Raw genomic sequence first — 56,727 nt, 5'->3', positions numbered from 1 at the left:
AGCAGGTCGGCGGCGGGCCGGCGGCGGAGCGCGGCGATCTGGGCGCGGATGAGGTCCTCGGCGGCGTGGGCCAGCTCGATGCGCTCGCTGGCCAGGGCGGCGGCGTCGGCGGCAGCGGCCTGGATCAGGCCGCGCTGACCGGCGCTGGCGGCGGCCAGGGCCGCGCTGGCGCGCAGGCGGTGGGCGTCGATCCGGGGGATCTGCATGCGCATCAGCTGCGAGCGGACGAGGGCGGGCCAGGCCCGCTCGACCCGCGCCCAGGCCTCGCGGCCGCGGCCGTCGTAGAGATCGCAGTCGACCTCGACCCCGAGGGCGAGCCAGTGCTGGAACGAGAAGCCCTCGTATGGCCACAAGGACAGGGCCTTGCGGACAGCCGCGCGGGCGCGGGCGGGCTCGCCGGCGGCCACTGCGGCGTGGGCGGTGTAGAGGATCGCGACCACGAGGGCGAAGCGGTCGCCGATGTCCTCGGCCTCGTGCTGCCACGACTCGGCGCGGGCGCGCAGGCGGGCGAAGTCGCCGAGCATGAGGTGGGCGTGCATCGCCATGGCGTGGGCGATCGCCCGCTCCCAGTGGACGTCGACGCAGCGGGCGCGCAGGAGGTCGGCGCCGGACTCGACGCCGGTGAGGGCGCGGCGCCACTGGCCGTTGTTGAGGGCGGCGACGCCGGTGAGGATCGTGGTGAGGCCGGTGAGGTGAGGGTCGGACAGGCGCGTGGCGAGGCCGCGGGCGAGGGCCAGCTCGCGGGCGGCGGCGCTGGCCCGGCGCGGGTCGGGGGCGTTGATGTCGACGATGGTGAGGTAGGCGGCGGCGCGGGCGATCCGTCGCGGCTCGCCGCTGGCGAGGGCGAGGCGCAGGCCCTGGGCCGAGATCGCGGCGGCGCGGATCGGGTCGATGAAGCCGAGGCCCTTGCCGGCCGACCAGCACAAATCGATGCGCAGCCGCAGCTCGGCGGCGACGTCCTCGGCGGCCACCGGCTCGCGCGGGGCCCGGCGGCGGGCGATCGCCAGGCGGGCGAGCTCGCCGACCAGGCGCAGCGCGGTGCCGGCCGAGGTGGCCGGGAACGGCAGGCCGAGCTCGTGCGCCAGCGGGCCGAGCACGTGCAGGCCGGCGTCGACGCGGCCGGACACGAGGTAGTGCTCGACGGCGCGGCCGCGCAGCTCGAGCTCCTGCAGGCGATCGGGGGCCAGCGCGGCGGCGGTGAGGTAGACGGGGGCCGCCTCGGCGCAGCGGCCGGCGTACATCAGCGCGTCGGCGCGGGCGATGGTGTACTTCAGGACATGTTCTGGAGGATATGTCCCCCAGGACATGGCCCTCTCGTACAGGCTGGCGGCCCGGGCGAACGCGAGGGCGGCGGCGGCCCGCTCCGCGGCGCGCAGGGCCCAGCGGCTGGCCTGCGGCAGGTCGTCGGCGCCGTGGCAGTGCAGCACCAGCTCGTCGGGGTCGGGGTCGGGCGCGGCCGCGAGGGCGAGGGCGAGGGCGCGGTGATGGTCGCGGCGGCCGGCGGCGCCGAGGCGGTGCAGCACGACCTCGCGGACGCGGTCGTGGTAGGTCTCGACGCTGTCGCCCTCGCCGCACGGGCGGACCAGCCGGCGCGCGCCGAGGACCGCCAGGGCGGCGCCGTCGAGCACCCGCGCGGCCGCGGCCCCGAGCTCGCGGGGCAGGGCGAGGTCGCGGCGCAGGGGCCGGCCGGCGACTGCCAGGCGCTCGAGCGCGAGCCGCTCGCCGGGCTCGAGCGCGGCGACCTCGGCCTGCAGCGCGCCGTCGAGCGAGGTAGCGACCCCCTCGGCGCCGTCGCCCAGGCGCTGCGCCATGGCCTCGATGAACAGCGGGCTGCCCTGCGACTCGCGGGCGATCGCGGCGGCCAGGCGCTGGCGCAGGCCCGGGTCGTCGCCGCGACCTGGCCCTTCGGCCAGGATGGTGGCGGCCATGCGCTCGGCCTCGACAGGCCCGAGCGGGGCGAGCTCGACCTCGTGGATCGGGCAGGCCAGCGGGGCGGCGTCGAGCTCGGCGAAGAACGGCGAGCCGGGCCGGGCGTCGCTGCGCACGCTGGCGGCGACGACGATCGGCGGCGGATCGGGCGGGGCCAGCAGCTCGCCGAGCAAGCGCGCGGAGTCGGCGTCGCCCCACTGCAGGTCGTCGATCGCCAGCACGATCGGCCGCGCGCCGGCCAGCTCGGCGAGCAACCGCCGCAGCGCCGCGACCGCCCGCCGCCGGGTCTCGCGCGGGGCGGCGTCGGCCGGCTCGCCGAGGCCGACAGCGCCGACGGCCCGGTGCAGCGCCGGGAACACGCGCCGCAGATCGGCTGCCTCTTCGGGCATGGCCGTGAAGACATGTCTCGGAGAACATGTCTCGAGGTGCTGGGCGAGCGCCTCGACCACCCCGTCGAGCGCCTTGTAGGGGACCGACTCGCCGGCGTAGCAGCGGCCGTGGAGGACCAGGGCGCCGCGGTGGTCGCGGAGGTCGGCGACGAGGCGGGCGAGCAGCGCCGACTTGCCGGCGCCCGAGGGGCCGACGAGCAGCAGCAGCGCCGGCGCGTCCGCGAGGGCATGGGCGCAGGCGGCCAGCTCGTCGGCGCGGCCGACGAACACCGGCGAGGGCGCGGGCGGGGCGTCGAGGCCGAGGCGCAGCAGGAGGTCGCGGCCGCTGGGGCGCGAGCTCGGGTTCTCGGCCAGAAGATCGCGGCAGAGCGCCTGCAGGTCGGCCGCGACGCCGTCGATCGGGGTCGGCCCGGGCGGGACCCGCGGGCGCCGGCCGGCGAGCGCCTCGTAGAGCATCACACCGACGGCGAACCAGTCGCTGGCGGGCGACGGCGGGGCGCCGGCCAGCAGCTCGGGGGCGAGGTAGCCGGCGGTCCCGGCCAGGCCCTCGTGGCCGCCGTCGGCCAGCCGCGCGAGGCCGAAGTCGACGATCTTGAGCCGACCCTCGCCGGTGACGAGCACGTTCGACGGCTTGAGGTCGCGGTGCAGCAGGCCGGCGCGGTGCAGGGCGTAGACGCCGGAGGCGAGCTGGCCGAGCGCGGCGCGCAGGACGGCCTCGGGGGCGCGCTCGCCGGCCGGCCGCAGGTGCGCGAGCCAGCTGTCCCCGGGGACATATTCCATGGCGATGTACCACTCGCCGCGCGCCTGATCGAGGGCGAGCTCGTAGACCGCGACGAGGTTGGCGTGGCCGACGTCGACGACGTTGCGGAACTCTTTCTTGAGCCGGGCGATCGCCGCGGGGTCGGGCCGGCGCAGCGTCTTGAGCGCGACCTGCTGCCCGCCGGGGCCGCGGCCCTCGTGGACCACGCCCATCGCGCCGTGCCCGATCTCTCGGAGCACGGTGTAGGGCCCGAGCGGTGGGACCTGCAGCGCGGCGCCGAAGAGCTGGGCCGCCAGGCGGGCGCGCGTGTGCTCGGCGGGCGCCTCGCGCGGCCGCGGAGGCTCGGCCGCGGCGAACTGCGCGGCGAAAGAGTCGCCGTCGGGGGCGTCCGCCGGAGCGTCCTTGTGCACGGGGCCCCTCGAAGATGCCAAAGCCGAGCGGACGCGACAATGGCCTCGGCCCCCTGGTCGGGGTTCCCGGGCTATGTCACCATCGCCCCCGCCATGGCGATCAGCAACATGATGCGCGGTGAAGACGAGGGCGGCTACGAGACCGAAGGCGACCCCAACAGCGAGGCCTACTGGACCGAGCGCGGGATGAAGCGCCCCCAGGTGGTGTGGGAGCGCCTCACCGCGAGCAACAACATCGAGACGTATCGAACCCGCGTGCCCGGCGGGTGGCTGGTGCTGATCTGCCAGGAGTACCGCGACACCGGCGGCGCGCTGTTCTACCCCGACCCGGCGCACCGCTGGGACGGCACCGGCTTCCACGGCTGAGCGCAGCGCTGCGGTGGAATCACCGCACGCGGTGGGGCGTAGAGCCGGGGTGCGCCGCCTCCTCCCGGCCGTGTTCGCCCTCGCGCTGCTGCCCGCGGCGGCGCGCGCCGACATCGACGAATTCACCGCGGCAGCCCGCAGCCTCGCCGTCGACGCCGACACCGGGCCGTTGACGAACGGGCTGCACTACTTCGCCTCGAACGAGCGCGACCTCGACCTCGTCGCCGACGCAGTGCAGGACACAGGCGAGGTCGTCGTGGCAGTCGCCGCCGACCCCGGCTACATCCTCGCGGCGTGGGCCGACGCGCGCGCGCTGGTGCTGATCGACCTCGACCCGGCGATCGTGGCGCTGCACCGCATCTACGCCGCCTTCTTCGCCGCGGCGCCGGGCCCGGCCGAGTTCTCGCGGCTGTGGACCCCGGCCGGCGAGGCCGAGGCGCTGGCCCTGGTGGAGGCCGCCGGCGGCGAGGCGCTGGTCGAGACGTTCGTGGCCGCGCGCCCGGCGGTGGCCCGCCGCTTCGCCGAGCTCGAGCGTCACATGGCGAGCAAGGGCCGCGCGTGGCTGCTGTCGGACCCGAGGCTGTACGCCCGCGTGGCCGGGCTGGTGCGCGCGAACCGGGTGATCGCGCTGCGCGGCGACTTCACCCGCGCGGGCACGGTCCGCGCGATCGGGGAGGCGCTGCGGGCCGCGGGCCTGCGCGTGGGGCTGCTGTACCTGTCGAACATCGAGCAGTACTTCTTGTACACGCCGGAGTTCCGTCAAAACGTGCAGGGGCTGCCGCTCGCAGGCGGGCAGGTGCTGCGCACGCTGCCGGGCCGCCCTGCCGGCTTCGAGTACATCCTGCAGCAGGGCGCCGACTTTCAGGCGTGGGCGCAGAACCCGAAGGTCCGCTCGGTCTACCGGATCCGCGGATTCAAAAAGGGGGAACACCTGGTCAGCCGGCGCGTCCACGTGGTCGACCCGGCGCGGCCGCGACCTTGAATCCGACATGTCCTCGGGGACATGTGGAATTGGTCAGGGCAATGACATGTCTTTCAAGGCATGTTACCGCGGCTGACGAGACGCATCTTCGGGTGACATGTCATTTGGGCCATGTCGTTGCCCGACGAACGAGATATCCTTTGGGACATGTTCTCGTTCAGGGCAGGTCGACGAGCTCGAGCTGGCCGTCGCGGCTGAAGACGAGGCGGGCGCCGGCGGGGTCGAAGGCGGCGGCGGTGACGTCGTCGGCGGGGAAGCGGGCGATCGCGGACAGCGATGGATCGAGGAGCTGCGCCTCGGTGGCTTCGCCGCGGGTGACCAGGACGAACAGGCGGCGGCCGTCGCGGCTCGGAACGACGGGGCCCGCGAGGTCGCTGCGGACGAGCTTGCCGCGCTGCGATCCATCCGCGAGCGGGGCGGCGAACAGGGCGGTGTCGGTGGCGGCGAGCAAGGACTCGCCGACCACGGCGGTGGCGACGACGGGGCCAGCGTCGCGGCCCGGGGTCATCTCGGCAATGAGCGCGCCCGAGTCGGCGTCGATTACCACGACGATGTCGCCGCGCCGGGCGGTGATCGTCGTCCCGCTCCAGGCGACCGCAGCAAAGCCGGTGTCCGCGCTGGCGAGGGTGGTGAGGCGCCAGCCGTCGAGGTCGACGCGGGTCAGCGTCGCGTCGGCGACCACGAAGCTGGCGCCGTCGGGCGCGACCGCGAGGTCTGCTGCGGCCTCGCCGACGTGCGGGCGGCGGAACAGCTCCGCGCCGGTCGCTGTGTCGAACGCGAGGGTGGCCTCGCCGGTGGTCGCCATGACGATTGCACCGTCGCGGGCGAACGCGACCCGCTGGGCGCCGGTCACCGGCAGCGTGGTCGTCCGCTCTCCAGACGCGATCGACCCCAGCTCGACCGCGCCGCCGCGCTCGAGCACGAGCCGATCGCCGCCCGCGAGCGCCAGAGAGAACACCGAGGCGCCGAGCTCCGCCGGCGCGCCGAGCGAGTGCGTCGAGCGCAGGCCGGCGCCGATCTGCAGCGTCGTCGCGTCGACGAAGCCGCCGGTCATCTCGCGGCCGCCCGGCAATGCGAGCACCTGGGCGCCGGTGGTCAGAGAATAGACGTTCACGCCGGGCCCGATCGCCGCGATCGCCTGACCGTCGGGCGCGAAGGCGAGGCTCATGACGCCGCGGCACCACGGGGCCGCGATCTCGAGCAAGACGCGGCAGTCGTCCCACGCGAACACGCGGAGCACGCCCTCCTCGACCCATTGACCGGCGACGAGCGGCAGGGTGGGGTGCATCCGCACCGCGGCGACCGGGCCCGATCCGGCCGCGAGCGCCAGGGCGCGGCCGTCGGGGAGGAGCACGCGGAGCTGGCCGTAGCTGGGAAAACACGCCGCGCCGTCGCTGCGCAGCTGGGCCGCCAGGTAGCCGCCGGTCGGGCGCGGCTCGCCGAGTGGGTCACCCACGCGCGACAGGTGCACGAGCTCCTTGGGGCGCGCGAGGTGGAGGTCGCCGTCGGGGCCGAAGCTGACTGCGACGCAATTCTCGTGGACGGTGCCGGTGCCGTCCGGCGCGAATACGTGGATCCGCGAGCCCTGTTCGGGCGTGGTGACGCGCACGCCGAGCCGGGTGCCGTCGTCGCCGAGAGTGACGCCGGTGATCTCGGCGCCCCTGGGGAGCTTGAGCGCGACGGGCTGCGGTGCGCTGTCGCCTGTGATCGTGACGGCTCGCCTGGCGTCGGCCCAGGCCGACACGGGCGCTCGCGCGGCGAAGTCGGCGAAGCGCGAGGGCACTGCCACCGGTGCGGCCTGGCCCGGCGACCGCAGCGCTCGCGGGGGGAGGATGGCGACTGGCTTGCGAGCGGTCGGTTCGGCTGCGGCCGTCGACTCGTCGGCGGTCGGCTTGCGCTTCTTCGCAGCGCCGGTCGTCCTCGTCGCAGTGGCCGCGCCGGGGCTCGCCTGCTTGCCGGCGCTCGACTTGCGCTTCGCGGCGGCGGGCTTCGTGGCCTTCGCTTCACTGTCAGTCGCCCGGCTCGATTTGCTGCGCGGCTTCGTCGTCACGCCAGAGGGATTATCTCGTTTGCCCGGCCGCAACAAGCCGCTCGGCGAGTATGTCCAAAGGGACATGTCATTCGCTGACGGTCGATAGTGCTTCGAGAACCGACGCGAGGTCGGCTGGTTGCAGTGCCTGTGCATCCGCGGCCAGGGCGGAGGAGGACCCGCTCGTCGTCGGCGAGGCCGAGGCGCTGCGCGAGATCGCGCTCGCTTGTGGCCTCTCGGCGCTTCGGCCCTCGCGCCCGCAGCCATGAGCTGGTATCGACGAGGGGTGGCGATCGCGGCCCTCGACGTCGACTACCGGCCGGACGCGGCGGTCACCGCCTGTGTGCTCTTCGAGACATGGTCCGAGGAACATGTCCTCGAGAGCTATACCGTGACGAGCCCGGCCGCCGCCGGGTACGAGCCCGGGGCGTTTTATATGCGCGAGCTGCCGTGCCTGCTGGCGGCGCTGGCCCGCTGCCCCGCGCCGCCGTCGACGATCGTGATCGACGGCCACGTGTGGCTGGGGCCCGACCGACCTGGCCTGGGCGTCCATCTGTACCGGGCGCTCGGCGAGGCGACCCCCGTGGTAGGGGTGGCCAAGAACCCGTTCCGCGGGGCGCCCGCGCGCGAGGTGCTGCGCGGCGACAGTCGTCGGCCGCTGTTCGTCACCGCGATCGGCATGAGCGCCGACGAGGCAGCCGCGCACGTGCAGGTGATGCACGGGCCGCACCGGGTGCCGACGCTGCTGCGGCTGGTCGATCAGCTGTGCCGTCGGGCGTGAGCGAATGATGCTCGCGCGGCCGCGGAAGCGGCGAAGGAGGCAGAGCCATCCGTGCAATCGCATGGTAGTGCGAGAAGAGCCTCGCCCCTGACGAACGGCTGCAAGAATGTCGTGACCAGCGGGCGAATGCCGATCCGCTGGATGAGGCGAGCGCGACGGCGAATCCGTCGACCGCGAGGTCGCAGGCCCGCTCACGGGAGCGAGTGGTGCTGGAAGAAATTCCACGCCTGCTCGCTGGCGTCGAGCTCTTCGTTCGGGGTGCCGAAGGGGCACGCGGGGTTGCCTGGCCAGCAGTGGCCCATGCCCTCGATGGTACACAGGCTGACGGACACTCCGGCGTCGCACTCGTCGTACGTCTCGCAGGTCACGCTGCCGTCATGGATGACGTCGGGCTCGCCGCTGCAATTGTCATGATCGACCCAATCGGCGAACGACTGCGGGGCGCTCTGATAGATGCCGCCGTCGTAGGGCACGAGGAGGTCGTTGGTGCCGTTGAACATCTGCACGGCGATCGGGCGGCTCGGGGTGCACGGGTCGATGACGATGGTGGCCGAGACCGGGGCGATGGCGGCGATCAGGTCGGTGGCCTCGCAGGCGAGTCGATGCGAGATGTAGCCGCCGTTCGACATGCCGGCCGCGTAGACTCGCTTTGCGTCGATGCACAGCTCCTCGTGCAGGCGCGCGACCAGGGCGCGGACGAAGCCGATGTCGTCGATGTCCTGGATGACCGCTTGACCGCAGCAGAGGCCGGCATTCCACGAATTCTCGACCCCCTCGGGGTAGACGACGATGAAGTCGTGCTCCTCGGCGACGGGGTTCATGCCGGAGAGCTGCTGCTGGCCGGCGGCGTTCTGCGTGAAGCCGTGGAAGTTGAGCACCACCGGGGTCGGCGCCTGCGGGTCGTAGTCGGTGGGGACGTGGATGATGGCCGAGCGCATCAGGCCGCCGTGCTCGAGCGTGATGGTGTGATCGCCGGGCCCGAGCCCGCCGCCGTCGCAGAGCGGGGCGCCGGTGGTCGAGGTGGTGTCGTCGCCGGTGGTGGTGCCGGGCTCGCCGGTGGTGGTGGTGCCGGGCTCGGAGGTGGGGGCGCCGGTGGTCGGCTCGCTGCCGGTGGTCGTTCCGGTGGTGGTGCCGCCGGTGGTGGTGCTTGGATCTGTCCCCGAGGTCAGGTTGCCCGTGGACCCACCGCCGCCGTCGTCGCTGCAAGCGGTGAGGACGACGGACAGCGCGAGCGTGACGAGGGCGCGGAGCTCCACGCTCGCCATGCTACCGCGGCCGCGGCCGCGAGCTCAACCGAGGAGGGTCCGGTAGCGGGTGATGGCGGCCTTGCACGACTCGGCGCAAGCCTTACAGGCCGGGTGCTTGGCCTCGTGCTTGCGACACTCGGCCTCGCAGCGCTCGCCGACGGCCAGGGCGACGCGGGCCTGGGCGGCGAGCTGATCGGAGGGTCCGGCCGCGAGGGTCAGCAAGGCCCGGGTGACTGCGAGCATCTCGTGGGCCGAACGGGCGCAAGCGGCCATGCTGGTGTCGCCCTGGCCCAGCAAGACGAAGCAGTGCTGCACGCAGACCTCACCTGTTTTTAAACAGTCGGCCGCGACCGCGAGGGTGGCGTCGTCGCCCGCGTGATGGCCCGCGTGACCGGCGTGGCCGGCGTGCGGGTCGACGGCGACGGTGGTCGGCGCGGCCGGGGCCGGCGGCGGGCTGGTGGTCTTGCCCGGGGTCTTGGCCGGCGGCGGCGGCAGCTCGTCGGGCGCGCTGCTGCAGGCGGTGGTGGCGAGGACGGCAGGGGACCCGAGGACGAATTCGCGGCGTTGCATGCGAGCGCGACTATAGGGGCGATCGCGCGTGGGCGGCAACGCAGGGGCAAGGCGCGGGCCTGGGCGGCCGCGAAACTCTGTTAGACGGAGAAGGCCGCGGCGGTCGCCGGGATGGGCGCGGCGTGGGCGCGGGCCCATGACCGCGATGATTGCAGCCGCGGGCGTGCGGGGTGGCCTGTCCGAAGAGACATCTGAGCGGATTGGCCGAAGCGATGGGGCGGTGCCGGGGCAGCCATCGTCGGCGATCGATTCGCGGTTGCTCGCCGCTCGCAGGGAGGCTCAGGAGGCGCCGTGGCGGCCCTGGCCGGCGGCGAAGCGGCGGGCGCCGGCGATCGACTCGCGGGCGATCACGTCGGCGCCGCCGCGGCCCTCGGCGAGCAGGGCTTCCTCGAGGGACATGTCCCATTGGCCATAGGCGGAGCGGCGGTCGACCTGCATGCACTCCTGCGGGAAGGCGGCGATCTCGGCGGCCAGCGCCTCGGCGGCGGCGCGGGCCTGGCCGGACGGGACGACGCGGTCGACGAGGCCGATCGCCAGCGCCTCGGCGGCCTCGACCGGCCTGCCGGTGAGGATCAGGTCGAGCGCGCGGCCCATGCCGACGAGTCGCGGCAGACGCACCGTGCCGCCGTCGATCAGCGGGACGCCGAAGCGGCGGCAGAACACGCCGAACACTGCGTCGGCGTCTGCTACCCGCAGGTCGCACCACAGCGCGAGCTCGAGGCCGCCGGCGACCGCGTAGCCGCTGACGGCGGCGATCACCGGCTTGCGCAGGAGCAGCCGCGTGGGCCCCATCGGCGCCGGCCGCCCGAGCGCGTCGGCCGAAGCGTCGAGGTGGAGCTGGTTGCTCGCCTCGCCGCTCGCCAACGCCTTGAGGTCGGCGCCGCCGCAGAAGTGCCCGCCCTCGCCCCACAGGACGGCGACGCGCGCGGTCGGGTCGGCGTCGAACTCGCGGAAGGCCTGCTCGAGCGCCGCCGCGGTCGGCCCGTCGACCGCGTTGCGCCGCTCGGGGCGGGCGAGGATGACGGTGGTGACGGGGCCGTTGCGCTCGGTACGGACGGACATGCCGCGAGGATAGACCAGAACGCAGCGGGCCGGGACTATGGCGGAGCGCGAGCCGCGATCCCATGGCTGCGCTTCAGGACATGTCCGAACAGACAGACGTTTTACCAGGCCGCGGCGATGGTGACGCCGCCGTCGGCGACGAGGACCTGGCCGGTGATGAACGAGCCGGCGGGGGAGCACAGCAGGGCGGCGAGCGGGGCGATGTCCTCGGGGTCGCCGATCCGCCCGAGCGGGGTGCGGCGCTCGACGAGCTGCTTGAGGTCGGGGTTCTGCCACAGGGCGCGGGCGAAGTCGGTCTTGACCAGGCCGGGGGCGATGGCGTTGACGCGGACGTTGTGCGGGCCCCACTCGACGGCGAGGCTGCGCACGAGCTGCATGTCGGCGGCCTTGCTCATGTTGTAGGCGCCGATCAGCGGATCGCCGCGCAGGCCGCCGATGCTCGAGATCATCAGGATCGCGCCGTCGCGCCGCTCGATCATCCCGGGGGCCACGCGCTTGGCCAGCCACAGGTTGGACAGCACGTTGTTGTGCATGATCTTGTGGAAGACCTCGTCGGCCAGGCCGTCGAGCGAGCCGAAGTAGGGGTTGGTGGCGGCGTTGCAGACCAGGACGTCGACCTTGCCCCACTCGGCCAGCGTGCGATCGACGAGCGCGTCGACCTGGGCCTTCTCGGAGATGTTGCACGGGACCGCGATCGCCTGCCCGCCGGCGCCGCGGATCGCCTCGGCGACCTCGTCGCACGGGGTCGGCTTGCGGCTCGAGATGACCACCCGCGCGCCGGCGCGGGCCAGGTGCTCGGCGATCGCCCGCCCGATCCCGCGGCTCGAGCCGGTGACGATCGCTACCTTGTCGCTGAGATCGATGATGGGCTTTGCGGACATGACGCGGCCCAGCGTCGCAAACGCCGGGCCGCGCGGGCAAGCCGCCGGGGCGTGAGGTCGAGCCGCGCAGACGTTTTCGGCGCGAAGATAAATTTAGTTGGCGAGCTAAATTTAGCGGCTTACCTTGAGGGACGTGAACTGGATCGCCAACCCGTACCGGCCGGGCGCCGGGCACATGCCGCTGCACGTCGCGGGGCGAGAGCCCGAGCAGGCCGAGTTTCGCAAGCTCCTCGGGCAGGAGGTCATCCTCAGCAACGCCGTCGTCACCGGGATGCGCGGCGTCGGCAAGACCGTGCTGCTGGAGCGGTTCCGGGAGATCGCAGTGGAGGCCGGGTGGCTATGGGTCGGGACCGATCTGTCCGAGGCGACCAGCCTGTCGGAGGAGCGGATCGCGGCCCGCCTCATCACCGATCTGGCGCTGGCGACCGCTCGCTTCGTGGTGTCGAGCCGACAGACGCTCTCGAAAATCGGGTTTGGATCGATCAGCTCGCGCCGCGAGCAAACTCTGGACTACGAGCTGCTCACGCGGGTCTACGAGGGAGCGCCCGGCCTGCCGAGCGACAAGCTCAAGCAGGTGCTGGTGCTCGCGGCCGAGGTCGTCGAGCCGCGCGGGATCGTGTTCGCGTACGACGAGGCGCAGAACCTGAGCGACCACGCCGCCGCGAAGGAGTACCCGCTGGCGCTGCTGCTCGACGTGTTCCAATCGATCCAGCGCCGCGAGGTGCGGTTCATGCTGGTCCTGTCCGGCCTGCCGATGTTGTTCTCCCGGCTGGTCGATTCGCGGACCTACGCCGAGCGGATGTTCCGGGTGCTGCAGCTCGAGCGGCTCGACGAGGCGAGCAGCCGCGAGGCGATCGTGCGCCCTCCCGAGGTGACGCGCTCGCCGGTGCGCTTCGACGCGGCCGCGGTTGCGGCGATCGTCGAGGCGTCGCGCGGCTACCCGTACTTCATCCAATTCATCTGCCACGAGGCGTTCGACATGATCGTGCAGGAGCCGGGCGGGCGCCTCGTCGTCCCGGCCCGCGACATCATCCGCAAGCTCGACCACGACTTCTTCGTCGCCCGCTGGTCGCGCGCCACCGACCGCCAGCGCGAGCTGCTGCTGCTGGCGGCGCGGCTCGAGCGCGAGGAGGTCGAGGAGTTCACCACCGCCGAGCTCGTCGAAGCCTCGCGCGCCGGGCCCGGCAAGCCGTTCAGCAGCAGCGGCCTGACGCAGATGCTGGCGGCGCTGTGCGAGACCGGCCTCGTCTACAAGAATCGCCGCGGGACCTACTCGTTCGCGGTCCCGCTGTTCGGCGGGTTCTTGCGCCGCCAGGCCGGCCTCGGCGACAAGCCGGCCAGGCCCGCCGCCCGCTCGAAGCGAAGCAAGCGCCCTGCGCGTTAGGACATGTCCCGAGGGACATGCGCCGCGCCGGGGGCCTGCTCCTCGGCGCGTCTCGATTTTTCGCCGCTCACTTGCTGCGGGCGCTGCAGCGGCGGTTGCCCTCTTCGCAGAGGAAGCGGACGTGCATGTGGTTCGAGTGGCCGCGCCAGTGCTGGATCTTCGCGTGCGGGCTCTCGGGCGTCTTCGGGTACTCGAACAGAGCGGCCAGCTGCTCGGGCGGGAGGTGCTTCTGGGCCTCCTTGTGCAGCAGCTTCTGCAGCTTCTTGGCGATGTAGATCGTCTGCACCTGGTCGGTGTCGAGCAGCTCCTGGACCAGGGCCCAGTTCTTCTCGGCGTCGAAGTTGCGGACGTTCATGTACTTCCAGCGGTGCTCGCCGTCGTCGATGCCGTGGAAGATGTAGCCGATGTCGATGTCACGGCCGGAGCGGTGCGAGCGGTGCGGGGGCACGCGGCCGCCGGTGCGGCGCGCCAGCTCGCCGACGCGGATCTTCGGGCCGTCGGGGTAGCGCTCGCCGAAGTCCTCGAAGGCGTGGACCAGCGCGCGGATGGTGTTGACGGTGCCGTAGGTGCGCGGCCGGTGGGTGCGCAGGCGCCAACCTGGCCCTTCGGGCAGGGGCATGCCGTTGCGCAGCTTGCCGCGGTTGGGCGAGCCGATCGACTGCGGCGGGTGCTCGGGGTCGTGGCGGTAGACCAGCAGCTTGGTGCCCTCGCCGACCGGGGCCTCGCGGTCCAGCTCCGGGTTGAGCTCGCTGAGCTGTGCGGCCTTGATGCCCCAGGCGATGGCGAGCGCGTCGAGCGAGAGCTTCTCGTGCGCGGTCCAGAACACCTCGCGCAGCGGCTCGTCAGCGAGCGCGACCGCTGTGTCCTCGATCTCGGACGGATCGCCGGCGAGCGCGGGGGTCTCGAGCCCCGATTGCGCATTCGCGGAATCCGCCGAGCCCGGAATCGCGGGTGGGATATCGTCGGTCGGGGCGCGCGCCGGTGGGATTGCCGTTGCGGGGAGATCGGCCCCCGCGGCGAGCACCGATTGCACCGCCATCGGCGCATTGTCTTTCGCCGGGACGGCGACGCAAGTGACGAGACCGAGCCCGGCGGCGAGCGCGGCGTACAGCGTCAAGCGCTGCGCCGGGGGTCGTGGAGAGAGCTTATCCGCTGCGTCACGCATCGATGGGTCTCCCTGCAGATCCCCGCAGAGGCTGCTGCGGGGAGTTGGCAGTCTATGGAGGAAGCATCGGGGGGCGCAACCCCTCGACGAGACGCAAATCAAGTTTTCGGCGAACGGCGGGCGCGCCGTTCGCCGAAATCGAGTTCATGCAGCCCGTGTTCGCGCAGCCAGCGTATTGCCCGACACGGGCTTGTGGCCTTCGAGACCCACGACTGTCAGTTCGCGTCCCTCGTGTTCCATGTCGCGCGCGAGCTCGTGCAGACGCTCCATCACGGTGTGGTCGACGAGCCGCGTGGCCTGTAGGTCGACGACGACGTTGCGCGGCGCGGGCACGCGATCGATGGCGCGCTTGAGGCCGATGTAGTTGCTGAAGATCGCGGCCTTGCGAGCGGTGATGCGAGTCGTGTTCGCGCCCTCGTCGCGGATCTCGAGGTCGGGCTTGAACAGCGCGCTGAGCGGGGCGCCGCGGACGACGTGCAGCAGCAGCTTGGTGAAGATGCCGGCGAAGATGCCGAGCAGCAGGTCCTCGCCGACGGTGACGGCGATGGTGACGAGGAACACCAGCAGCTGGTCCTTGCCGACCTGCGCGGTGTGGATGAACTCGCGCGGGTGGGCCAGGCGGAAGCCGGTGAACACCAGCATCGCCGCCAGCGCGGCCTTGGGGATCATGTGGATGAGGCCGGGCGCGAGGACGACGAAGCCGAGCAGGAAGGCGCCGTGGAAGAAGTTGGCCCAGCGGGTCTTGGCGCCGTTGTTGATGTTGGCCGAGGAGCGCACGATCTCCGAGATCATCGGCAGACCGCCGATCATGCCGGCGGCGGTGTTGCCGACGCCGACGGCCAGCAGGTCGCGGTTGAAGTCCGACTTGCGCTTGTGAGGATCGAGGGTGTCGACCGCCTTGGCACTGGCCACCGACTCGATGCTGCCGACCAGCGCGAAGGCGATGATCCACTTGATCGAGGTCCAGTTGGCCAGGTTCGAGAAGTCGGGGAACGTGACCATCCCGAGCAGGTTGTCGAGCCGGTTGACCAGCATGCTCGGCGCGAGGTGATACTCGTGGCCGGCGAAGCGGTAGTTGTGCTCGTGGTCGAGGTCGAAGTAGATGCCGAGGGGGATGCTGAGCAGCAGCACGACCAGCGGCGCGGGGATCTTGCGCACCAGCGGGTGCCGCAGCCGCGGCATGATGACGAGGATGGCGAGGCTCAAGAGGCCGATGAGCGCGATCTCGGGGTTGTTGTCGAGGACCCGCTGCGGCAGCTCGGCGATCTGGCCGAGCGGGGTCTTGGCCGCCGGGTCGACGCCGACCATGACGTGCATCTGCTTGGAGGCGATGATGATGCCGATCGCCGCCAGCATCCCGTGGACCGCCGCCGAGGGGAAGAAGTCGGCCATGACGCCGGCGCGGATCAGGCCGAAGATGATCTGGACCACGCCGGCGGCGACGATCACCGCCAGGGCGTACTGATAGCCGAGCGTCGGCGGGACGCCCCGGCTCAGCTCCTCGATGCAGCCGAGCGCGATGACGATGAGGCCCGCCGCCGGCCCCTTGATCGTGACCCGCGCGCCCATGAACAGGCTGACGATCAGGCCGCCGATGATCGCGGTGAAGATGCCGGCGACCGGCGGGAACCCGCTGGCCATCGAGATCCCCAGCGACAACGGGAGCGCGATCAAAAAGACGAGGAAGCCGGCCACCAGGTCCGACTGCAAGTTCTGACGCAGGCCGGCGAGCCCGTCGGCGGGGACGTTGCGGTTGCTCATTGCGATGCTGTCCTTGGAGACATGTCCCACGAGACAGACGGCGCCTTGCGCCGTTCGTGTGGAGACCCGAGGCTCAGCCTAGTCGAGAGCAGAAGCGCGGTTCAAGAGAGCGAGGGCAGGATTCATCCGCCCGCGCCGCGCGGCGCCGGCCGAATTCAGGTCCGCAGGCCGCAGCAGGCGAACGGCGATGAACCGAACTTCATCATGAAGGTACTTTCACCGGCTCGACAGCGGTGACCTGCGCCGCGAAGGCCCCGCGCGCGAGCTCCACGCGGATGGCGTCGCCGGCGGCGACCTGGGCGACGTCGGTGACGACGCCCGCGTCCGTGCTGACGACCGCGAACCCGCGCTGCAGCACTGCGAGCGGGCTCAGGGCGTTGAGCGCCGCGGCCGCGCGAGCGAGGCGCAGGCGCGCGGGTTGTGCGAGCACCCGGGCGCGCTCACGCAGGGCGAGCTCGGCGGCGAGGAGGCGGCGGCGAGCGCGGTCGAGCCGGTGGCGCGGGTGCTGGGCGAGCAGGCGCGCGTGCAAGGCGGTGAGCAGACGGCGGTCGCGGGCGAGGCGGGCGCGCGGGTGCTGGTTGCCGAGGCGCGCGAGCAGGGCGTCGAGGCGGCGGCGTGGCGCGAGGACGAGGCGATGGCCGGCGGCGGCGAGGCGCCGCGTGAGCAGCTCGAGGCGGCCGCGCTCGTCGAGGACGCGGCGCTTGGTGGCGAGGACGAGGCGCCGCTCGACGTGATGGAGGCGCGAGAGGTAGCCCTCGCGGTCGGGGACCACCAGCTCGGCGGCGTGGGACGGCGTGGCGGCGCGCAGGTCGGCGACGAAGTCGCAGATCGTGATGTCGACCTCGTGACCGACTGCGGACACGACGGGCACCGGGCAGGCGGCGACGGCCCGCGCGAGGCCCTCGTCGTTGAAGGCCCACAGGTCCTCCTGGGCCCCGCCGCCGCGGCCGACGATGATCACGTCGACGCCCGGCCGCCGCTGCAGCCGCTGCAGCGCGCGCACCAGGCTGAAGGCGGCGTCCTCGCCCTGCACCTGCGCGGGGGACAGGAGGATCCGCACCGGGCAGCGGCGCCGCGCGACCTTGAGGATGTCGTGGATCGCCGCGCCGCTGGCCGAGGTGACGACGCCGACGATCCGCGGCCAGGCGGGCACCGGCCGCTTGCGCTCGCGCGCGAACAGTCCCTCGGCCGCCAGCTTGGCCTTGAGCTGCTCGAGCTGCTGCATGCGCGCGCCGAGGCCGGCCGGCTCGGCCCGCTCGGCGTACAGCTGGAACTTGCCCTGCGCGGCGTAGATGCCGAGGCGGCCGTAGACGCGGAACAGCTGGCCGTCGGCCAGGCGGTGGCGCAGGCGCGAGAGGGCGCTGCGCCACATCGCCACCGGCAGGACAGCGTGGCTGTCGCGCAGGGTGAAGTAGGCGTGGCCGCTGTTGACGAGCCGCAGGTTGGTGATCTCGCCCTCGACCCACAGCGGCGGGAACTGCTGCTCGATGCTGCGGTGGGCGCGGTTGACCAGCTCGCTGACGGCGAAGACGTGCGGGGCGACGGGGGCCATGCGCGGACGAGGCTAGCAGAGCCCCGCCCGCGCGGGCGGCGTCACGCGCAGTCGTTCACGTCGGTGCCCTCGGGGCAGTAGATCCCGTCGTCGCACTCGCCGTCGTCGACCCACGGGCAGTAGCCGCAGTCCCAGAAGTCGGAGCCCTTGGAGCAGGTGCCGCCGGGGAAGTTGTGCTCCTCGCACGTGCCGTTCTCCGGGGTGGCGCAGCAGTCGAACGGGTCGGTGCCCTCGTCGCAGAAGGTGCCCTCGTCACACTCGCCGTCGCCCTCCCACTCGCACAGGCCGGTGAGCTCGGGGCACTCGCCGAAGAGGCACGCCGCGCCGTTGTTGCAGGTGTCGTTGAGACAGACGCACAGCGCCTCGCCCGGGGTGCACGGCGGCTCCTCGCCGGTGGTCGTGGTCGTGGTGGTGGTGTCCGTCGTGGAGGTCTCGGTGGTGGTGCTGGTCGTCGTGTCGGTGGTGGTGTCGGTCGTCGTGTCGGTGGTCGCGTCGGTCGTCGTGGTGGTGGTGTCGGTAGTCGCGTCGGTGGTCGTGGTGGTGGTGTCGGTAGTGGCGTCGGTGGTCGTGGTGGTGGTGTCCGTCGTCGCGTCGGTCGTGGTGCTCGTCGTCGTGTCGGTGGTATCGGTGGTCGCCGTCGTATCGGTCGAGGTGGTGGTCCCCGGGTCGGTGGTGCCGGTGATCGGGTCGGTCGTCGACGTGGTGGTCGAGGTGCCCGGCTCGGTGGTCGACGTCGAGGTCGGCTCTTCGGTGGTGGTCCCGGTCGGCGGGTCCGTCGTGGTCGGCGGCGTGCCGGTGGTCGTATCAGTGCTCGTACCGGTCGTCGTGCTGGGGTCGGTGGCGAGCGTGTCGGTGAGAGCTGCCGGGTCGCCGCAGCCGGCGACCGCGAGCAGGAAGGTGAATGCAGGGGAGGCGAGACGATGTTTCCGCATCGGCGGAAGCTATCACGACGCAAAAACGCGAGAATGCTGCGTGTTTACCGCGTTGTGTTCAGGAAGCCTCCTCGGTGACTGCCTCGTAATCCGCCGAGCCACCTCGATTGGCACCAGTCGGCGGCGATTCCAAATGTCCCGAGAGACATGCTCTTTCGTACATTGACCGAGATTGCCGCGGCGGCGAACGGGCCCACAGCATGTCTTTTCGGACAGTCCGGGCGGGGCGGTGGCCGCCATCCCCGCAATCCGTCACGGCGATCGGCCTCCGCCGCGGGCAGCCGTCGAGCGGCGCGGGACGGGTTTTTTTCGGGGTCCCGGGTCCGTGCGGCGTCGGAGGAGATCGCGCGTCACTCGCGCGACGACCTCGGCCCTTCGGCTGCCTCGGTGCCCTCCCGACCTCGACCGGAGCGACGTGCTGCGATCGTGGTCGGGTGAATCATGCGTGTGCCCGTCGCGATTCGGCGGTGCTGTCAATGAACCATTGATGGCACCACGAGCGTCGGTCGAGCGCCTGCGTTGCTCGATCGCACACGCGCGATCGCCGGACCGTCGATTCGCGCGATCGTTGTCCGGCCGCACCCCGACCTTGGTCGGGTTTCACTGCGGTGCCGAGCTCGCTACACCCGCATCATGCCTGCGATCGACGCACCCACCCAATTCATCGAGACGAACGGCCGCCGCCTGGCCTATCGGACGATCGGCGACGGCCAGCCGCTCCTCCTCTGCACGCGCTTCCGCGGCAACCTGGATTGTTGGGACCCCGCCTTCCTCGACGCGCTGGCGGCCGCGGGCTTTCGCGTGATCACGTTCGATTACAGCGGCCTCGGGCTGTCGAGCGGGACCGCCACCTACAACCCGTTCGCGATGGCCAACGACCCGCGCGACCTGATCGAGGCGCTCGGGCTGCGCGAGGTGGTGATCGCCGGCTGGTCGCTCGGGGGCCTCGTCGCCCAGGTGGTCGTCGCCCTGCACGCGACGCACGTCAGCCACGCGGTGCTGCTCGGGACCACGCCGCCGGGGCCGATCGTCAAGCCGGCCGAGGAGCTGTTCTTCACCACCGCGGCGCGCGAGGTCAACGACTTCGAGGACGAGGTGATCCTGTTCTTCGAGCCGCGCTCGCCCGAGAGCCGGGCGGCCGCGCGCCGCTCGGCCGACCGGATCGCCGCCCGCACGCAGGACCGCAGCCCGCCGGTGCCGGTCGAGTTCGCCCGCGCCAACCTCTCCTCCGATCACTCTGCGCCGATCTTCCCCGCGCTGCCGGTGCTCGAGGCGCTGCGGACCACGACGGTGCCGATCCTCCACATCGCCGGCGACCACGACATCATCTTCCCGGTGGAGAACTGGTACGCGCTGAACCAGACGCTGCCGACGGTGCAGCTGCTGACGTACCCGTCCGCCGGCCACGGCCCGCACCACCAGCACCCCGAGGCCAGCGCGCAGCACATCGCCGCGTTCGTGCGGACGACGTCGCGCCGCGCGGCCGCGACCTGACGGGCGCGCGATCGCCTGGCCGGAAGGACATGTGAGTCCATTCCGCGCCGGAGAGCACCTGTCCTGGCGGATAGGTGCGGCCGCTACCAGACCTGCAGCTCGCCGACGACCGCGAACTCGTGCGGCCCGGCGAACACGCGCACCCCGTGCTCGCCCGTCTCGCCCTCGGGGACGGTGATCTTGTAATTGGCGCTCTCGGTCCGGCGCACGCCGATCACCACCTCGTGCGGGCCGGGCACGATCTCGAGCGTCGGCACGTGGACGCGGAAGCGGTGCAGCAGATAATCGCCGGGGCGCCAGTACTGCGGCGGGTAGACGTTCTCGACCAGGTCGTGCGGCATCGGGTTGACGCGCGACAGCCGGCCCTGCTGCAGGCGCACGGTGATCTTGCTGCCGCTCGGCATGGCCTTGAGCGGGCGCAGGACCACCCGCAGCTCGACGTCGCGGCCGCGCACGACCGGCTCGTCCCACTCCCACGCGATCACCTCGACGAAGTCGTCGAAGCGCACCAGCGTCTGGTGGGCCAGCTGCGGCGGCTCATCGAACAGGACCCGGCGGATCGGGTTCATGTCGGCCTCGCCGGGCGGCAGGGTGTTGGCCACCAGCAGGACGTCGCGGTTGCTGGCGTCGAGGACGTACAGCGGGAAGCCGCCCGCGCGGGCGGTCTGGTACAGCGCGGCCAGCTCGCTGGTGCGGATCAGCGCCGCCGCCGGGGCCGGCTGGCGCAGCGCGCCGCTGAGCGCCTCGCGGGTGGCCAGCGGGACCCGCCGGTCGGCGGCCGGGCCGTAGAGGTCGAGGCCGGGGTCGGTGACCCGGTGGACGCCGAGCGTCGGCGGCAGCGACCCGGCCTCGGCCCAGGCGGCCCAGCGCGTCAGCGGGCGCAGCAACGAGAACTGCTCGCTGGTCCGCGGCAGCAGGTCGCGGCCGTAGCTCCACGTCTGGCGCCCGAGGCAGGCGATCATGATCACGGCCGGCAGCCAGGCGGGCAGGCGGGTGCGGGCCAGGTATAGCCTTTGGGACATGCGCGAAGCGCCCTGTCCTCCGGGACCTGGCGCGGAGAACATGGCCGAAAGGACAAGCGCGAGGGCGGCCCCGCCGGCGAGGCCGGCCAGCAGGTCGGCGGCGCCGAGGTCGGCGGCGGGGTAGTTGTGCTCGCCGCGCGCGGGCACCAGGGCGGCGCCGATCCGGCTCGGGGTGCGGCGGGCGTCCTTGGCGAAGATCCAGCAACCGGCGAGGGCGAGCACGAGGGCCAGCCGCCGCGCCGCGGCGGGGGTGCGGGCGGACACGAGGCGGGCGAACGCGGCCGCGGCGAGGACGGCGGCGGGCACCGTCAGCGGCACCGCCCGCGCGCCGTACAGCAGCGAGGAGGCGCTGACCAGCGCGAGGCCGACGGCGAACCACAGCGCCGGCCAGCGCGCGCGCCCGGGCTGCAGCAGCCCGAGCAGCACCAGCGGCAGCCACGGGAACAGCTGGTAGCCGCAGTCCTCGAGCGCGGCGTGGAAGCCCCGGATGTGCGGCCGCTCGCGCAGCGCGAGGTCCTTGGCCGCCCCGAGCGCGGGGATGTAGCCCTCCTGCTGGTGGTAGGCCAAAAAGCCCGCGACGCCGGCGGCCGCCAGCGCGCCGGCGACCAGCACCAGCCGCAGCGGGCGCCGGAGGGCGGGAACGGCTGCCTCATCGGACATGTCCTTCTCGCCATGCTCCGAGGACAATGTCCCCGAGGACATGCGCGAAGGAGCAGGCCCCCACAGCGCCGCTGCGGCCAGCGGCAGGGCCACGCCGAGCCACAGGCCGGAGGCGGAGGCGGCCAGCGCGAGGGCTCCGGCCCCGGCGGCCGCGAGGGCCAGGCCGCGGGCGAGGCGGGGGCTGGCGAGGGCGGCGGCGAGGAGCAGCGCGGCGGCGGTGGCCGTCAGCTCGCCGACGGGGTCGCCGAGGGCCAGGCGGCCCTGCGTGAGCGACAGCGGGAACGCGAGGGCGAAGGCGCCGGCGAGCAGGGCGATCGTCGCCGACAGACCGAGCGCGCGGGCGAGGCCGGCGGCGAGCGCGACGAGGATGCAGGTGGCGATCGCGCCGGGCAGGCGGATGGCCGCCGGGTCGCCGGTGAGCGCGAGCGCCTGCGTCCGCAGGGCGTCGGGCAGCCACGGGCTGCGCTCCAGGCCCGAGAGCGCGGCGCCGAGGGCCGCCTGGGCGCGCTGCAGCGCCCCGATCTCGCCTTGCGACCACAAGCCGTGCGCGCCGTGGCCGGGGAGCAGCACCAGCGCCGCGACGGCGCCGGCGACCAGCCCGAGCGGCCACGGGCCGGGGCCGGCATGGGGGCGCGCGGGCTGGCGCTCGGGCGGTGCGAGGGACAAGGCGCCGGAGTGTACTCGTTTTCTCCGCGGCTCCACGGGCAGCAGACGCCCCGCCACGGGCGCCCCGGGGTGTACTTCGAGTATCCTCCGGCCCATGCTGTCTCGCTTGCTCTCGAAGCGCCGGTTCGCCGCGGCGCTGGCGCTCGGTCTCTTGCTGGTCGACCCGGCGACCACGTCGGCGGCCCCGGGGGCCGAGGCGGCGGCCAAGAAGCTCGACGCGTTCGTCTACAAGGTCGGGATGGACGACCCGCACCGCCACGAATTCCAGGTCGAGCTCAGCTTCTCCGACCTGCCGGGCGAGGTCACCGACCTGCAGCTGCCGCGCTGGAACCCGGGCGCCTACCGCGTCACCGAGGCCCACCGCAACGTCCGCGGGATGGTCGCCGAGACCGCGAGCGGCAAGCCGATCCCGGTCGTCAAGGTCGACGAGATCACCTGGCGCGTGAGCCACGGCGGCCAGCCGTTCAAGGTCCGCTACCGCGTCTACCGCGGCGCCTACAGCGGCATCGGCGGGGCCTTCCTCGACGACGAGTTCGGCTTCTTCAATGGCGTGTACCTGTTCCCCTACGCCGTCGGCCACAAGGACCGCCCGATCGAGCTGCGCGTCGAGGGCCTGCCGGGCGCGCAGGTGGTCTGTGCGCTGCCGCGCGCGGGCGGCGGCGGCAAGGCGTTCAAGGCCAATGACTACGACATGCTGGTCGATGCGCCGGTCCACGTCGGCAAGGTCGACACCATCAATTTCAAGGCCGGCAAGGTCCAGTTCCACGTCGCCCTGCAGGGCATCGGCAACTACAGCGACAAGAAGCTCAGCTCCGACCTCGCCAAGATCGCCGACACCACCTACGCGATCTTCGGCGGCGACGAGGGCGTGCCGTTCACCGACTACACGTACATCCTGCACCTGCGGCCGGGCGGCCGCAGCGGGCTCGAGCACCGCAACTCGACGGCGATCGGCCTCGAGCCGTGGATCTTCGGCGACCCCGCGGCCTACCGCAAGTTCCTCGGCACCGCCGCCCACGAGTTCTTCCACGCGTGGAACGTCAAGCGCATCCGCCCCGGCGTGCTCGGCCCGTTCGCCTACGAGCGCGAGGTCCACACCAGCATGCTGTGGTTCTCGGAGGGCTTCACCAGCTACTACGCGTGGGTGATTCTGGCCCGCGCCGGCCTGGCCAGCGAGGCCGAGGCGATGGAGTCGCTCGGCGAGCAGATCAAGCGCCTGCAGGAGTCGCCGGGGCGCAAGCTGATGACGGTCGAGCAGGCCTCGTGGGAGGCCTGGCTGCGGCCCGACGACGGCGGCAACAGCTACGTCGACTACTACAACAAGGGCATGCTGATCGCCCTCGCCCTCGACCTCGAGCTGCGGCGGATCTCCGGCGGCCAGCGCAGCCTCGACACCGTCATGCGCGAGCTCTACGGCCGGTGGAAGAACACCGGCGCCGGCATCTCGCCGACCGAGCTCGAGGCCACCTTCGTCGCCGCCGGCGGGGCCGCGGGCGGCGAGATCAGCGAGCTGTTCCGCAAGTATGTCCACGGCTTCGACGAGATCGAGTTCGGCAAGCACCTGCGCCTGTCCGGCTACAAGATGGACATGGTCCAAGAGACAGGTGGTGACCTCGAGCTGGTGTTCGCCGAGCAGAGCGACAAGGGCGCGCTGATTGAGCTGGTGCGCCAGGGCGGCGCCGGCGACAAGGCCGGGCTGGCCAACGGCGACGTGCTGCTCGCCATCGACGGCCTCAAGATCGCCGGTGCGGCCGAGGCCAAGCGGCAGATCAAGGCGATGGCCGGCAACTCGCGTCACACCCTGACGATCCAGCGCGGGGCGCGGATGATCGAGCGCACCGCGGTGCCCGCGACCGGCGGTCCTATCACCTACAAGATCGCCCTCGACCCGGGCGCCACCTACGAACAGATGGTCCTGCGTCAGGCCTGGCTCGGCTACACCGCGCCCGCCCCGGCGAGCGGCAACAGCACCCTGCGTGACGCGGCCCTCAAGCTGTTCAACCAGGACCCGACGATCGGCGCTGAGCCCGAAGACGGCTCGGTGGTGGTGGTGCCGGCCGGCGGCAAGAAGAAGGCGAAGAAGCCGGCGGCGAAGAAGCCGGCCAAGGCGCCCGCCAAGTAGTAACGAAGGCCCGCGGTGCGCTCGCCGCTTGCACGAGGGCCAAATCCGGTCACACCATCGGGCGATGCGCCTCCCGGCCTGCCTCGTGCCCTGCGCGTGCCTGGCGGCGCTGGTCGCCTGCCGCGGCGCGTCCGAGCCGGCGAAGCAGCAGGCGCAGACCGGCCAGCCGGTGACGATCGCGCCGGCCGAGCCCGGAGGGCTGCGCACGCCGGAGCAGTTCGCGGCGATCGCCGACCCGCTCGAGCGCTCGCGGGCGCTGTTCCTCGAGGCGTCGCAGGTGATGCTGCACCCCCGCTGCACCAATTGTCACCCGGCCGGCGACTCGCCGCTGCAGGGCGACACGGCGCAGATCCACGACCCGCCGGTGGTGCGCGGCCCGGCCAACGAGGGCGTGCCGGGGCTGCAGTGCACGTCGTGCCACCAGGACGCCAACCTCGAGCTGGCGCGCGTGCCGGGGGCGCCGAAGTGGCACCTCGCGCCGATCGAGATGGCATGGGTCGGGCTCACGCCGGCGGCGCTGTGCCAGCAGATCAAGGATCCCAAGCGCAACGGCGGCAAGACTCTGGCGCAGATCGTCGAGCACTCGGCGCACGACGAGCTGGTCGCGTGGGGCTGGGAGCCCGGCCACGGGCGCACGCCGGCCCCGGGCACGCAGGCGCAATTCGGGGCGCTGATGGCCGCGTGGGTCGCTGACGGCGCGGCCTGCCCGGCGGGGGAGGGGCCATGACGATCACCTTGCACGTCAACGGGAAGCCGCACGTCCTCGACATCGATCCGCAGATGCCGCTGCTGTGGGCGCTGCGCGATCACGTCGGTCTCACCGGCACCAAGTACGGCTGCGGCCAGGCGCTGTGCGGCGCGTGCGTGGTCCACCTCGACGGCGAGGCCGTGCGCGCGTGCGTCACTCCGGTGCGCCGGGCCGACGGCCGCGCGGTGACGACGATCGAGGGCCTCTCGCCCGACGGCTCGCACCCGCTGCAAAAGGCGTGGGTCGACCTCGCGGTGCCGCAGTGCGGCTTCTGCCAGGCCGGCCAGATCATGACCGCGGCGGCGCTGCTGGCCAAGAACCCGAGCCCGTCCGACGCGGACATCGACACCTCGCTGGCGGGCAACCTGTGCCGCTGCGGGACGTACCTGCGGATCCGCAAAGCAGTGAAGCAAGCGGCGGCGGCCGGCGGCAAGGAGAAGTGAGCGCGATGTCCGGGCCGCCGATCCGCCTGCTCCGCCGCAGCTTCCTCGCCGGCCTCGGCGGCGCGCTGTCCGGGCTCGCGCTCGGCTCGTTCGCCCGCGCCGCGCCGGCCCTGCCGCCCGCCGTCGACCAGGCGGCCAAGGCGGCGGCCGAGGCCGAGGGCGCGGGGCTCCGGCCCAACCTGTTCGTCCACGTCACGCCCAACGGGGCGGTCCAGATCGTGTGTGCCCGCTCGGAGATGGGGCAGGGCGTGCGCAGCTCGCTGCCGGTGCTGATCGCCGACGAGCTCGGCGCCGACATGAGTCGCGTGGAGATCGTGCAAGCCCCCGGCGACGCGGCCTACGGCGACCAGAACACCGACGGCTCGCACAGCGTGCGCGGCTTCTACGACGCGCTGCGCAAGCTCGGCGCGTGCGCGCGGATGATGCTGATCGCGGCCGCGGCCAAGCAGTGGAAGGTGGCGCCGAACACCTGCGTGGCCCACGACCACGCGGTCCACCACGAGGCCAGCGGGCGCTCGCTGGGCTTCGGCGAGCTGGCGATCGCGGCCTCGAAGCTGCCTGTCCCGAAGGACATTTTACTGCGGCCCAAGGCCGAGCTGTTGCACGTCGGCAAGGCGCTGCCGCTGCTCGACGGGCCGGCGATCGTCGACGGCAGCGCGGCCTTCGGGGCCGACATCGTGCTGCCCGGGATGCGGACGGCGATCATCGCCCGCCCGCCGGTGGTCGGCGGTCGGGCCACCGCGCACGACGCCACCCAGGCGCTGGCGGTGCCCGGCGTGCGCGCGGTCGTGCCATTGCCGGCGCCGACGCCTCCGTTCGCGTTCCAGCCGCTCGGCGGGATCGCTGTGGTGGCCGACGACACCTGGTCGGCGATGCGGGGTCGCGCCCAGCTCGAGATCACCTGGGCCGCCGGCGACAACGGCGAGTACGACTCCGAGAACTACCGCAAGACCCTGCTCGCCGCGGTCGGCCTGCCCGGTGTGGTCGTCCGCCAGGTCGGCGACGTCGGCGCGGGGATGGCGGGCGCGGCCAGGCAGGTCGAGGCCGTGTACCACGTGCCGCACCTGGCTCACGCGACGATGGAGCCGCCGGTCGCGGTGGCCGAGTTCGACGGCCAGAGCTGCGAGGTGTGGGCCTCGACCCAGAACCCGCAGGCCTCGCGCAGCTCGGTGGCCAAGGCGCTGGGGCTCGACGAGGAGAACGTCACAGTCCACGTGTCGCTGCTCGGCGGCGGCTTCGGCCGCAAGTCGAAGCCGGACTACGTGGTCGAGGCGGCGCTGCTGGCCAAGGCGACCGGCGCCCCGGTGCGCGTGCAGTGGACGCGCGAGGACGACATTCAGCACGACTACTATCATACGGTCAGCACCCAGCGGCTGGTGGCCGGGCTCGACGCGCAGGGCAAGGTGGTCGCGTGGGAGCACCGCACCGCCTATCCGCCGATCGGCTCGACCTTCAGCGACACCGGCCTGTCGGCCCCCGGCGAGCTGCAGCAGGGCGTGCTCGACGTGCCGCTGGCGATCGCCAACGTGCGCGCCGAGAACTGCGAGGCGCGGTCGCACACGCGGATCGGCTGGCTGCGCTCGGTGGCCAACATCTATCACGCGTTCGCGGTCCAGAGCTTCATCGCCGAGATCGCGGCGGCGCGTAACAGCGACCCGCGCGACACCCTGCTCGAGATCATCGGTCCGCCGCGGATCGTCACGCTGCAGGAGCTCGGGGTCGAGACGCTGCCGAACTACGGCCAATCGCTGGACGAGCACCCGATCGACACCTCCCGCCACCGCCGGGTGATCGAGCGCGTGACCGAGCTGGCCGACTGGGACAACCGACAAAAGAACGGCCGCGCGCTCGGCCTCGCGGTCCACCGCAGCTTCCTCACCTACGTGGCAGTGGTCGTCAGCGTGGTGCACGGCCCGGACGGCAAGATCCGCGTCGACGAGGTGTGGAGCTGCCTCGACGCCGGCACCCTCGTCAATCGCGAGCGCGTGCACTCGCAGTTCGAGGGCGCGGTGATCTTCGCCCTCAGCCACGCGCTGTACGGCGAGATCACGATGCAGCAGGGCGCGACGGTGCAGAGCAACTTCCGCGACTTCCGCCTGATGCGCCTCCCCGAGGCGCCGCGGGCGGTTCATGTGGAGATCGTCGCCGACGACGGCCCGTCCTGCGGCGTCGGCGAGCCGGGCGTGCCCCCGGTGGCCCCGGCGCTGGCCAACGCGATCTTCGCCCTCACCGGCACGCGCGTGCGCGACCTGCCGATCGCGCGGAGCCTCAAGGTCTAAACGCGCGAGCCGTCGCGCGGCTCGATGCGTGCGCCGATTCTCGACCTGCGCTTGCAGGTCGCGCCCAGGCGAGCTTCGGCGTTGGCCCTCAGCGGCTGCGTGGCTGCGAAGGCTCGCCCTGCGCGTGGTCGTCGCGCTCCCGTCGACGGATTCTTCGCTGGCAGACGCTCGACCTTCGGGCGCACGCGCGAGACGGCTCGCGACGGGCCCGCTTCGCGTCACGCGCGGGCCCTGACCTGCAGAGGCCGATCGCGGCGCCTTGGGCCAGGAGTGATTTGTCCGCCGCGTCGGCCGGCCTCGCGGTTATCCTGCCGCCATGCCGAACTACGTGCGCGCGCTGGTCCTCGCTCTCCTCGTCCCTGCCTGCGGCGACGACGGCACCGCCAGCACCGGCAGCACCAGCGGCAGCACCACTGACGATCCGAGCACCTCGTTCGTCAGCGCGACCACCGGCACGACGACGACGGGCGTGCCGACGACCACCGACGCGCCCACCACGACCACCGACGCGCTCACTGGCACGACGACGACGACGGGCGACACGACGACGACGACGAGTGACACGACCACGACGTCGACGAGCGACACCACGACGACCGGCGACACGACGACCACGACGAGTGACACGACGTCGACGAGCGACACGTCGACGAGCGACACTTCGACGAGCGACACTTCGACGAGCGACACTTCGACGAGCGACACCAGCACCTCGACCGGCCCCGGCGAGGCCTGCGGCGACGGCCAGCTCGATCCGGGCGAAGCGTGCGACGACGGCAACGACGTCGACGACGACGCCTGCACCGACGCCTGTCAGCTCCCCCAATGCGGCGACGGCATCGTCCAGGCCGGCGAGGGCGAGGCGTGCGACGACGGCATGTTCAACGCCGATGACGCGGCCTGCACGCTCGAATGCGCGGCCGCCAAGTGCGGCGACGGCCTGGTGTGGGCCGGCATGGAGCAGTGCGACGACGGCAACATGGTCGACGACGACGCCTGCGCCAATGACTGCACCGGCGCGACTTGCCAGGACGGCCAGCAGAACGGCAGCGAGACCGGGATCGACTGCGGCGGCCCCGACTGCGACGCCTGCGAGTTCGTGCTGCTGCTCGGCGGCAACTCGGGGGCGATGCTCGGCGGCCACTTCGACGGCGCGGCCTGGGCGGTGAAGAGCATCGCCGCGCCCACGGTCGACGGCCTCGACATCGCGGTCACCAGCGAGGACATCGGCGTCGGCGTGTTCCGCTTCACCAAGCTCGGCGACCCCGCCGACAACCAGCTGCGCTACGTCACCTGGCAGGCCGGCACCTGGTCGGCGCCGGCGCAGATCGGCGCCGACACGACCCGCGCCGCGCCCACCATCAGCGCCGTCGGGGCCGGCGCGCACGCGGTGTTCCACGGCGACAACTTCCAGCACTACTACGCCCGCTTCACCGCCGGCGCGTGGAACCCGACCGCCGAGACGATCGGCAGCTTCGGCCCCGGGCCCGGCAGCGTGACCACGCTCGGCAGCGACGCCCTGCTGGTCTTCCACGACGGCGCGCAGAACAACCAGCTGTTCGCGCGCCGGCGCACCAACGCCTGGCAGGCGCAGCAGCTGGTCGACAGCGAGGCGCAGGCGTTCGACCGCCGGCCGGCAGTCGTCACCCTCACCAACGATCGGGTCCTCGCCGTGCACGCCGTCAACAGCGGCGGGCAGCTGCGCTTCGGCATTTTCAATAATGGCGCGTGGTCGGCCCCCGCCCAGGTCCCCGGCGCCCAGGCCTCGGCGCCGCCCGCCCTCGCCCCGCTGCCCGGCGGCGACGCTGCGCTGGCCTTCCGCGGCCTCGACGGCCAGCTCTACGTCGCCCTGTACACCGGCGGCGCGTGGCAGCCGGCCGCGACGGTGCTGCAGCCGAGCCCGACGATCTTCGGCCCCCCGGCGCTGGCCGCCGGCATCGGCTCTGCGGATCTCGAGCTGGTCTACCTCGACGGCCAGGCCCACACGCCGCGCCACACGCGTCGCGTCGGCGGCAGCTGGTTCGCGCCGACGATCGTCAGCAACACCGCGCTCGAGCGGGTGGCCGTCGCGCGCTCGCAGTGACGCGCGATGCCGGTGCTTCGACAGGGCATCGGCGCGACCGGCGAATTCGACACTCGCCGGGATCACGAGCCTGGGGCGCTCGGGGCCTGCGTCGGCTTCTGCGGACGAGGCCCCGCGCGCCGATCTTGCGGGAATGTCTATTCGGTTATGTCCCGATAGACATGTCTCAAAGCACCATCACATCGGCCACTGACCACCCTTGAGCAGCTCAATTAAACCATCGAGGCTGTCCGCCTCGAATTCCACCGGGTCTCCGGGCTCACTGAGGTCCTCCGCGTTCTCCGGCATGAAGTAGCCGCGTTCTTTTAAAAAGGCGTCGGCCTTGGCGCGGTCGAGCACCAGCGGGCGCACGCGCCAGCGGCCGTCTTCCACCACCACCGCGTGGCTGAAGTGGTGGCGGCCGAAGCGGACCTGGGCGCCAGGGGCCAGGGGGGAGGCGCGGCGGAGGCGGGCGATGAACGCGTCGAGCGGCTCGATCGGGCGGGGTGCCATCGCGGTATGGTCGGCGATCGGCGCCCGGTCGTCGATTGGCCCGCCGGGAGCAACAATGAGTTGTCGGCCGCGCATCTACTTTAGTCGCACGACCGTCACTACGTTGAACTCATGAGCGAGCTCCTCTACACCCCGATCGTGCTCGGCGACCTCGAGTTGAAGAACCGAGTCGTCATGGCCCCGATGACGCGCAGTCGCGCGCCCGGCAACCTCGCCAACGAGCTGATGGCCACCTACTACGGCCAGCGCAGCGAGGCCGGGCTGATCGTCACCGAGGGCACCGCGCCCGCCGCCGACGGCCTCGGTTATGCGCGGATCCCCGGCCTCTTCAACTCCGAGCACGCTCGCGGCTGGCGCGGCGTCACCGAGGCCGCCCACGCCGGCGGCGCCAAGATCTTCGTCCAGCTCATGCACACCGGGCGCGTCGGTCACGCGCTCAACCTGCCGCCCGGCGCCGAGGTGCGCGGGCCCTCGCCGGTCGCGCTCGCCGGCGCGATGTACACCGACCAGGAGGGCCCGCAGCCGCACCCGGTGCCGCGCGAGCTGAGCGAGGTCGACATCGCCGCCACGATCGAGGGCTACGCTCGCTCGGCCGGGCTCGCGCGCGAGGCCGGCTTCGACGGGGTCGAGCTGCACGGCGCCAACGGCTACCTCATCGACCAATTTTTAAACAGCGCGAGCAACCGCCGCAGCGACGGGTGGGGCGGGACGGTCGAGGGCCGGGCGCGCTTCGCCCTCGAGGTGGCGCGCGCGACTGCGTCGCGGATCGGCGCAGGCAGGGTGGGGATCCGCCTGTCCCCGTACGGCACGTTCAACGGGATGGCGGTCGACCCCGAGCTCGACGCGGTGTTCGTCCATCTGGTGCGCGGCCTGTCGGAGCTCGGGCTCGCGTATGTCCACCTCGTCGACTTCGGCGGCAAGGTGGTGCCGGCCGATCTGCAGGCGGAAATTCGAAGAAACTTCCGCGGCCGCCTGATCCTCTCCGGCGAATACGACGCGACCCGCGCAGAGGCCGATCTCACAGCAGGCCGCGGCGACCTCATCGCCTTCGGCCGCCCGTTCATCGCCAACCCGCGCCTGGTCTCGCGCCTGCGCGCCGGCCTGCCGCTGGCCCAGGGCGACCCCTCCACGTTCTACACGCCGGGCGAGCGCGGCTACACCGACTACCCGCTCGAGTGAGCGGACGAAAAAATTTCAAAGAAAGAAAGAAGTCCTCGCCGGGAGGGCGCGCTCGCATCTGCGGAGACCGCAGGCGGGCTCGCGCCGGCGCGCCCGGCCGAGGTGCCCGCGAACAGCTCGCGTTCGCCGCGCCAGCGAGGCCGCAGAGGGTGCGCTCGGCGATCCGGTGGTCTCCATGCCCTGAAGGACATGCCCAAAAGGGCATGCCCTTTCGCGCATGCTCTTTCGAGCATGTTCTTTAACGCAGCCTCAGCGGTAGTCGGTGAGGTGGCGGCGGCTGCGGCCGCGGGGGCTGTTGGCCTGTTCGTCTTCGCGCTGGCAGGTCGCGCACAGCGTGGCGGTGGGGACCAGGAGCAGGCGGCGCTGGGCGATCGGCTCGTCGCAAGCCTCGCAGAGGCCGAACTCCTCCGGGTCGTCGGCCATGCGGCGGAGCGCCTGGTCGATGGCGGCCAGGGATTCGACGCGGGCGCGGTTGCGGTTGGACGCGATGACCTGCGTCATCTCGGTCAACGGCGCCGCGTCCTCGTCGGGCTTGGTCACCACCTCTTGCTGCTCGAACTCCACCGGCACGTCGCCGCCCTTCAGCAGTTCGGCGCGGCGTTGCAAGAGGAGCGTCCGCATCGGCCCGAGCTCGTCCGGCTTCATCGCCCTCGCAGGATACTCGAGGCCCGGCGCGCCGGCGAGTCGCCCGGCTGCCGCGGGCTTGGGGGGGCTCTGGAACTGGTGTAGGGTGCGGCGCATGTACGCGCGCCCGCCCCACCACGCAACCTCGCACCGCCTCCGCACCGCGCTCGCGTGCGGGCTCTGCACCCTGATCGCCTGCGGCGAGCCCGGCGAGGTCGCGCCGAAGACCGGCGACAAGGCGGACAAGGCGGAGAAGGCGGGCAAGGCCGACAAGCCCGCGGACGCCAAGGCGCCCGAGACGCCGGCCGAGGCCGAGCCGGCCGAGGACTACGCGTGGGAGCTGCCGCAGGGGATGCGCGCGCCCGAGGTGCCGGCCGACAACCCGATGAGCGCCGCCAAGGTCGAGCTCGGCCACAAGCTGTTCATGGACAAGCGGCTCAGCGTCGACGGCACGCGCAGCTGCTACAGCTGCCATCAGAACGAGCTCGGCAACGCCGACGGGCGGGCCAAGGCGCTCGGCCCCGGCGACAAGGAGCTCGCGCGCAACACCCCGACGATCTGGAACGTCGCCTACCACACCGCCTATTACTGGGACGGTCGCTCGCCCACGCTCGAGAAGCAGGCGATCGGCGCGTGGAAGGGCGGCAACATGGGCGTCGGCGAGGACAAGCTGGCGGCCAAGGCGGCCGAGATCGGCGGATTGCCGGAGTACAAGGCCGAGTTCGCCCGCGTGTTCGCGCTGAAGGACGGCGACCCGGTGCTGCCCGAGCACGTCGCCAAGGCGCTGTCGGCCTACGAGCGCACGCTCTTGTGCGGCGGCACCGCGTGGGACAAGAACAGCATGAACGAGGCGCAGCAGCGCGGCTGGGAGCTGTTCCGCGGCAAGGGGGCCTGCACCACCTGCCACGTCGGCGACAACTTCAGCGACGACCTCTACCACAAGATGGGCATCAGCCTCTCCGACGCCGGCGAGGGGACCGACAAGGGTCGCCTGGACGCGTCGAAAGATCCGGCCGACACGTACAAGTTCCGCACCCCGACCCTGCGCAACGTGACGCGGACTGCGCCGTACTTCCACGACGGCAGCGTGGCCGACCTCCGCACCGCGGTGAAGACCATGGCCGGCGGCCCGAAGCGCGAGGGCCTCGACCCCAACTACGCCGACCGCGGCCTCACCGACGCGGAGGTCGACGACCTCGTGGCCTTCCTGGGCGCGCTCGAGTGCCCGGGCTCGCTGGCGACGATCGGCGACCAGGCCGTGCCGGGCATCACCGGCCCGGCTCAGCCCGCAGCTCCGGCGGCGCCGGCCCGGTGACGTGCTAGGATCCCACCATGCAGGTCGACATTTATTATTGCGTGCGCTGAAACTACCTGCCCCAAGCCACCGGTCTGGTGGCCGATCTGCAGGCTCGCTTCGGCGACAAGCTCGAGTGCAAGGTCCACCGCGGCGATCGTGGCGTGTTCGACGTCGTCGTCGACGGTCAGAAGATCTTCAGCAAAGACATCCTGAATCGCTTCCCGAAGCGCGGCGAGATCGGTGACCTGATCGCGGAGCGGATCGGCGGCAAGCGCCGTTGATCCAGGCCCCCGGGCCGATCGCGTTATTCACGGCGATTGACAGGATAAACGGCCGCGAGGGCGCGCTCTTGCACGGTGCGGGGACGCGCCGTAAGCATGAGTCATGTCATCGATCGCGTCGCGTTCGGCTGTCGTCGTCGTGCTCGTGTCGGGGTGTAGCGGCTACGATCCGAGCGCCGGCGGCGACGACGACGGCCCCGGGCTGACCGAAGGGACAGGTTCATCGGGCGGCGGCGGCGGTGACACCGAGGAGCCCCCGCCGGACGGCTGCGCCGACGCCTGCGAGGACGGCGCCGCCATGTGCGAAGCGGACGGCGTGGCCCGCTGCGCTGCCGGCGAGGACGGCTGCCGCGCGTGGATGCCTGAAGGGCCATGTCCGGAAGGACAGGTGTGCAGCGACGGCGTGTGCACCGCGGGCCTCGGGTTCGCGCGGGAGGCTGCGGCGTGGGCGGTGCCCGTGGGCGGGCGCGCGGGCGAGGGCTTCGCCGCGCCGACGGGCCAGGCCGCGGCGGTCGGCGACGACGACTGGATCCTGCTCGACCTCGACGGCGACGGCGCCCTCGACCTGGTGCGCACTGCGGCCGCGTACCCGACCGGCGACGGCTTCACCACCCGCACCAAGGGTTTTCCGCTGGCCCCGTTCTGGGCGGTGCACCGCGGCGGGGGCGACGACGGCTTCGCGGCCGCGCCCTCGGCCTGGTCGTTGCCGGTCGGCGTCGGCTTCGCCGGTCGCGGCCTGGTCGCGGCGGCGGGCGAGCCGGTCGAGGTCGGCGACGTGGTGTGGGCCACCCGCGACGTCGACGGCGACGGCCGGCGCGACCTCGTGGTCACCGGCGTGCGCGCGAACAAGGCCGAGGTCGTCCCGCTCGGCTGGCCCGACGCGCCGCGCTGGGACGTCTACCTGAGCGACGGGTCCCGCTTCGCCGCCGAGCCGCAGGCGTGGGCCCTGCCGCCGGGCAACGACGCCGGGTTCTTCCACCACGTCGACGGCGCCCCGCTGGCCCCGAACGCGCCGGCCTGGTCGCTGCTCGACCTCGACGGCGACGGCTGGAGCGACCTCGTCGTCAGCGGGCGCGTCAGCGGCCAGCGCCACGTCTCACCTGGCTTTCCGGACAGCCCGTTCTGGGAGGTCCACCGCGGCGGCGCGACCGGCTTCGACGCCCCGTTGACGGTGTGGAGCCTGCCGCCGGGCGGCGGCGCCACGACCGGGTTCGCCGGCCTGACCGGGGTCGCCGAGGCCGCGGGCGACCAGCTGTGGGCGCTGCTCGACCTCGACGGCGACCGCCGGCTCGAGCTCGTGGTCACCGGCCAGCTCGACGACGTCGCCGCCGGCCCGGGCGCGCTCACCCGCGAAGGCGCCCCGGGCTGGGCCGTGTATCCGGCCGGCCCGACCGGCTTCGAGCTGTCCCCGAGGACAGTCGCGCTCCCGCCCGCGGGCGGCGGCACCGGCGAGCGCGGCTACTACGCAGTCCGCGGCGGCCAGGACGGCGCCGGCAGCTCGAGCGCCCCGTACGACGCCACCGGCTGGGAGCTGCTCGACCTCGACGGCGACGGCCGGCTCGACCTCGTCGTCACCAACACCGCGCGGGAGATCGCCGGCGGCGTGTACAAGCGCGAGGCGCTCGGCGGCGCCGAGCCGTACTGGGACGTGTACTTGGGGGCAGGTGCCGGCTTCGTCGCCGCGACCCGCTGGCCGACCCCGAGCGGCGGCTTCCTCGGCCGCGGCTTCCTCTGGGCCCGCGGCCAGACCACGGCGCCGCAGAACGAGGGCACGGTGCTGTGGCACACCGGCGACCTCGACGGCGACGGCCGCCCCGAGCTCGTGGTCACCGGCCTGGCCGCGCCCAACGGCGACGGCGCCCCGTGGAGCTGGCACGTGCCCGGCCTGGCCGAGAAGCAGCCGCGCTGGCGCGTCTACGGGCCGGCGCGGCCGTAGCGGGCGCCGTGGTAGCATGCGCGGCGTGGTACCCGACGAACTCGTCGAAGCGGTGGAGCAAGGCTCGCTCGCGGCAGTCGAGCAGGCGTTGAACGCCGAGCCGGGGCTGGTCGCCGCGCGCACGGGCGACGAGGACACCCTGCTGCACATCGCCTGCTGGCAGAAGCAGACCGCGATCGCGGCGTTGCTGCTGGCCCGCGGGGCCGACCCGAACGCGCGCGGCTGCTACGGCCGCACGTCGCTGCACTACGCGGTGCACGACGGGCGCGCGGTGAGCGTCGAGCTGGTCCGCCAGCTGCTGGCCCGCGGCGGCGATCCGTGGATCGCCGAGAACAACGGCTTCACCGCCGACGGCTGGGCGCGCCAGGAGATGTGGGGCGAGGCCCTCGAGGCGGTGGTGCGGCAGTTCGCCGCGGTGCCCCGAAAGGACCGGCGCTAGCACCGCGAGGCGTTTCGAGCGGCGCTCCGGTATCCTCGCGGCGATGACGACGGCGAGCGCGGGGCAGGTGGCGGCGAAGTGCTTCGGGGTGCTCGGCGATCCGGTCGCGCACTCGCGGTCGCCGGCGATGCACGCGGCCGCGTTCGCGGCGCTCGGCCTGCCGCACCGCTACCTCGCGTTTCACGTCGCCCCCGAGCGGCTGGCCGAGGCGGTGCGCGGGGGCCGGGCGCTCGGGTTCGGCGGGCTCAACCTCACCGTGCCGCACAAGCAGGCCGCGCTGGCCCTGTGCGACGACCTCGGCCCCGAGGCGCGGCGGATCGGCGCAGTCAACACGCTCGTGTTCGCGGGCGGCGCGATCGTCGGCCACAACACCGACGGCCGCGGCTTCGCGGCAGCCGTCCGCGAGCTCTCTTCAAACCATGTCTTGAAGAAAGCCATGGTCCTCGGGTCAGGCGGTGCGGCGCGGGCGGTGGTCGACGCGATCGCCGGCGAGCTGCTCGGTCCCGGAGGACATGTCCTGTGGGTCAGCCGCGATCCGGCAGCGCTGGCGGCCGAGCTGCCGGCGGGCGGGCCCGTCGTCGCCGCCGGCTGGGAGGCAGTCGGCGGCGGCGCGGTCGACCTGCTGGTCAACTGCACCACCGTCGGCATGGCCCACGGCCCGACCGATTACCCGGTGCCGACGACCGCGCTCGTGGCCGGTCTGGCCCCCGGGGCGCGCGTGGTCGACATCGTCTACCCGCGCCCTGCCGGCGGCCTGCTCGACCTCGCCGAGGCGGCCGGGGCCCTGGTCCAGGACGGGCTCGAGATGCTGCTGTGGCAGGGCGTGTTCGCCGAGGCGCTGTGGCTCGGTCGCTCGCTCGGGCCCGAGGTCGTCGCCGCCATGCGGGCCGCCCTGCGCTGAATCGCGGACAAATCGCCGATCTGTCCCGAGGGACCGATCGTGGCGGCCCGGCCGCCTGGGATTCGACGGATCTGTCCCGAAGGACCGATCGGACAAATGGCCGAGAATCACCGATCTGTCCCGGGGGACCGATCGGCGGTGTCGTGGCGGAGAATCGCCGGATCGGGGCTGGGGGCTGGGGGCGGCCTCGCCTCCGCGGGGTGGATCGCGATCTGTCCCCTGGGACCGATCTGGGCCGTTCTGGCCTGCACAGCCGGGGTTGGCGGGGGAATTGCGATCTGTCTCTCGGGACCGATCCCCGATCTGCATGCGTGGATCTCGGGCGGCCGCAATCGTTGCACCGGGGTCGGCAGGCCCGAAAATTTGCTCCGCCGATCGGGCTCGGGCATGGTCGCCGCGCCTGCTGCGCTCCTCGAACCTGGCCGATCGATCTGGTGCTGTGATCGGGCCTGAAAGCCTGATCACCTTTTCTGTCCGCGGGGACAGCCGCCTCGGTGCGCCTCGGATCGGTTGGCGCGTCCGATCTCCCTGAAAAACGATCGGCCTCGATCGCGTGTGATCGAGGCCCTCGAGCCGGACTCGCAGGCGGCGGGCCCGGCTGCACGTTCGGAAGGCAAAATCTGTCCCATGAGACACCTCGGTCGGCCGCCTGCGGGGTCGACCCTACGCCCGAATGGACGATCTACGCGGTGAATTAGCCGCCGCTCGGGCGCCTGGGCCTGGTTTGCTGGGGTATGAGTCGGACCTACACGCGACTACATACCCCTGCGAAGAACACAAATTTTTTGCAATGGGCGATCGCCTCGGATAAGTGCGTAGTTCGAGAAGCGAAGCACATGACCGTCAGGCCAGGCCGGGCGGGAAAGTGGGCAGGCAGTATGGCGCAGTTCGAACTCGAGGAAATCGTTCAACAGGCGAAGATCAAGGTCATCGGCGTCGGCGGGGCTGGAGGCAACGCCGTCAATACGATGATCACGAACAAGGTCGAGGGCGTCGAGTTCTACACGGCGAACACCGACGTGCAGGCGCTCGAGAAGAGCATGGCCCAGACCGTGATCCAGCTCGGCAAGGACGTCACGCGCGGGCTCGGGGCGGGCGCCAACCCGGAGAAGGGCCGCGAGGCTGCGCTCGAGAGCGTCGACGAGATCGCCGAGGCGCTGCGCGGGGCCGACATGGTGTTCGTGACCGCGGGCATGGGCGGCGGCACCGGCACGGGCGCCGCGCCGATCATCGCCCAGATCGCGCGGGAGATGGGCGCGCTGACCGTCGGCGTCGTCACCAAGCCGTTCCGCTTCGAGGGCAAGCGTCGCCTGCGGTTCGCCGACTCCGGCATCGAGAAGCTCGAGAAGGCCGTCGACACCCTCATCACGATCCCGAACGATCGCCTGCTGCAGGTCACCTCCTCGAACACCAGCCTGCTCGACAGCTTCCGCCTGGCCGACGAGGTGCTGCAGCACGCCACCCAGGGCGTGTCCGACCTCATCACCGTCCCGGGCATCATCAACGTCGACTTCGCCGACGTGCGCACCATCATGAGCGGCCAGGGCCGCGCGCTGATGGGCATGGGCATCGGCCACGACGAGGGTCGCGCGCTCGCGGCGGCCCAGCAGGCGATCAGCTCGCCGCTGCTCGAGGACGTCACGATCCACGGCGCCCAGGGCATCCTCATCAACATCACCGCCGGTCCTGACCTCAAGCTTCACGAGGTCGAGGAGGCCGCCTCGCTGATCCAGGAGGCCGCCCACGAGGACTGCAACATCATCTTCGGCGCCGTCATCGACCACAACATGGGCGACGCGCTGCGCATCACCGTCATCGCCACCGGCTTCGACCGCCACGCGCCGGCCGAGGAGGAGCTCGAGCAGGTCATCCGCTCGTCCATGACGAGCCCGCCGGGCAAGCGCCGTTCGCAGGTCCAGGTCCCGTTCGGCATGCCGAGCCCGCAGCCCGTGCAGCAGAACCCGATGTTCGCCGCGAACCCGCAGCAGCCGCCGCCGCAGCCGCAGCAGAGCTCCAGCAGCCTGCGCCAGTCGATGGTCGAGCGCCTCGGCGTCCACGAGCGGGCCACCTCGGTGCCTGTCCCTTCGGCCAGCTCGTCGAGCATGAGCCGCTCGGGCGTGATCGGCCAGCCGAGCGCGCCGCAAGTCCACCCGCCCGTCCACCCGCAGGTCCACCCGCAGCAGCAGGTCCACCCGCAGCAGCAGGTCCACCCGCAGCAGCAGGTCCACCCGCAGCAGCAGGTCCACCCGCAGCAGCAGGGCCATCAGGGCTTGCGCCAGTCGCAGCGCGTCGAGCCGCCCGCGGTCGGCAGCGACCCGAGCGAGATCCCGGCGTTCCTGCGCCGCCGCGACGAGAACGGCTTCATCCGCTGAAGTCGGCCTCCGGCGCCTGACGCGAGGGACATGCTCCTTGGAGCATGTCCCTTTTCGCATGTGCGCGGCTCGTTGACTCGGCCGCTCGCGCGCGCATGGCAAAAGGGACATGCCCGATCGGGCATGTCCCTTCGCACAGCTCTCCGCGAGCGCTACGAATTACCAGGGCAGCCGGTCGCGCATGTGGAAGAAGCCGCCGGTCGGGCCGTCCGCGGGCAGGGTGGCCAGCCACACGCTGGTCTTGGCGCCGTCTTCGACCTCCATCGGCGCCTGCTCGCCGCCGAGGTCGGTCTTGACCCACCCCGGGTGAGCCGCGTTGACCTTGATGCCGGTGTCGCGGAGCTCGTGGGCGAGGTGGATCGTGTACTGGTTGACCGCGGCCTTCGAGGTGTCGTAGGCGACCGACTTCATGTCGTAGATCGGCGACGACGGGTCGGCGTGCAGGGTCAGCGAGCCGAGGATGCTGCTGACGTTGACGATCCGGCCGGCCTCGCTCTTGCGGACCAGCGGCAGGAACGCCTGAGTCACCGCGACCAGGCCGAACACGTTGGCCTCGAAGGTGCCGCGCCACTGGTCGAGCGTGGTCTGGCTGGTGGTGGTGCCCCAGCCCTCCTGCACGACGCCGGCGTTGTTGACCAGGGTGTCGAGCTTGCCGTGGCGGGCGCCGACCTGCTCGGCGGCGCGGGCGATCGAGGCGGCGTCGGTCACGTCGAGCGCGACGGCCTCGGCGCCGAGCCCCTCGCCGGCCAGCTGGGCGACCGCGGCCTCGGCCTTGGCGGCGTCGCGCGCGGCGACGATGACCGTGTGGCCCTCGCGCGCCAGCTGCCGCGCGGTCTCGAAGCCGATGCCCTTGTACGCCCCGGTGATCAGGATGATTCGCTTGCTCATGTCGTCGTCCTCGGCCGCCATCGTGCGGCCGCGGCGGAGTTGCAGCAAGCGCATCGTCTTCATGATAGGATGCACGGCGTGCAACTGCAGGGCGTCGACCTCAACCTGCTGGTCGCCCTCGAGGCCCTGCTCAGCGAGCGCAGCGTCACCCGGGCGGGCGCGCGGCTGGGGCTGACCGCTTCGGCTACCAGCCACGCCCTGGGGCGCCTGCGCGCGACCTTCGGCGACGAGCTGCTGGTCCGCACCCGCGGGGGGATGATCCCTACCGCCCGCGGCGAGCAGCTGTTGGTCCCGCTGCGGGCCGCCCTGCGCGACGTCGGCGCCCTCCTGAGCAACTCGGCCCGCTTCGACCCCAGGACCAGCCGCCGCGAATTCGTGCTCGCCAGCACCGACTACATCGAGGCCGTGCTGCTGCCGCCGCTGCTCGCCCGCGTGTCGGCGGCGGCGCCGGGGGTGCAGCTGCGGGTCCACCCGCTGGTCAGCGACGTGGCCGCGCCGCTCGAGACCGGGGCGATCACCGTCGCTCTCGGGGTGGTGTTCGAGAACAGCCCCGGTCTGCAGCAGCAGGCGCTGTTTTCGGAGGAGATGGTGCTCGTGTGCCGCAAGGGCCACCCGGACGTGAAGCGCACCATCGACCTGGCGACCTACCTGCGCCTGCGCCACGTCCTGGTCAGCGTGCGCGGCGGGTCGCAGAGCGTGGTCGACGAGCAGCTGGCCGAGCTCGGGCACGCGCGGCAGATCGCCCTGGTCGTGCCGCACTTCCTGGCGGCGCCGCTCATCGTCGCCAGCTCCGACCTCGTCCTGACGACGCCGGCGCGGCTGGTGCGGCGGCTCGGCCCGGCCCTCGATCTGCGCACTCTGGCGCCGCCGCTGGCGGTCCCGGGCTTCACGGTGCGCCAGGTGTGGCACGAGCGCCACCAGGACGACCCGGGCCACCTGTGGCTGCGCCAGCAGATCTTCGCCGCCGCCAAGACGCTGGCGACGGGTAAGGATGGCAGCCGATGCTGAGCCGCGAGCGAGTCGACGAGTTCCGCGAGCAGGGGTTCGTGGTGTTGCCGCGCCTGATCGCCGCCGAGGCGCTGGCGTCGATCCGCGGCGCGGCGCTGGCGATCGTCGACCGCTTCGACCCCGAGGCCGAGCGCACCGTCTTCACCACCAAGGACCGCGACGCCGGCCGCGACGACGTGTTCTTCGCCTCGGCCGAGGGCGTGCGCTGCTTCCTCGAGGAGGGGGCGCGGGACGCCGAAGGTCGGCTCGTCTGCCCGCCGCGGCTGGCGATCAACAAGATCGGCCACGCGCTGCACGACCTCGTGCCCGAGTTCCGCGAGTTCTGCCGCCAGGCCTGCTTCGGCGAGCTGCTGCGCGACCTCGGCTACGCCGCGCCGGTGCTGTGGCAGACGATGTTTATTTTTAAACAGCCGCGGATCGGCGGCGAGGTCCGCTGGCATCAGGACGCGACGTATCTGATAAGCGAGCCGGCGTGCGTGACCGGCCTGTGGGTCGCGCTGGAGGACGCGCACCGCGACAACGGCTGCCTGTGGGTGCAGCCCGGCGGCCACCGCACTCCCCTGCGCGAGCGCTACGAGGTCGACTGGAGCAGCCGCACCGGCACGCTGCACACCATCGACGCGACGCCTTGGCCCACCGACGCGCAGGCGGTCGCGCTCGAGGTGCCGGCCGGCACCGTGGTGGTGTTCCACGATCACCTGCCGCACCGCAGCTCGCACAACCACTCGGCGGCGTCGCGCCACGCCTTCACGATGCACGCGGCCGAGAAGGGCGCGGGGTGGTCTTCGCGCAACTGGCTGCAGCGGCCGCAGCTCGGGGACTTCGCGCTGTAGCGCGACGCCTGTCCTCGGGGACAGCTGACGGGTGCGCGGACGGTCGGGCCGCCGCAGACGGCGGATGCGCACAGGCCTGTCCGGATGTGCAGCTCGGTCGAACCGCAGGACCTGGCCTCCGGGACATGTCGTGCCCGATCGCCGCGCCCGGCGCGAGCTGCTCACGAACCTGTCCTTCGCGCCAGGTGCCTCGCCTCGCGCGGCCGCGCGCTTCATCGCGCCGCGAGCGCGCGCTTGCGCGGATGTTCAGTCCCACATGGCGCCGATTTCTTGCCCACACATGGGGCGCCTGATAGTCGCCAGGCTCGCTCCCTTCGCCATGGGTCTCTTCAACAACAGCCCTCGCGCGAACGCCGCGGCGGCGCGCAAGCAGAACCGACGGGTGCAGCAGGCGCGGCCGCGGCCGGTGCCGGCGCCCACGCCAGTCGCGCGCAAGCCGGCGGTGACTGCGAGCCGCGCGGGCTCGCGGGTCAATCGTCGCGTCGACGCCCCGCGGGCCGGGGCCAAGCCCGCGATCCACGTGCCGCGGGCGGGCCTGAAGAACCTCGTCGCCGCGGTCCCGCGGGTCGGCGCGCGCGGCCGCCGGCTGTTCAGCCTCGCCGCTCGCCTGGCGATCGCGGTGAGCCTGGCCTGGGGCGTGCTGCTGGCGGTCCAGGCCAGCTATCAGTTCGTGACCACCTCGGCCCGCTTCGAGGCCAAGTCGCTGGTCTACCAGGCGACGCCACATGTCCCGGTGGACAGGTTGCAGTCGCTGCTCGGCCTGGAGCCCGGCACCAACATCCTCGCCGTCGACACCGACGCGCTGCAGGCCAAGATCGCCGCCGAGCCGTGGGTCAAGCGCGCCAGCGTGCAGCGCTCGCTGCCCGACACGCTGATCGTCGAGGTCGAGGAGCACGAGGCGGCGGCGGCGCTGCTGTCGGGTTACTTCTACCTGATCGACCGCGACGGCGTGCCGTTCAAGCGGCTCGAGGAGGGCGAGCGCGGCGAGCTGCCGGTGATCACCGGCGTCGACCGCGAGCAGCTGGTGGCCGGCGACGCGCGGGCGCAGTCGGCGATCCGCCGCGGCCTGGACGCGCTGACGGCCTACCAGCAGGCGGCGCGGCCGCGGCTGTCGGAGGTCCACGTCGACCAGGGCGGGGCGGTCGAGCTGTACACCGCCAAGACCGGCGCCGCGCTGCGGCTCGGCCGCGGCGACGTCGCGGCCAAGCTGGCCCGCTTCGACGCCCTGCGCGCGGCGCTCGGCGAGCGGGCCGAGCAGCTCGCGGTGGTCCACCTCGACCTCGACGCCGCCCCCGGCACGCCGGAGCGGGTGGTCGCCAGCTTCCTCGACGCCGAGGCCGAGGCCGCGGTGCTGGCCCGCGGGGCCGGCGCCCACAAGCCTGCCTCGAAGGACATTGCCCAAGAGCCAGCCGCTGCGGCGCCGCCGGCCAGCGGCCCGAGCAAGCCGGCCAAGAGCAAAGGCAAGAAGAAGAAGGCCGCCTCCGGCAACAAATTTGCTTCCGGGATCCCGAAGTACGACTAGGAACGAGTCATGGCAGAAGTCGGAGAAGTGATCGTCGGACTCGACATCGGCACGACCAAGGTCGCCGCGATCATCGGCGAGGTGACCGAGAACGGCATCGATATCATCGGCGTCGGGACCTGTCCGTCGGAGGGGCTGCGCCAGGGCGTGGTGGTCAACATCGAGGCGACCACCAACAGCATCGCCCAGGCGGTCCAGGAGGCCGAGCAGATGGCCGCCGTCGAGGTCCAGTCGGTGTTCGTCGGCATCGCCGGCGGTCACATCCGCGGGTTTAGCAGCCTCGGCCAGGTCAGCATGCGCAACCGCGAGGTCACCGAGGCCGACGTCGCGCGGGTGCTCGAGCAGGCCAAGGCGGTCAACATCCCGCTCGACCGCCAGATCATCCACACCCTGCCGCTCGAGTACATGATCGACGGCCAGGGCCAGATCAAGGACCCGATCGGCATGAGCGGCGTGCGCATGGAGGCCCGCGCCCACGTCATCACCGCCGCCACGACCAGCGTCCAGAACATCATCAAGTGCTGTAACCGCGCCGGCCTCGACGTCGTCGAGGTCGTGCTGCAGCCGCTGGCCTCGGCGATCAGCGTGCTCCACGAGGACGAGCGCGAGCTCGGCGTCGTGCTGATCGACATCGGCGGCGGCACCACCGACCTGACCATCTACTCCGAGGGCACCAACGTGTTCACCTCGGTGATCGTCATGGGCGGCCACCGCATCACCCAGGACGTCGCCCACGGCCTGCACACCAGCGTGGCCGAGGCCGAGGCGATCAAGCGCCGCCACGGCTGCGCGCTCGTCAGCATGATCGAGGGCGACGCGGTGGTCGAGGTGGCCGGGGTCGGCCCGCGCCCGCCGCGGGCGTTCCCCCGCCGCTTCCTCGGCGAGGTGATCGAGCCGCGCGTCGAGGAGATCCTGCTGATGGCGCAGGAGGAGCTGCTGAAGTCCGGGATGATGGAGATGGCCGGCTCGGGCATCGTCCTCACCGGCGGCGGCTCGCAGATGGAGGGCATGACCGAGATCGTCGAGGACGTGTTCCAGATGCCGGTCCGCCGCGGCGTGCCGGTCCACGGGGCCAGCTTCGGCCGCGGCCAGCCGTCGCTCACCGAGGGCGGGTTCGCCCAGGTCATCCAGGACCCCAAGTTCTCGACCGGCGTCGGCCTCGTGCTCTACGGCGCGGCCCACCAGCCGATGGCCGCCGTCGAGGTCCAGCAGCCCCGCGGCGAGCGCCGCCCGGGCATCGGCAAGCGCTTCGTCGGCTGGATGCGCGACATGTTCTGAGGGGCGTGCCCCTTCGAGCCTGTTCTGGAGGGCATGTCTGCGAGGACATGCCCTTCAGTACATGACGACGACGAAGGTGGCCAGGCTGACGCCCAGCATGATGACGAGCGCGGCGGTGAAGTAGAGGCCGCGGTCGCCGGGCGGGCCGCGCCGGGGGTCGATGACCTTGGCGTAGGCGCGGACGCGGTGGTAGCCGATGATGGCGATGATGCTGCCGGTGATCAGCAGGGCCGCGCCGGTCCAGCGCGACTGGCCGGCGGCGCGGACCTGGTCGTGGGTGGCCCGGCCGAGGGTGTCGAGGAACACGCCGAGCCGCGCGACCATCAGGCCGAAGCCCATCAGCGCGACCGCCGTGCGCAGCCACGCGAGCAGCGTGCGCTCGTTGGCGAGGCGGGCCTGCAGCAGCGCAGGTTGAACCTTGTCGTCGGGCATGCGCGGGGAGCTTAGCGCCGCATCACGGGGATGCCACGCCCGCGTCACGGCCGTGCAACTCGGTGACTCGCGCTCCATACGGCGATCCCGCGGGCGCGGCACGGACGAGCTCGCTGGTGCGGGCGTCCGCGTCGAAGTCGTCGCCTCAATAGGTGACGCGCACGCCGAGGACCGGCAGGATCGGCACGCCGACGACCGCGCGCTGGGCGGAGAAGTCGTAGTTGTAGAGCACGCCCTCGGGGTTCTGGCGGTTGTAAAGGTTCTGCACGTCGAGGTACGCCGCCACCGTGGCGCGCTTGTAGATCCACGTGCGATCGATGCGGATGTCGAGCTGGTGGAACACCGGCAGGCGGGCGCTGTTGACCGGCCCGTCGAGCGGACGGATCCCCAGCCCCTCCTCGATCTGCGCCCCCACTCGCGGCGTGTAGGGCAGGCCCGTGACCACGCGGAAGCGGCCGGCGATCGTCCACCGCCGCGGCAGCTTGTAGCCGAGCAGCAGCACGAGGTTGTGCCGCTGGTCGAAGTCGGCCGGCAGATCGGGCCGCACCGGTCGCCAGTCGGCGTAGCCGAGGCTCGAGCGCATGAAGGTGTAGGCGACCCATCCGAACAGCCGCGCGGTGAGGTCGTGGCGCAGCATCGCCTCGACGCCGTAGGTCTCGGTGACGATGTCGGGCGCGGTCGGGTTCGTGGCCGGGCGCGGCAGGTTGTCGCGCACGTGGCGGTAGAAGACCGTGCCGTCGAAGCCGAGGGTGCCGGTGATGTCGACGTGGATGTTGGCGCTGAGCTGGGCGGCCCGGGCGGCGCCGACGCGGCCGTGCGGGTCGAACTCGAGCCGCGCGTCGAGGAAGCGCAGCGCGCCCGGCAGGACCAGCGGGCTGTAGCCGGCGATCGAGGTGGTGCCGCCGTACGGGCTCTCGGAGTTGGAGATGAAGCCCGAGGTCTCCTCGTACTTGCGCTGGCTGGCCTGCGAGTAGAGGCCGGCGCCGAACTGCAGGGTCACGCGGTCGTGGGCGACCACGCGGGCCAGCACGCGCGGGTCGACGGCGAACGCGGCGTTGTCCTTGCCGGTGAACGCGTTGATCCGCAGGCCCGGGAACAGGGTGAAGCGCCTGCTGCCGAGCTGCGCCGACACGTACACGCCGCTGGTGGTGACGACCCCGCGGTCGCGGGTGTCGTAGTTCTGGGAGTCCGGCGGGGCCCACTGCGACGGCTCGACGTGCATGCGGGTGGTGTAGCGATCGATCTGCGTGTCGAGGCCGAGCGTCAGCATCAGCCGCCGCGACGGGCGGGCCGTCACCTCGGCGCGCAGCAGGCCGACGACGTCGCTGCGTCGGCGGTACAGCTCGTTGGTCTCGAACACGGTGCGGTCGAGCCGGATCGCCGGCGCGAGCAGGAAGTCCCAGGTGCCGTGGCGCTTGCGGTAGCTGAGGTCGAAGCGGTGGAAGCCGGCGCGCAGGGCGAAGTTCGAGCCGGGGCTGTAGGTCGAATCGGGGTAGCGGATGTCGTCGGTGGCGCCGAGGACCCGCGCGGTGAGGGTGCCGCCGCTCCCGACCGGGTGGTCGAAGATCAACTGATAATCGTTGTAGCGCGGGCGGATGAACTGGTCGCCGCGCACGTCCGAGGGCAGGGCCTTGAGCGCGAGGTCGAGGTAGCCGCGCTGGGCGGCCATCAGGAACGAGCCCTTGCCGAGCGGGCCCTCGACGAGGCCGCCGACCGAGGTGATGTCGAGCTTGGCGTGGCCGTGCAGGCCGTCGCGCCGGCCGACCCGCGGGGTCATGGTGACGACGCCGGCCACCGCGTTGCCGTAGTGGCTGGAGAAGCTGCCGGGGACGTACTGCAGGTCCTGCAGGACGCCGGTCTGGACCACGCTGGCGAGGCCGGGCACGTGGAAGGCGCGCGGCAGCGGGTGCTCGCCGAAGAACACCTGCGATTGATTGGGGTTCGCGCCGCGCAGCACCAGCAGGCCGAGGCCGCCGGGGGCGCGCGCCACTCCGGGCAGGTTCTGCAGCGCGCGCAGCGGGTCGCCCTGGCTGCCCGGGAGGCCCTGGATCTCGTCGGGCGCGAGGCGGGCGCTGAACGGGCTCGGGCGGACGGTCCGCTCCTGCTGGACGATCGTGCGATAGCTGCCGGTGCCCGCGGGTTGCAAGAAGATCACCGGCGGCTTGCGCCGGCGCCAGAACGGGGCGGTCGTCGGCTGCTCGAGGCGCTGGTGCTCGGCGGCGACGACGGTGAGGATGAAGTCCTGCGCCGGCAGGTCGGTGAGGATGAACCGACCGTCCTCGCCCGACACGGCCTCGCGCGTCCACGCCGGCCCGCGGCGCGCGGTGGCGAAGACCTTGGCGCCGGCGATCGGGGTGCGCTCGCCGGCGCTGCGCAGGGTGCCCTGGACGGTCGCTCGCGCGGCGCGCTCGCTGGCCGCGGGCGCGGCCTTCGACGGCGCCGGAGCGGCGGCGAGGACGACGAGGAGGGCCGCCGCGATCATGGCGTGTCGCTGGCGAAGTGCAGGCGAGCGAAGCTCGCGCCGGCGCGATCGTCACGGGCCGAGAGGAACATCGTCAGCGGCTCGGGGTGTTCCGGCACGACCCATTCGATGTCCGCGTTGGGGTCGTAGCGGGTGGGCGCGCCGAACTCCTCGACGAGCGCGGACATGGCCACTTCGAGCTGGAGAAACTCGGATTGATGCACCAGCTCGGTCGGCTCGGGGCCGGTGCCGTCGGGATCGACGAGGTCGATGTACTCCTGCGCGCCGCCGCCGGCGAGCAGCGGCAGGACCGTGACGCGCTCGCCGGGCTCGACGAGCACGGTGTCCTCGGGCTCGACGAGCAGCTCGATGCGGTCGGCGCCGCGCTCCCGCGACACGCGAAAGCCGATGACGTCGGGGTGAGTGTCGGGCGCCTGGGTGATGACCGCGAGCGGCAGCTCGCCGAGCTCCGGGGCGAACGGCAAGACGGCCCACAGCGGCCCGGGCACGTGCACGTCGCGGCCGATCAGGCACTGCTCGAGGCCGACGTGCGGGCTTTTCTGGTAGCGCTCGAGGCAAGTGGCCGACGGGACCTCGGGGGTGCGACTGCCGATCGTCAGCAGCGACAGGCCGGCGAACGCGCCGTCGAGCTCGAGGGTGAAGGCGCTGGCGAAGCCGAAGCGGATCTTGTGGCCCTCGCCGAGGCGGCACGCCCACGGGATGTCGAACGGCAGCGGCTGCGGGCAGTCGAGGAGCCCGTGGCCGCGGTTGTAGAACGCCTCGATGCAGCCCGGCCGGGTGCACGCCAGCCAGATCGGCGGCTGCACCTCGATGTCCTCCCTGGCGGCGTACAGCCACTCGACCTCGACGGTGTCGAGCGGCAGCGCCGAGGCCCGCTGCTGACCGGGCGGCACCTTGAGCAGCGTCGAGTAGCCGCCGGGCTCGACGACGGTCATGCGCGAGCCGAACAGCCTCGCGTCCTGAATCCACCAATAAGGCTCGAAGGGGATGCAGGCGGCGCCGCACAGGATCGCGGCGCCCAGAGCCAGGGTGCGCATGCAGACCTCACCCTACTCGACGGGGCCACGGCGTGCCACCGCGGCGGCTTTGCGCATGCTTCGCGGCGTCAGTCCCAGCGGTCGAGCTTGTAGACGAGGCGCACGCCGCCCTTGCCGGCGACGCGGAAGGTGTAGTCCCAGGTGGTGCCCTTCTGCAGGCAGATCCCGCACGCCTCGGCCTCGTCCTTGCCCGCGACGACGGCGCTCTTGGCGTAGGCCTCGAGGGTGCTGCGGATCTCGTGGTACTCGCTCTTGAGGAACGAGGGGAAGAAGCCGGCGCCGCCGGTGTATTGGAGGTCCTTCGCGCCCTTGAGGATGAAGATGACCTTTTGGCCATGGTGCGGGAACTTGGCCGCGTCGCCCCACATCGACGGCTGATAGGTGACGGCCGTGACCGGATGGAACTGGCCGGGCTTCAAGTTCCAGCGCGCCGGGGCGGAGCCGTCGACGTAGAGGTACCAGGTGACCGGGTTGCGCGCGCCCTCGCGGTCCCACTGCACGATCGGCGGGGCGTCGGGGTTCTGGGCGGTCACCAGCCCGAGGTACGAATCGGAGCGGTCGGGGACGAGGAACTCGAGCCCCTCGGCGCTCGGCAAGACGGTGCGCGAGAACTTGTCCCACGTCATGACGGTCGGCGGGACGTCGTGCCACGTGGTCGCGGAGGCCCGCTCGCGCAGGTGCGAGAAGACGCCCCGCTCCTCGCGCGCGGGCTTCTCCGGCGCCGGCACCCACAGCGGGACGATGTCGGACATGCGAGCGAACCGCCGCTCGAGCGAGCCCGCGGCCCCGAGCTTGGCGACGATCTCCTCGGCGCGGGCGATGTTGCCGGCGCTCGGCGCCGCCGTCGGCCGCTGATAGGCGAGCGGGTGCATCTTGGCGTCGAAGCGGTGCTTGACCGTCTCGAACGAAAGGCCGGCGGCGAGGTCCTCGAGCAAGGTGCCGATCATCGTGCTGCGCACGCGCGGGAACCCGGCCGGCGCGGCGGCGACGGCCTGCCACACGAGGTTGTCGCGCGCGCGCTGGTTGGCGGTGGCGGCCAGCCGCTCGTGCAGCGCGAGCAACCACGCGGCGACGCTGATGCACGCCTCGGAGCGGTAGAGCTTGTCGGTGGTGAGCAGCGCGTGGGCCTGCCGCACCAGCTCGAGCGGGAACTCGGCGAGGCCGCGCAGCAGGGTCTCACGGTCGACGCGCCGCTCGGCGGCCGCCTGCGAGGCGGTGCGCACCGGCGAGGCGCGGTACAAAAGCGCCGGCGCGGGCTCGAGCGAGAGGTGCCACCAATCGCCGGTGCGCGGCTGCCCCCAATGCGGCTGCGACGACAGGAACACGCCGTCGATCGGGGCGCGCGTGACGGCCTGCGCGAGCGCAGTGACGGCCGCGACGTACACCGGCGGCACGCCGGACGGTTCCCACAGCACCGAGACGAGCTCGCCGTCGTCGCCGACGCGCACGAGCCCGCCGTGCCGCTCGAAGAACCGACGACACGCGGCGCAATCGTGCCACTGCCGCAGGGGCTCCGGGACGGCCGCGAGGAAGGTGCCCCACAGATCGCCGGCCGCGCTGGTGAACAGCGGCACGCCGCCCGCCGCGGTGGCGGCCTCGAAGCGCGCCCGCATGGCGGCGAGCAAGCTCCGTCCGTCCTCCTCGCGGTGGATGTCGAAAGCAGTGGTGGCGGCGGTCGGGGCAGACATGGTGATGCCAGTCGAAGGTACGCGAAAACACAGGGGCCGCGGGGGGCGAGGGCGCGCGCCCGCAGGCCCAGGACGGGCGTGCGCGCGCGGCGCGAGCCGCGAGGCGCTCGCGCCCGCGCGGAGAAAACGACCGAGGCGCCGGTTCGCGCGGCGCGGGCGGCGGCAGCGGCGGATTGCTGGCAGAACGCATTCGCCGGGACGCGGCGCGAGCCGGACATTGATGCCACCGCAGGCCCGGACCGATTCCTGCGGGCGTTCGTGGGGAAATGGGGCGGGGCGCCGCGCTGCCAATAGATTGGCAATCTGCCAATTTGATAACCAGCGCGCAGTCACCGGCCGTGACCTCTGCTAATGCAACGGCGACCCCGAAACCCCGGCCCGTGACCTGCGGGCCCCGTCTCACCCGCACCCCCGAGGATCTGCCGATGCCGTTCACCCTCCCCGAACTGCCCTACGCCAAGGACGCGCTCTCCCCCCACATCAGCGCCGAGACGCTCGAGTACCACCACGGCAAGCACCACGCCGCCTACGTCAACAACCTGAACAAGCTGCTCGAGGGCAAGCCCGAGGCGGCGCTGTCGCTCGAGGAGATCATCCAGCGCAGCGACGGGGGCGTGTTCAACAACGCGGCGCAGGTCTGGAACCACACGTTCTACTGGCACTCGATGCGGCCGAACGGCGGCGGGCGCCCCACCGGCGAGCTCGCGGCCGCGATCGACCGCGACTTCGGCTCGTACGACAAGTTCCGCGAGCAGTTCGCGGCCGCCGCGACGACGCAGTTCGGCTCCGGCTGGGCCTGGCTGGTGGTCGACAACGGCAAGCTGGCGGTCACCAAGACCGGCAACGCCGACCTGCCGCTCAAGCACGGCCAGAAGGCGCTGCTGACCATCGACGTGTGGGAGCACGCCTATTACATCGACTTCCGCAACGCCCGCCCGAAGTACATCGACACGTTCCTCGACCACCTGGTCAACTGGGACTTCGTCGCCGGCAACCTCAGCGGCCGCTGAGCCGTCGCCCGGGACGGGCGCGACGAGCGATGCACGCTCGTCGCGCGCGTTCCACCATGGCGTGAAGGTCATGTGCCGGGGCTCTGCGCTGGTCCGAGGGCTCTTCTCAATGGTTGCGAATCATCGTAGTGCGGCAGTGACTCAGCGCGGTGTGTAGTTGGTCCCAGCGTTCGATGGAATTCGAACTCGCGGCATCCTACTTTCGTCGAGTAACAGGCGGTGGGCGACTTTTTTGAGATAGCCTCGATCGCTCAGGGTAGTGCGTCGAGCTTCGAGGTCTCCGGACCCTGCGACGCGGCGTCGCTCGACAGCCGGCCGGGGCTGTGTTGACCTGCGCGCCATGAAGCTCCCGTTCTCGCCTGAACTCAGTCCTCCTGGCGCCGTGCTCGGCGACTCTCGCGTGCAGGCCGTGCTGAAGCGGCTGCACGGCGCGGCGGCCGGGCAACGGCTGCAGATCGTCCGTCGCTTCGTGCCGGCGCTGCTGCGCGGCTCGCTGCTGCGGCGGCGCCCGAGCGCGGAGGAGATGTCCGAGATCGCCAAGGACCTGTACCTGCCGCTGTCGCCCGAGCAAGGGGCGCTGTGCTACCTGGTCGCGCGAGCGCTCGGCGCCCGGCGGATCGTCGAGTTCGGCACGTCGTTCGGGATCTCCACAATCTACTTCGCCGCGGCGGTGCGCGACAACGGCGGCGGGCTCGTGATCGGCACCGAGCTGGTGCCCGAGAAGGTCGCGCAGGCGCGCGCGAACCTCCGCGAGGCGGGGCTCGAGGCGTTCGCCGAGATCCGCGAGGGCGACGCGCTGCAGACGCTGCAGGAGCCGCTGGGCGCGATCGACATGGTGCTGCTCGACGGCTGGAAGGACCTGTATCTGCCGATCATCCGCATGCTCGGCCCGCAGGTCCGCCCCGGCGGCGTGGTCATCGGCGACAACATCTTCACGTTCAAGCGAGACCTCGCGCCGTACGTCGCGTACATGCAAGACCCCGCCCACGGCTTCCGCTCGTCGACGCTCCACCTGGCCGACGGGACAGAATTTTCCGTCCGCGTGTGAGCGCTCCCGGGATCCTCGTCGGAGGTCCCGGACTTCGCGGACGCGAGTGACGAGCGCCCGGGATCACCGGCGCGCGGCGATCGCCACGCGGTTCAGCGCGTTCATCAAGGCGATCGCCAGAGTCAGGTCGGAGACCTCGCGCTCGCTGAAGTGCTCGGCGAGCGCGGCGTAGCTCGCGTCGGGCGCGTGGGTGTGGGCGATGTCCGTCACTGCCTCGACCCACTCGAGCGCCGCGCGCTCGCGGGGAGTGTAGGCCGCGCTCACTCGCCAGCCCGCGAGGACGTCGATGCGCTGGGCCGTCTCGCCGTCGTCCCGCAACGACTTCGAGTGCATCTCCAGACAATACGCGCAGCCGTTGATCTGCGACACCCGCAGGTACACGAGGTCGATCAGCGGCCGTCCGAGCGGACCGCGCAGGAGCGCGGCGTGGGCGGCGTAGAAGCCCTGGAGCACCTCGGGCGAGAGCTTGGCGTAGTCGTACCGTTGCATCGTCATGTTTCATTCCTCCGGGAGTTGTCGATCGAGCCACGCGCGTGCGCTCCGCTCCGCGGCCTGCACGGCGTCCGGGCCGCGCACGAGGCCCTCGAGCATTTGAACTTGGACGTCGTGGATCCCGATCACCGCCAGGACGTGGCGCAGGTACGGCGTGACGAAGTCCGGCTGGCGCGGGCCCTCGCCGGACACGACGCCGCCGGCGCTGACGATCACGTAGGTGGGCCGGTCTGCCAGCAGGCCTTGCTTGCCCTGGGGCGTCAGCGCGAAGCTGCGGTGCGCCCGCACCACGTGATCGATCCACGCCTTCAGTGTGGAGGGCACCGTGAAGTTGTGCATCGGCGTAGCGATCACCAGGCGGTCGGTCGCCTCGAGCTCGGCGATCAACGCCTCCGAGCGCGCCAGCGCCTGCCGGTCTGCGACCGTGCGGCGCGCCTCGGGCGTCTCCATCGCCGCGGCGTAGGCCGCGTCGATGTGCGGCAGCGGCTCGACGCCGATGGGCCGGACGATCAGGCGAGCGCCGGGCGAGCGCCGCAGCAGGCGCTCCACCACCATCCGGCCGACCTGCCCGCTGTGGGACGCCGGGCCGCGGGGGCTGGCGTCGATTGCGAGGATCGCCGGCATGTCAGACCAGGCTCCGGCCGAAGTGCATGCCGACCGCCAGCAGGCCCTGGCGGAAGTAGAAGCGCTGCGCCAGCGCGTTGCCCAGGCCGGTGTCGAGCACCAGCCGGGCGCAGCCGAGGCGACGCGCTTCGTCGGCGACGGCGGTGAGCAGCCGCTCGCCGAGCTGCTCGCGGCGGACGTCCTCTCGCACCACCAGGTCGTCGACGTAGACGAAGCGGCCGTAGATCAGGTTGTCCTGCTCGCGGTAGCCGGCGAGCCCGAGCGCCTCGCCGCCGCGCCAGGCGGCCAGCAAGCGGTACCCCTGCGCTTGCTGGCGGCGGATCCGCGTCAGCAGCTCCTCGGCGTCGCGCAGGCCCGGTCGCAGGGCCAGCATCGGCGTGTAGCAGGCGCGGAGCTCGTCGTCGTGCTCCGCGTGGCGCAGCGAGACCTCGTCGTTTGCGATCGTCACGCAGCGAGTATGTGCGGACCATGTCCTGGCCGGGAGAGCCAAGATCTGCGAAAATCACTGGGACATGTCGGCTTCGCGATTTTCGCTGACGCTCGACCTCTCCGAGGACTCTCCCTATTACCGGCAGATCTACGCGCGCATCCGCGACGCGGTGGCCGACGGTCGGCTGCGGCCCGGCGATCGGGTGCCGTCGATCCGCGGCCTGGCGAGCGCTCTGGGGCTCGCGCGCGGCACCGTCGAGGCTGCCTATGACCTGTTGATCGGCGAGGGCTATCTGCTGCCGCAGGGCCAGGCGGGCACCCGCGTGGCGCCCATCGGTCCGCACGCGGCGCGGCTCGGCCGCCCCCGTCCGGCCGCTCCTGCCGCGGCGCTGCCGGGCCCACGCTCGGTGCGTCCGTTCCAGCTCGGCCTGCCGGCGCTCGACGCCTTCCCGCACGCGCTGTGGTCGCGCCTGACCGCTCGTCGGCTGCGCGACGCGGACCGACTCGACGACGGCTACCCCGCGCCCGCGGGTGAGCCGCGTCTGCGCGAGGCCATCGCCGCCCACCTGGCGCTCTCGCGCGGCGTCCGCTGCGCCCCGGCGCAGGTATTCATCACAGTCGGCTATCGTCACACCCTCGATCTGGTGGCGCGCACTCTGGTGCGTCCGGGCGACGCGGCGTGGATCGAAGATCCCGGGTTTCCGCCGACGCGACTGCTGCTCGAGACGCACGGCGCCCGCGTCGTGCCGGTGCCGGTCGATGCCGCGGGTTTGCAGGTCGCGGAGGGCCGCCATGCCGCCGCGCGGGCCAGGCTCGCGGTCGTCACGCCCTCGCATCAATCGCCGCTGGGGGTCGCCCTCGCCCTGCCGCGGCGTCTGGAGCTGATCGCCTGGGCCGCAGGGTCGGGGGCCCGGGTGCTCGAGGACGACTACGACGGCGAATATCGCTACCAGGGCCGGCCGCTGCCCGCGCTGGCCAGCCTCGACCGCGAGGGCGTCGTGTACTACGCCGGCACCTTCAGCAAGGTGTTGCTGCCCTCGCTGCGCCTCGCCTACGTCGTCGTCCCCGAGCCCGACGTGCCCCGCTTCGAGGCGACCTGCGCCGCCTTTCACGGCGGGTGCCCCCAGCTCGTCCAGGAGGTCGTCGCGGACTTCATGCTCGAGGGTCACTTCGCCCGTCACGTGAAGAAGATGCGCAACCTCTACGCGCAGCGGCGGGCGGCGGTGGTCGAGGCCCTGCAGGCGGTGTTCGGCGCGCGCCTCCGCGTCGAGCTGCAGGCCGGCGGCATGCACTTGCTGGTGCGTCTGCAGGGCCGCACCGACGACCGCGCGCTGGCCCGCGCGGCGCGGCGAGCGGGCCTGGAGATCCAAGCATTGAGCGATTGGCAGCACCAGCACCCGGTCGAGCCGGGGCTGCTGCTCGGTTTCACCAATGTCACCAGCCCGACGATGGCGCGGAGCCTGGTGGACAAGCTGCGGGCGGCCTGGCGTCCGTGACAGCTCACTCGGCTGCGGCGGGGCGCCGGTGGGGCAGCACCGGGTACGGCCCTTCGGCGAAGCTACGGTCGTGGTAGCCCTTCGAACCGACCGCGAGAGCCAGCGCGCTGCGCGGCTCCTCGCCGGCGCGCAGGCGACCCAGCACTGCATCGAAGTCGTGGCGCGGCCGCCAGCCGAGCTCGTCGCGTGCGCGCTGATTGACGTAGACGCGATCGATGGTGGGGAACATGCGCCAGCCGCGGCGCGCGTACTCGGCCGCGTACTCGGGGAACAAGCGAGCGACCACGCGCGGGGCGTCCTCCCGCAGGGCCGGGAGGTCGTCGAGGCTGAACGGCGTCGTCGCGCTGACGATGTAGCGGCCGAAGCCGATCGCCGGCGCCCGCTCGAGCGCCCGCAGGTGGGCCGAGACGACGTCCTCGAGCTCGACGCGACGGAACAGGTACTCGTTGGTCTTGGCGTTGTCGTCGGGGTAGTCGCGCCGTGTCGTCGCGTCGTCGTCGTCTTCGGGGAAGAAGCGCGAGGTCCTGAGGATCAGACACGGCATGCCGGTGTCGCGGTGGACGAGCTCGCACAGGTCCTCGGCGGCGACCTTGGTGGCGCCGTAGATGTTGCGCGGCACGGGCGGGACGGTCTCGGTGATCCACGCCGCCGGCGCGCCCGGCGGGGGCGTGAGGGCGCGGCCGAAAGCGCTGGTGGTGCTGGTGAAGACGAACGCCCGCACCCTCGCCGCCGCCGCCTCCTCGAGGAGGTTGAGGGTGCCGGTGATGTTGGTGTCGACGAACTCGCGGCGCGTGTGAGTGGCCACGTGCGGCTTGTGCAGGGTCGCCGTGTGAACGACGGCGTCGACACCAGCGATCGCCCGCGCGACTGTGGCACGGTCGACGATCGAACCCACCATGTCGGTGAAGGCCGAGGCGAGGCGGTCGAGGCCGACGACGTCGTGGCCGTCGCCGCGGAGCGTGCGGACCAGCGCCTCTCCGAGATGACCCGTGCTGCCGGTGACGAGGAGCTTCATGATAGGTCCTGCCTGGGGCCGTACGGACCCGTGCGGCGACGAACCCTAGCACCACCGGGGCGCCCGCGCCTGGCGTCCGTGACGTTGGGGGGCAGATCCATCGACTGCCATGATTTCGCTGACGAGCGAGGAAGGTCCCGCGTACGGCATGATCTGCTGACGGCGCGGCGCGCTCACGGCAGCCACACGCATAGGTGGGCCCCTCCA

General features: G+C 72.2%; 47 protein-coding genes (2 of these 47 running past the window's edge). 24 read left to right on the top strand and 23 right to left on the bottom strand.

The annotated features are described in order from the left end of the window. Nucleotides 1-3,488, bottom strand: partial view of a serine/threonine-protein kinase gene (locus tag OV090_RS17015; protein WP_267704744.1) — the 5' portion only. Its footprint begins 190 nt before the window's first position; only the first 3,488 of its 3,678 coding nucleotides appear in the window; its start codon is at nucleotides 3,486-3,488; the stop codon falls past the left edge of the window. A 93-nt stretch (nucleotides 3,489-3,581) separates the two neighbouring features. Between OV090_RS17015 and OV090_RS17010 the strand changes: the two genes are divergently transcribed. Further along, nucleotides 3,582-3,854, top strand: coding sequence for a hypothetical protein (locus tag OV090_RS17010; RefSeq protein WP_267704743.1), 273 nt, complete (start codon nucleotides 3,582-3,584; stop codon nucleotides 3,852-3,854). A gap of 49 nt (nucleotides 3,855-3,903) precedes the next feature. After that, nucleotides 3,904-4,836, top strand: coding sequence for a hypothetical protein (locus OV090_RS17005; protein ID WP_267704742.1), 933 nt, complete (start codon nucleotides 3,904-3,906; stop codon nucleotides 4,834-4,836). Between the two features lie 157 nt (nucleotides 4,837-4,993). Here OV090_RS17005 and OV090_RS17000 read toward each other — a convergent pair whose 3' ends face one another. After that, nucleotides 4,994-6,886, bottom strand: coding sequence for a hypothetical protein (locus OV090_RS17000; RefSeq protein WP_267704741.1), 1,893 nt, complete (start codon nucleotides 6,884-6,886; stop codon nucleotides 4,994-4,996). 265 nt (nucleotides 6,887-7,151) lie between these two features. Between OV090_RS17000 and OV090_RS16995 the strand changes: the two genes are divergently transcribed. After that, on the top strand, nucleotides 7,152-7,646 hold the full coding sequence (locus OV090_RS16995) for an endonuclease V (RefSeq protein ID WP_267704740.1): 495 nt from the start codon (nucleotides 7,152-7,154) through the stop codon (nucleotides 7,644-7,646). Between the two features lie 191 nt (nucleotides 7,647-7,837). Here OV090_RS16995 and OV090_RS16990 read toward each other — a convergent pair whose 3' ends face one another. From OV090_RS16990 to OV090_RS16975, 4 genes are all read right to left on the bottom strand, one after another. After that, the gene (locus OV090_RS16990) at nucleotides 7,838-8,902 is read right to left on the bottom strand and encodes a PHB depolymerase family esterase (protein ID WP_267704739.1); all 1,065 of its coding nucleotides are present in this window, start codon (nucleotides 8,900-8,902) and stop codon (nucleotides 7,838-7,840) included. Nucleotides 8,903-8,935: 33 nt separating this feature from the next. After that, on the bottom strand, nucleotides 8,936-9,463 hold the full coding sequence (locus OV090_RS16985; protein WP_267704738.1) for a Csp1 family four helix bundle copper storage protein: 528 nt from the start codon (nucleotides 9,461-9,463) through the stop codon (nucleotides 8,936-8,938). 279 nt (nucleotides 9,464-9,742) lie between these two features. Continuing rightward, nucleotides 9,743-10,525: a crotonase/enoyl-CoA hydratase family protein gene (locus tag OV090_RS16980; RefSeq protein WP_267704737.1), complete on the bottom strand. Its 783-nt coding sequence runs from the start codon at nucleotides 10,523-10,525 to the stop codon at nucleotides 9,743-9,745. 101 nt (nucleotides 10,526-10,626) lie between these two features. After that, nucleotides 10,627-11,406, bottom strand: a complete 780-nt coding sequence (locus OV090_RS16975) for an SDR family oxidoreductase (protein WP_267704736.1) — start codon at nucleotides 11,404-11,406, stop codon at nucleotides 10,627-10,629. Nucleotides 11,407-11,539: 133 nt separating this feature from the next. Between OV090_RS16975 and OV090_RS16970 the strand changes: the two genes are divergently transcribed. Further along, a complete protein-coding gene (locus OV090_RS16970; RefSeq protein ID WP_267704735.1) occupies nucleotides 11,540-12,790 on the top strand; it encodes an ATP-binding protein in 1,251 nt (416 codons plus the stop codon). A gap of 67 nt (nucleotides 12,791-12,857) precedes the next feature. Here OV090_RS16970 and OV090_RS16965 read toward each other — a convergent pair whose 3' ends face one another. From OV090_RS16965 to OV090_RS16950, 4 genes are all read right to left on the bottom strand, one after another. Beyond that, nucleotides 12,858-13,955, bottom strand: a complete 1,098-nt coding sequence (locus OV090_RS16965) for a penicillin-insensitive murein endopeptidase (protein ID WP_267704734.1) — start codon at nucleotides 13,953-13,955, stop codon at nucleotides 12,858-12,860. A gap of 144 nt (nucleotides 13,956-14,099) precedes the next feature. Continuing rightward, the gene (locus tag OV090_RS16960) at nucleotides 14,100-15,716 is read right to left on the bottom strand and encodes a SulP family inorganic anion transporter (RefSeq protein WP_267704733.1); all 1,617 of its coding nucleotides are present in this window, start codon (nucleotides 15,714-15,716) and stop codon (nucleotides 14,100-14,102) included. A gap of 202 nt (nucleotides 15,717-15,918) precedes the next feature. Further along, the gene (gene xseA / locus OV090_RS16955) at nucleotides 15,919-17,268 is read right to left on the bottom strand and encodes an exodeoxyribonuclease VII large subunit (RefSeq protein ID WP_267704732.1); all 1,350 of its coding nucleotides are present in this window, start codon (nucleotides 17,266-17,268) and stop codon (nucleotides 15,919-15,921) included. A 41-nt stretch (nucleotides 17,269-17,309) separates the two neighbouring features. Beyond that, nucleotides 17,310-18,200, bottom strand: coding sequence for a hypothetical protein (locus OV090_RS16950; protein WP_267704731.1), 891 nt, complete (start codon nucleotides 18,198-18,200; stop codon nucleotides 17,310-17,312). Nucleotides 18,201-18,833: 633 nt separating this feature from the next. Between OV090_RS16950 and OV090_RS16945 the strand changes: the two genes are divergently transcribed. Continuing rightward, the gene (locus OV090_RS16945) at nucleotides 18,834-19,694 is read left to right on the top strand and encodes an alpha/beta hydrolase (RefSeq protein ID WP_267704730.1); all 861 of its coding nucleotides are present in this window, start codon (nucleotides 18,834-18,836) and stop codon (nucleotides 19,692-19,694) included. Between the two features lie 83 nt (nucleotides 19,695-19,777). Here OV090_RS16945 and OV090_RS16940 read toward each other — a convergent pair whose 3' ends face one another. Beyond that, a complete protein-coding gene (locus OV090_RS16940; RefSeq protein WP_267704729.1) occupies nucleotides 19,778-22,042 on the bottom strand; it encodes a hypothetical protein in 2,265 nt (754 codons plus the stop codon). 94 nt (nucleotides 22,043-22,136) lie between these two features. On the opposite strand from OV090_RS16940, the gene OV090_RS16935 reads away from it, so the two are divergent. The 5 genes from OV090_RS16935 (at nucleotide 22,137) to OV090_RS16915 (ending at nucleotide 29,717) form a co-directional block, all read left to right on the top strand. Next, nucleotides 22,137-24,164, top strand: a complete 2,028-nt coding sequence (locus OV090_RS16935; protein WP_267704728.1) for a PDZ domain-containing protein — start codon at nucleotides 22,137-22,139, stop codon at nucleotides 24,162-24,164. A 64-nt stretch (nucleotides 24,165-24,228) separates the two neighbouring features. Continuing rightward, nucleotides 24,229-24,891 carry an Isoquinoline 1-oxidoreductase subunit gene (locus OV090_RS16930; RefSeq protein ID WP_267704727.1) on the top strand — a complete coding sequence of 221 codons (663 nt, stop codon included), beginning with the start codon at nucleotides 24,229-24,231 and terminating at the stop codon, nucleotides 24,889-24,891. Beyond that, nucleotides 24,888-25,355 carry a (2Fe-2S)-binding protein gene (locus OV090_RS16925; protein ID WP_267704726.1) on the top strand — a complete coding sequence of 156 codons (468 nt, stop codon included), beginning with the start codon at nucleotides 24,888-24,890 and terminating at the stop codon, nucleotides 25,353-25,355. Before OV090_RS16930 ends, OV090_RS16925 begins: the two co-directional genes overlap by 4 nt. A 5-nt stretch (nucleotides 25,356-25,360) precedes the next feature. Beyond that, nucleotides 25,361-27,634 (top strand): molybdopterin cofactor-binding domain-containing protein, encoded by a 2,274-nt coding sequence (locus tag OV090_RS16920; protein WP_267704725.1) that lies wholly within the window; start codon nucleotides 25,361-25,363, stop codon nucleotides 27,632-27,634. A gap of 316 nt (nucleotides 27,635-27,950) precedes the next feature. Continuing rightward, nucleotides 27,951-29,717: a DUF4215 domain-containing protein gene (locus OV090_RS16915; RefSeq protein WP_267704724.1), complete on the top strand. Its 1,767-nt coding sequence runs from the start codon at nucleotides 27,951-27,953 to the stop codon at nucleotides 29,715-29,717. Between the two features lie 177 nt (nucleotides 29,718-29,894). Here the strand turns inward: OV090_RS16915 and OV090_RS16910 are convergent, their stop codons facing one another. Beyond that, nucleotides 29,895-30,209 (bottom strand): hypothetical protein, encoded by a 315-nt coding sequence (locus OV090_RS16910; RefSeq protein ID WP_267704722.1) that lies wholly within the window; start codon nucleotides 30,207-30,209, stop codon nucleotides 29,895-29,897. A gap of 111 nt (nucleotides 30,210-30,320) precedes the next feature. Here OV090_RS16910 and OV090_RS16905 point away from each other — a divergent pair, with 111 nt between their 5' ends. After that, on the top strand, nucleotides 30,321-31,388 hold the full coding sequence (locus tag OV090_RS16905) for an alkene reductase (protein WP_267704720.1): 1,068 nt from the start codon (nucleotides 30,321-30,323) through the stop codon (nucleotides 31,386-31,388). 249 nt (nucleotides 31,389-31,637) lie between these two features. Here the strand turns inward: OV090_RS16905 and OV090_RS16900 are convergent, their stop codons facing one another. Then, on the bottom strand, nucleotides 31,638-32,033 hold the full coding sequence (locus OV090_RS16900) for a TraR/DksA family transcriptional regulator (protein ID WP_267704719.1): 396 nt from the start codon (nucleotides 32,031-32,033) through the stop codon (nucleotides 31,638-31,640). Between the two features lie 94 nt (nucleotides 32,034-32,127). Between OV090_RS16900 and OV090_RS16895 the strand changes: the two genes are divergently transcribed. The 6 genes from OV090_RS16895 (at nucleotide 32,128) to ftsZ (ending at nucleotide 39,238) form a co-directional block, all read left to right on the top strand. Further along, nucleotides 32,128-33,327, top strand: a complete 1,200-nt coding sequence (locus OV090_RS16895; protein WP_267704717.1) for a cytochrome c peroxidase — start codon at nucleotides 32,128-32,130, stop codon at nucleotides 33,325-33,327. Nucleotides 33,328-33,383: 56 nt separating this feature from the next. Continuing rightward, on the top strand, nucleotides 33,384-33,590 hold the full coding sequence (locus tag OV090_RS16890) for an Rdx family protein (RefSeq protein WP_267707124.1): 207 nt from the start codon (nucleotides 33,384-33,386) through the stop codon (nucleotides 33,588-33,590). 103 nt (nucleotides 33,591-33,693) lie between these two features. Continuing rightward, nucleotides 33,694-35,526: a VCBS repeat-containing protein gene (locus OV090_RS16885; protein WP_267704715.1), complete on the top strand. Its 1,833-nt coding sequence runs from the start codon at nucleotides 33,694-33,696 to the stop codon at nucleotides 35,524-35,526. A 25-nt stretch (nucleotides 35,527-35,551) separates the two neighbouring features. After that, nucleotides 35,552-35,965 carry an ankyrin repeat domain-containing protein gene (locus OV090_RS16880; protein ID WP_267704714.1) on the top strand — a complete coding sequence of 138 codons (414 nt, stop codon included), beginning with the start codon at nucleotides 35,552-35,554 and terminating at the stop codon, nucleotides 35,963-35,965. A gap of 43 nt (nucleotides 35,966-36,008) precedes the next feature. Further along, nucleotides 36,009-36,866 carry a shikimate dehydrogenase gene (locus tag OV090_RS16875; protein ID WP_267704713.1) on the top strand — a complete coding sequence of 286 codons (858 nt, stop codon included), beginning with the start codon at nucleotides 36,009-36,011 and terminating at the stop codon, nucleotides 36,864-36,866. 878 nt (nucleotides 36,867-37,744) lie between these two features. After that, a complete protein-coding gene (gene ftsZ / locus OV090_RS16870) occupies nucleotides 37,745-39,238 on the top strand; it encodes a cell division protein FtsZ (RefSeq protein WP_276604449.1) in 1,494 nt (497 codons plus the stop codon). Nucleotides 39,239-39,397: 159 nt separating this feature from the next. Here the strand turns inward: ftsZ and OV090_RS16865 are convergent, their stop codons facing one another. Then, nucleotides 39,398-40,180 (bottom strand): SDR family oxidoreductase, encoded by a 783-nt coding sequence (locus OV090_RS16865; protein ID WP_267704712.1) that lies wholly within the window; start codon nucleotides 40,178-40,180, stop codon nucleotides 39,398-39,400. 24 nt (nucleotides 40,181-40,204) lie between these two features. Here OV090_RS16865 and OV090_RS16860 point away from each other — a divergent pair, with 24 nt between their 5' ends. The 4 genes from OV090_RS16860 to ftsA all read left to right on the top strand — a co-directional run bounded on the left by OV090_RS16860 (nucleotide 40,205) and on the right by ftsA (nucleotide 44,767). Next, nucleotides 40,205-41,134: a LysR family transcriptional regulator gene (locus OV090_RS16860; protein WP_267704711.1), complete on the top strand. Its 930-nt coding sequence runs from the start codon at nucleotides 40,205-40,207 to the stop codon at nucleotides 41,132-41,134. Beyond that, a complete protein-coding gene (locus OV090_RS16855) occupies nucleotides 41,128-41,967 on the top strand; it encodes a phytanoyl-CoA dioxygenase family protein (RefSeq protein WP_267704710.1) in 840 nt (279 codons plus the stop codon). Before OV090_RS16860 ends, OV090_RS16855 begins: the two co-directional genes overlap by 7 nt. Nucleotides 41,968-42,286: 319 nt before the next feature. Then, a complete protein-coding gene (locus OV090_RS16850; RefSeq protein ID WP_267704709.1) occupies nucleotides 42,287-43,489 on the top strand; it encodes an FtsQ-type POTRA domain-containing protein in 1,203 nt (400 codons plus the stop codon). Between the two features lie 9 nt (nucleotides 43,490-43,498). After that, nucleotides 43,499-44,767 carry a cell division protein FtsA gene (gene ftsA / locus OV090_RS16845; RefSeq protein WP_267704708.1) on the top strand — a complete coding sequence of 423 codons (1,269 nt, stop codon included), beginning with the start codon at nucleotides 43,499-43,501 and terminating at the stop codon, nucleotides 44,765-44,767. 54 nt (nucleotides 44,768-44,821) lie between these two features. Here the strand turns inward: ftsA and OV090_RS16840 are convergent, their stop codons facing one another. The 4 genes from OV090_RS16840 to OV090_RS16825 form a co-directional block, all read right to left on the bottom strand. Continuing rightward, nucleotides 44,822-45,199, bottom strand: coding sequence for a DUF202 domain-containing protein (locus tag OV090_RS16840; protein ID WP_267704707.1), 378 nt, complete (start codon nucleotides 45,197-45,199; stop codon nucleotides 44,822-44,824). 145 nt (nucleotides 45,200-45,344) lie between these two features. After that, nucleotides 45,345-47,681 (bottom strand): TonB-dependent receptor, encoded by a 2,337-nt coding sequence (locus OV090_RS16835; RefSeq protein WP_267704706.1) that lies wholly within the window; start codon nucleotides 47,679-47,681, stop codon nucleotides 45,345-45,347. Continuing rightward, nucleotides 47,678-48,718: a hypothetical protein gene (locus OV090_RS16830; protein ID WP_267704705.1), complete on the bottom strand. Its 1,041-nt coding sequence runs from the start codon at nucleotides 48,716-48,718 to the stop codon at nucleotides 47,678-47,680. Before OV090_RS16830 ends, OV090_RS16835 begins: the two co-directional genes overlap by 4 nt. Nucleotides 48,719-48,786: 68 nt before the next feature. Next, the gene (locus tag OV090_RS16825; protein ID WP_267704704.1) at nucleotides 48,787-50,406 is read right to left on the bottom strand and encodes a hypothetical protein; all 1,620 of its coding nucleotides are present in this window, start codon (nucleotides 50,404-50,406) and stop codon (nucleotides 48,787-48,789) included. Between the two features lie 425 nt (nucleotides 50,407-50,831). Here OV090_RS16825 and OV090_RS16820 point away from each other — a divergent pair, with 425 nt between their 5' ends. Both OV090_RS16820 and OV090_RS16815 read left to right on the top strand, forming a co-directional pair. Beyond that, nucleotides 50,832-51,416: a superoxide dismutase gene (locus OV090_RS16820; protein ID WP_267704703.1), complete on the top strand. Its 585-nt coding sequence runs from the start codon at nucleotides 50,832-50,834 to the stop codon at nucleotides 51,414-51,416. A 340-nt stretch (nucleotides 51,417-51,756) separates the two neighbouring features. Further along, entirely contained in the window at nucleotides 51,757-52,464 is a 708-nt protein-coding gene (locus OV090_RS16815; protein WP_267704702.1) for a class I SAM-dependent methyltransferase, read from the top strand. A 63-nt stretch (nucleotides 52,465-52,527) separates the two neighbouring features. Here OV090_RS16815 and OV090_RS16810 read toward each other — a convergent pair whose 3' ends face one another. From OV090_RS16810 to OV090_RS16800, 3 genes are read right to left on the bottom strand one after another with little or no spacing between them, the layout of a single operon-like run. Next, nucleotides 52,528-52,959: a carboxymuconolactone decarboxylase family protein gene (locus tag OV090_RS16810; protein ID WP_267704701.1), complete on the bottom strand. Its 432-nt coding sequence runs from the start codon at nucleotides 52,957-52,959 to the stop codon at nucleotides 52,528-52,530. 3 nt (nucleotides 52,960-52,962) lie between these two features. Beyond that, complete coding sequence (locus OV090_RS16805; protein WP_267704700.1) at nucleotides 52,963-53,580, bottom strand: NAD(P)H-dependent oxidoreductase; 618 nt, start codon at nucleotides 53,578-53,580, stop codon at nucleotides 52,963-52,965. 1 nt (nucleotide 53,581) lies between these two features. Further along, nucleotides 53,582-53,953: a GNAT family N-acetyltransferase gene (locus OV090_RS16800; RefSeq protein WP_276600658.1), complete on the bottom strand. Its 372-nt coding sequence runs from the start codon at nucleotides 53,951-53,953 to the stop codon at nucleotides 53,582-53,584. Between the two features lie 139 nt (nucleotides 53,954-54,092). Here OV090_RS16800 and OV090_RS16795 point away from each other — a divergent pair, with 139 nt between their 5' ends. Then, nucleotides 54,093-55,505, top strand: a complete 1,413-nt coding sequence (locus OV090_RS16795; RefSeq protein WP_267704698.1) for a PLP-dependent aminotransferase family protein — start codon at nucleotides 54,093-54,095, stop codon at nucleotides 55,503-55,505. A 4-nt stretch (nucleotides 55,506-55,509) separates the two neighbouring features. Here the strand turns inward: OV090_RS16795 and OV090_RS16790 are convergent, their stop codons facing one another. Both OV090_RS16790 and OV090_RS16785 read right to left on the bottom strand, forming a co-directional pair. Then, entirely contained in the window at nucleotides 55,510-56,520 is a 1,011-nt protein-coding gene (locus tag OV090_RS16790) for an NAD(P)-dependent oxidoreductase (protein WP_267704697.1), read from the bottom strand. A 173-nt stretch (nucleotides 56,521-56,693) separates the two neighbouring features. Continuing rightward, nucleotides 56,694-56,727: the 3' portion of a WD40 repeat domain-containing protein gene (locus OV090_RS16785; RefSeq protein WP_267704696.1), read on the bottom strand. 950 nt of this gene lie beyond the right edge of the window; only the last 34 of its 984 coding nucleotides appear in the window; the start codon falls outside the window, past its right edge; the stop codon is at nucleotides 56,694-56,696.

The sequence above is a fragment of the Nannocystis sp. RBIL2 genome (assembly GCF_026626745.1).
Lineage (GTDB): Bacteria > Myxococcota_A > Polyangia > Nannocystales > Nannocystaceae > Nannocystis.
This window is presented reverse-complemented; position numbering and strand designations above follow the sequence as displayed.

Excerpts from the sequence above, each read along its gene's own strand:
- OV090_RS17010 (WP_267704743.1), top strand. The coding sequence starts at position 3,582 with ATGGCGATCAGCAACATGATGCGCGGTGAAGACGAGGGCGGCTACGAG.
- OV090_RS16985 (WP_267704738.1), bottom strand. The coding sequence starts at position 9,463 with ATGCAACGCCGCGAATTCGTCCTCGGGTCCCCTGCCGTCCTCGCCACC.
- OV090_RS16980 (WP_267704737.1), bottom strand. The coding sequence starts at position 10,525 with ATGTCCGTCCGTACCGAGCGCAACGGCCCCGTCACCACCGTCATCCTC.
- OV090_RS16975 (WP_267704736.1), bottom strand. The coding sequence starts at position 11,406 with ATGTCCGCAAAGCCCATCATCGATCTCAGCGACAAGGTAGCGATCGTC.
- OV090_RS16965 (WP_267704734.1), bottom strand. The coding sequence starts at position 13,955 with ATGCGTGACGCAGCGGATAAGCTCTCTCCACGACCCCCGGCGCAGCGC.
- OV090_RS16960 (WP_267704733.1), bottom strand. The coding sequence starts at position 15,716 with ATGAGCAACCGCAACGTCCCCGCCGACGGGCTCGCCGGCCTGCGTCAG.
- xseA (WP_267704732.1), bottom strand. The coding sequence starts at position 17,268 with ATGGCCCCCGTCGCCCCGCACGTCTTCGCCGTCAGCGAGCTGGTCAAC.
- OV090_RS16950 (WP_267704731.1), bottom strand. The coding sequence starts at position 18,200 with ATGCGGAAACATCGTCTCGCCTCCCCTGCATTCACCTTCCTGCTCGCG.
- OV090_RS16945 (WP_267704730.1), top strand. The coding sequence starts at position 18,834 with ATGCCTGCGATCGACGCACCCACCCAATTCATCGAGACGAACGGCCGC.
- OV090_RS16935 (WP_267704728.1), top strand. The coding sequence starts at position 22,137 with ATGCTGTCTCGCTTGCTCTCGAAGCGCCGGTTCGCCGCGGCGCTGGCG.
- OV090_RS16930 (WP_267704727.1), top strand. The coding sequence starts at position 24,229 with ATGCGCCTCCCGGCCTGCCTCGTGCCCTGCGCGTGCCTGGCGGCGCTG.
- OV090_RS16925 (WP_267704726.1), top strand. The coding sequence starts at position 24,888 with ATGACGATCACCTTGCACGTCAACGGGAAGCCGCACGTCCTCGACATC.
- OV090_RS16920 (WP_267704725.1), top strand. The coding sequence starts at position 25,361 with ATGTCCGGGCCGCCGATCCGCCTGCTCCGCCGCAGCTTCCTCGCCGGC.
- OV090_RS16915 (WP_267704724.1), top strand. The coding sequence starts at position 27,951 with ATGCCGAACTACGTGCGCGCGCTGGTCCTCGCTCTCCTCGTCCCTGCC.
- OV090_RS16910 (WP_267704722.1), bottom strand. The coding sequence starts at position 30,209 with ATGGCACCCCGCCCGATCGAGCCGCTCGACGCGTTCATCGCCCGCCTC.
- OV090_RS16905 (WP_267704720.1), top strand. The coding sequence starts at position 30,321 with ATGAGCGAGCTCCTCTACACCCCGATCGTGCTCGGCGACCTCGAGTTG.
- OV090_RS16900 (WP_267704719.1), bottom strand. The coding sequence starts at position 32,033 with ATGAAGCCGGACGAGCTCGGGCCGATGCGGACGCTCCTCTTGCAACGC.
- OV090_RS16895 (WP_267704717.1), top strand. The coding sequence starts at position 32,128 with ATGTACGCGCGCCCGCCCCACCACGCAACCTCGCACCGCCTCCGCACC.
- OV090_RS16885 (WP_267704715.1), top strand. The coding sequence starts at position 33,694 with ATGTCATCGATCGCGTCGCGTTCGGCTGTCGTCGTCGTGCTCGTGTCG.
- OV090_RS16875 (WP_267704713.1), top strand. The coding sequence starts at position 36,009 with ATGACGACGGCGAGCGCGGGGCAGGTGGCGGCGAAGTGCTTCGGGGTG.
- ftsZ (WP_276604449.1), top strand. The coding sequence starts at position 37,745 with ATGGCGCAGTTCGAACTCGAGGAAATCGTTCAACAGGCGAAGATCAAG.
- OV090_RS16865 (WP_267704712.1), bottom strand. The coding sequence starts at position 40,180 with ATGCGCTTGCTGCAACTCCGCCGCGGCCGCACGATGGCGGCCGAGGAC.
- OV090_RS16855 (WP_267704710.1), top strand. The coding sequence starts at position 41,128 with ATGCTGAGCCGCGAGCGAGTCGACGAGTTCCGCGAGCAGGGGTTCGTG.
- OV090_RS16850 (WP_267704709.1), top strand. The coding sequence starts at position 42,287 with ATGGGTCTCTTCAACAACAGCCCTCGCGCGAACGCCGCGGCGGCGCGC.
- ftsA (WP_267704708.1), top strand. The coding sequence starts at position 43,499 with ATGGCAGAAGTCGGAGAAGTGATCGTCGGACTCGACATCGGCACGACC.
- OV090_RS16840 (WP_267704707.1), bottom strand. The coding sequence starts at position 45,199 with ATGCCCGACGACAAGGTTCAACCTGCGCTGCTGCAGGCCCGCCTCGCC.
- OV090_RS16835 (WP_267704706.1), bottom strand. The coding sequence starts at position 47,681 with ATGATCGCGGCGGCCCTCCTCGTCGTCCTCGCCGCCGCTCCGGCGCCG.
- OV090_RS16830 (WP_267704705.1), bottom strand. The coding sequence starts at position 48,718 with ATGCGCACCCTGGCTCTGGGCGCCGCGATCCTGTGCGGCGCCGCCTGC.
- OV090_RS16825 (WP_267704704.1), bottom strand. The coding sequence starts at position 50,406 with ATGTCTGCCCCGACCGCCGCCACCACTGCTTTCGACATCCACCGCGAG.
- OV090_RS16820 (WP_267704703.1), top strand. The coding sequence starts at position 50,832 with ATGCCGTTCACCCTCCCCGAACTGCCCTACGCCAAGGACGCGCTCTCC.
- OV090_RS16815 (WP_267704702.1), top strand. The coding sequence starts at position 51,757 with ATGAAGCTCCCGTTCTCGCCTGAACTCAGTCCTCCTGGCGCCGTGCTC.
- OV090_RS16810 (WP_267704701.1), bottom strand. The coding sequence starts at position 52,959 with ATGACGATGCAACGGTACGACTACGCCAAGCTCTCGCCCGAGGTGCTC.
- OV090_RS16805 (WP_267704700.1), bottom strand. The coding sequence starts at position 53,580 with ATGCCGGCGATCCTCGCAATCGACGCCAGCCCCCGCGGCCCGGCGTCC.
- OV090_RS16800 (WP_276600658.1), bottom strand. The coding sequence starts at position 53,953 with ATGCTGGCCCTGCGACCGGGCCTGCGCGACGCCGAGGAGCTGCTGACG.
- OV090_RS16795 (WP_267704698.1), top strand. The coding sequence starts at position 54,093 with ATGTCGGCTTCGCGATTTTCGCTGACGCTCGACCTCTCCGAGGACTCT.
- OV090_RS16790 (WP_267704697.1), bottom strand. The coding sequence starts at position 56,520 with ATGAAGCTCCTCGTCACCGGCAGCACGGGTCATCTCGGAGAGGCGCTG.